This window comes from Gottfriedia sp. NPDC056225 (assembly GCF_042267765.1).
Taxonomy (GTDB): domain Bacteria; phylum Bacillota; class Bacilli; order Bacillales; family Bacillaceae_G; genus Gottfriedia.
Window position 1 is genome coordinate 57,672 of record NZ_JBHJTJ010000006.1, and the last position, 57,671, is coordinate 115,342.

Annotated in this window: 57 protein-coding genes and 1 riboswitch (2 of these 58 cut by a window edge); of the genes, 16 read left to right on the top strand and 41 right to left on the bottom strand. The window is 34.1% G+C overall.

What is annotated here, in order from left to right:
- Together ACFCYN_RS06540 and ACFCYN_RS06545 are read left to right on the top strand one after the other, a co-directional pair.
- Positions 1 to 263, top strand: partial view of a 2-hydroxyacid dehydrogenase family protein gene (locus tag ACFCYN_RS06540; protein ID WP_375948280.1) — the 3' portion only. Its footprint begins 709 nt before the window's first position; only the last 263 of its 972 coding nucleotides appear in the window; its start codon lies off the left edge, out of view; the stop codon is at positions 261 to 263.
- A gap of 40 nt (positions 264 to 303) precedes the next feature.
- Positions 304 to 564, top strand: coding sequence for a hypothetical protein (locus ACFCYN_RS06545; protein WP_375948282.1), 261 nt, complete (start codon positions 304 to 306; stop codon positions 562 to 564).
- A 128-nt stretch (positions 565 to 692) separates the two neighbouring features.
- On the opposite strand, the gene metQ is transcribed toward ACFCYN_RS06545, so the two are convergent.
- From metQ to ACFCYN_RS06600, 11 genes are all read right to left on the bottom strand, one after another.
- On the bottom strand, positions 693 to 1,508 hold the full coding sequence (gene metQ, locus ACFCYN_RS06550) for a methionine ABC transporter substrate-binding lipoprotein MetQ (RefSeq protein ID WP_172446150.1): 816 nt from the start codon (positions 1,506 to 1,508) through the stop codon (positions 693 to 695).
- A 22-nt stretch (positions 1,509 to 1,530) separates the two neighbouring features.
- Complete coding sequence (locus tag ACFCYN_RS06555) at positions 1,531 to 2,199, bottom strand: methionine ABC transporter permease (protein WP_375948284.1); 669 nt, start codon at positions 2,197 to 2,199, stop codon at positions 1,531 to 1,533.
- 1 nt (position 2,200) lies between these two features.
- Complete coding sequence (locus tag ACFCYN_RS06560) at positions 2,201 to 3,214, bottom strand: methionine ABC transporter ATP-binding protein (RefSeq protein ID WP_172446152.1); 1,014 nt, start codon at positions 3,212 to 3,214, stop codon at positions 2,201 to 2,203.
- Positions 3,215 to 3,351: 137 nt separating this feature from the next.
- Positions 3,352 to 3,463: riboswitch (SAM riboswitch) on the bottom strand.
- Positions 3,464 to 3,579: 116 nt separating this feature from the next.
- Positions 3,580 to 3,942 (bottom strand): hypothetical protein, encoded by a 363-nt coding sequence (locus ACFCYN_RS06565; RefSeq protein ID WP_172446153.1) that lies wholly within the window; start codon positions 3,940 to 3,942, stop codon positions 3,580 to 3,582.
- A gap of 202 nt (positions 3,943 to 4,144) precedes the next feature.
- A complete protein-coding gene (locus ACFCYN_RS06570; protein WP_098118611.1) occupies positions 4,145 to 4,468 on the bottom strand; it encodes a thioredoxin family protein in 324 nt (107 codons plus the stop codon).
- A gap of 15 nt (positions 4,469 to 4,483) precedes the next feature.
- On the bottom strand, positions 4,484 to 4,834 hold the full coding sequence (locus tag ACFCYN_RS06575) for a ribonuclease M5 (RefSeq protein ID WP_091023583.1): 351 nt from the start codon (positions 4,832 to 4,834) through the stop codon (positions 4,484 to 4,486).
- Between the two features lie 368 nt (positions 4,835 to 5,202).
- Positions 5,203 to 5,586, bottom strand: coding sequence for a glycine cleavage system protein GcvH (gcvH, locus tag ACFCYN_RS06580; RefSeq protein WP_098118612.1), 384 nt, complete (start codon positions 5,584 to 5,586; stop codon positions 5,203 to 5,205).
- Between the two features lie 45 nt (positions 5,587 to 5,631).
- Positions 5,632 to 5,988: an arsenate reductase family protein gene (locus ACFCYN_RS06585; protein WP_375948288.1), complete on the bottom strand. Its 357-nt coding sequence runs from the start codon at positions 5,986 to 5,988 to the stop codon at positions 5,632 to 5,634.
- A gap of 329 nt (positions 5,989 to 6,317) precedes the next feature.
- The gene (locus tag ACFCYN_RS06590; RefSeq protein WP_375948289.1) at positions 6,318 to 8,102 is read right to left on the bottom strand and encodes an acyl-CoA dehydrogenase family protein; all 1,785 of its coding nucleotides are present in this window, start codon (positions 8,100 to 8,102) and stop codon (positions 6,318 to 6,320) included.
- A 70-nt stretch (positions 8,103 to 8,172) separates the two neighbouring features.
- Positions 8,173 to 9,348: an acetyl-CoA C-acetyltransferase gene (locus tag ACFCYN_RS06595; RefSeq protein ID WP_375948291.1), complete on the bottom strand. Its 1,176-nt coding sequence runs from the start codon at positions 9,346 to 9,348 to the stop codon at positions 8,173 to 8,175.
- A gap of 20 nt (positions 9,349 to 9,368) precedes the next feature.
- Positions 9,369 to 11,750: a 3-hydroxyacyl-CoA dehydrogenase/enoyl-CoA hydratase family protein gene (locus ACFCYN_RS06600; RefSeq protein ID WP_375948380.1), complete on the bottom strand. Its 2,382-nt coding sequence runs from the start codon at positions 11,748 to 11,750 to the stop codon at positions 9,369 to 9,371.
- Between the two features lie 278 nt (positions 11,751 to 12,028).
- Between ACFCYN_RS06600 and ACFCYN_RS06605 the strand changes: the two genes are divergently transcribed.
- Complete coding sequence (locus ACFCYN_RS06605) at positions 12,029 to 12,169, top strand: YuzL family protein (protein WP_098118617.1); 141 nt, start codon at positions 12,029 to 12,031, stop codon at positions 12,167 to 12,169.
- A 179-nt stretch (positions 12,170 to 12,348) separates the two neighbouring features.
- On the opposite strand, the gene ACFCYN_RS06610 is transcribed toward ACFCYN_RS06605, so the two are convergent.
- Both ACFCYN_RS06610 and ACFCYN_RS06615 read right to left on the bottom strand, forming a co-directional pair.
- Positions 12,349 to 13,266 carry a proline dehydrogenase family protein gene (locus ACFCYN_RS06610; RefSeq protein ID WP_172446156.1) on the bottom strand — a complete coding sequence of 306 codons (918 nt, stop codon included), beginning with the start codon at positions 13,264 to 13,266 and terminating at the stop codon, positions 12,349 to 12,351.
- Between the two features lie 189 nt (positions 13,267 to 13,455).
- Positions 13,456 to 13,854 (bottom strand): DUF2573 family protein, encoded by a 399-nt coding sequence (locus tag ACFCYN_RS06615; RefSeq protein ID WP_172446157.1) that lies wholly within the window; start codon positions 13,852 to 13,854, stop codon positions 13,456 to 13,458.
- Positions 13,855 to 14,176: 322 nt separating this feature from the next.
- Between ACFCYN_RS06615 and ACFCYN_RS06620 the strand changes: the two genes are divergently transcribed.
- The 4 genes from ACFCYN_RS06620 to ACFCYN_RS06635 all read left to right on the top strand — a co-directional run bounded on the left by ACFCYN_RS06620 (position 14,177) and on the right by ACFCYN_RS06635 (position 17,808).
- Entirely contained in the window at positions 14,177 to 14,980 is an 804-nt protein-coding gene (locus ACFCYN_RS06620) for a formate/nitrite transporter family protein (RefSeq protein ID WP_172446158.1), read from the top strand.
- 114 nt (positions 14,981 to 15,094) lie between these two features.
- Entirely contained in the window at positions 15,095 to 15,913 is an 819-nt protein-coding gene (locus tag ACFCYN_RS06625; protein ID WP_375948295.1) for a GDSL-type esterase/lipase family protein, read from the top strand.
- A complete protein-coding gene (locus ACFCYN_RS06630) occupies positions 15,906 to 16,823 on the top strand; it encodes an ABC transporter ATP-binding protein (protein ID WP_375948297.1) in 918 nt (305 codons plus the stop codon). The genes ACFCYN_RS06625 and ACFCYN_RS06630 overlap by 8 nt, the downstream gene beginning before the upstream one ends.
- A 25-nt stretch (positions 16,824 to 16,848) precedes the next feature.
- Positions 16,849 to 17,808: an ABC transporter permease gene (locus ACFCYN_RS06635; protein ID WP_375948382.1), complete on the top strand. Its 960-nt coding sequence runs from the start codon at positions 16,849 to 16,851 to the stop codon at positions 17,806 to 17,808.
- Between the two features lie 39 nt (positions 17,809 to 17,847).
- Here ACFCYN_RS06635 and ACFCYN_RS06640 read toward each other — a convergent pair whose 3' ends face one another.
- The 7 genes from ACFCYN_RS06640 to ACFCYN_RS06670 all read right to left on the bottom strand — a co-directional run bounded on the left by ACFCYN_RS06640 (position 17,848) and on the right by ACFCYN_RS06670 (position 24,559).
- The gene (locus ACFCYN_RS06640; RefSeq protein ID WP_375948298.1) at positions 17,848 to 18,741 is read right to left on the bottom strand and encodes a cation diffusion facilitator family transporter; all 894 of its coding nucleotides are present in this window, start codon (positions 18,739 to 18,741) and stop codon (positions 17,848 to 17,850) included.
- A 527-nt stretch (positions 18,742 to 19,268) separates the two neighbouring features.
- A complete protein-coding gene (locus ACFCYN_RS06645; protein ID WP_375948300.1) occupies positions 19,269 to 19,967 on the bottom strand; it encodes a tryptophan 2,3-dioxygenase family protein in 699 nt (232 codons plus the stop codon).
- Between the two features lie 12 nt (positions 19,968 to 19,979).
- Positions 19,980 to 20,603, bottom strand: coding sequence for an arylformamidase (gene kynB, locus ACFCYN_RS06650; RefSeq protein ID WP_375948302.1), 624 nt, complete (start codon positions 20,601 to 20,603; stop codon positions 19,980 to 19,982).
- A gap of 12 nt (positions 20,604 to 20,615) precedes the next feature.
- The gene (gene kynU, locus ACFCYN_RS06655; protein ID WP_375948304.1) at positions 20,616 to 21,890 is read right to left on the bottom strand and encodes a kynureninase; all 1,275 of its coding nucleotides are present in this window, start codon (positions 21,888 to 21,890) and stop codon (positions 20,616 to 20,618) included.
- A gap of 161 nt (positions 21,891 to 22,051) precedes the next feature.
- Positions 22,052 to 22,846, bottom strand: coding sequence for an ABC transporter permease subunit (locus tag ACFCYN_RS06660; protein ID WP_172446165.1), 795 nt, complete (start codon positions 22,844 to 22,846; stop codon positions 22,052 to 22,054).
- A 24-nt stretch (positions 22,847 to 22,870) separates the two neighbouring features.
- Positions 22,871 to 23,668, bottom strand: a complete 798-nt coding sequence (locus tag ACFCYN_RS06665; RefSeq protein ID WP_172446166.1) for an ABC transporter permease subunit — start codon at positions 23,666 to 23,668, stop codon at positions 22,871 to 22,873.
- A gap of 6 nt (positions 23,669 to 23,674) precedes the next feature.
- The gene (locus ACFCYN_RS06670) at positions 23,675 to 24,559 is read right to left on the bottom strand and encodes an ABC transporter ATP-binding protein (RefSeq protein ID WP_172446167.1); all 885 of its coding nucleotides are present in this window, start codon (positions 24,557 to 24,559) and stop codon (positions 23,675 to 23,677) included.
- Positions 24,560 to 24,719: 160 nt separating this feature from the next.
- On the opposite strand from ACFCYN_RS06670, the gene ACFCYN_RS06675 reads away from it, so the two are divergent.
- Together ACFCYN_RS06675 and ACFCYN_RS06680 are read left to right on the top strand one after the other, a co-directional pair.
- Positions 24,720 to 25,316: a TetR/AcrR family transcriptional regulator gene (locus ACFCYN_RS06675; RefSeq protein ID WP_172446168.1), complete on the top strand. Its 597-nt coding sequence runs from the start codon at positions 24,720 to 24,722 to the stop codon at positions 25,314 to 25,316.
- A gap of 154 nt (positions 25,317 to 25,470) precedes the next feature.
- Positions 25,471 to 25,713, top strand: coding sequence for a hypothetical protein (locus ACFCYN_RS06680; RefSeq protein WP_375948308.1), 243 nt, complete (start codon positions 25,471 to 25,473; stop codon positions 25,711 to 25,713).
- Positions 25,714 to 25,766: 53 nt separating this feature from the next.
- Here ACFCYN_RS06680 and ACFCYN_RS06685 read toward each other — a convergent pair whose 3' ends face one another.
- Positions 25,767 to 26,723, bottom strand: coding sequence for an ABC transporter permease (locus ACFCYN_RS06685; RefSeq protein WP_375948310.1), 957 nt, complete (start codon positions 26,721 to 26,723; stop codon positions 25,767 to 25,769).
- Complete coding sequence (locus ACFCYN_RS06690; protein WP_375948311.1) at positions 26,716 to 27,639, bottom strand: ABC transporter ATP-binding protein; 924 nt, start codon at positions 27,637 to 27,639, stop codon at positions 26,716 to 26,718. The genes ACFCYN_RS06685 and ACFCYN_RS06690 overlap by 8 nt, the downstream gene beginning before the upstream one ends.
- A 109-nt stretch (positions 27,640 to 27,748) precedes the next feature.
- Here ACFCYN_RS06690 and ACFCYN_RS06695 point away from each other — a divergent pair, with 109 nt between their 5' ends.
- Together ACFCYN_RS06695 and ACFCYN_RS06700 are read left to right on the top strand one after the other, a co-directional pair.
- A complete protein-coding gene (locus ACFCYN_RS06695; RefSeq protein WP_172446172.1) occupies positions 27,749 to 27,991 on the top strand; it encodes a transporter suffix domain-containing protein in 243 nt (80 codons plus the stop codon).
- Between the two features lie 215 nt (positions 27,992 to 28,206).
- A complete protein-coding gene (locus ACFCYN_RS06700) occupies positions 28,207 to 28,458 on the top strand; it encodes a hypothetical protein (protein ID WP_172446173.1) in 252 nt (83 codons plus the stop codon).
- Between the two features lie 92 nt (positions 28,459 to 28,550).
- Here ACFCYN_RS06700 and ACFCYN_RS06705 read toward each other — a convergent pair whose 3' ends face one another.
- Positions 28,551 to 29,135: an LOG family protein gene (locus ACFCYN_RS06705; protein ID WP_172446174.1), complete on the bottom strand. Its 585-nt coding sequence runs from the start codon at positions 29,133 to 29,135 to the stop codon at positions 28,551 to 28,553.
- A gap of 100 nt (positions 29,136 to 29,235) precedes the next feature.
- Here ACFCYN_RS06705 and ACFCYN_RS06710 point away from each other — a divergent pair, with 100 nt between their 5' ends.
- Complete coding sequence (locus ACFCYN_RS06710; RefSeq protein ID WP_375948314.1) at positions 29,236 to 30,222, top strand: Gfo/Idh/MocA family protein; 987 nt, start codon at positions 29,236 to 29,238, stop codon at positions 30,220 to 30,222.
- A gap of 45 nt (positions 30,223 to 30,267) precedes the next feature.
- Here ACFCYN_RS06710 and ACFCYN_RS06715 read toward each other — a convergent pair whose 3' ends face one another.
- From ACFCYN_RS06715 to ACFCYN_RS06730, 4 genes are all read right to left on the bottom strand, one after another.
- On the bottom strand, positions 30,268 to 30,636 hold the full coding sequence (locus ACFCYN_RS06715) for a VOC family protein (protein WP_172446176.1): 369 nt from the start codon (positions 30,634 to 30,636) through the stop codon (positions 30,268 to 30,270).
- A 76-nt stretch (positions 30,637 to 30,712) separates the two neighbouring features.
- On the bottom strand, positions 30,713 to 31,156 hold the full coding sequence (locus tag ACFCYN_RS06720) for a hypothetical protein (protein WP_375948317.1): 444 nt from the start codon (positions 31,154 to 31,156) through the stop codon (positions 30,713 to 30,715).
- 160 nt (positions 31,157 to 31,316) lie between these two features.
- A complete protein-coding gene (abc-f, locus tag ACFCYN_RS06725) occupies positions 31,317 to 33,197 on the bottom strand; it encodes a ribosomal protection-like ABC-F family protein (protein ID WP_375948319.1) in 1,881 nt (626 codons plus the stop codon).
- 109 nt (positions 33,198 to 33,306) lie between these two features.
- Positions 33,307 to 33,468: an RAxF-45 family protein gene (locus ACFCYN_RS06730; RefSeq protein WP_306659817.1), complete on the bottom strand. Its 162-nt coding sequence runs from the start codon at positions 33,466 to 33,468 to the stop codon at positions 33,307 to 33,309.
- A 165-nt stretch (positions 33,469 to 33,633) separates the two neighbouring features.
- Between ACFCYN_RS06730 and ACFCYN_RS06735 the strand changes: the two genes are divergently transcribed.
- Positions 33,634 to 34,026 carry a VOC family protein gene (locus tag ACFCYN_RS06735; RefSeq protein WP_172446178.1) on the top strand — a complete coding sequence of 131 codons (393 nt, stop codon included), beginning with the start codon at positions 33,634 to 33,636 and terminating at the stop codon, positions 34,024 to 34,026.
- Positions 34,027 to 34,174: 148 nt separating this feature from the next.
- On the opposite strand, the gene map is transcribed toward ACFCYN_RS06735, so the two are convergent.
- Positions 34,175 to 34,921 carry a type I methionyl aminopeptidase gene (gene map / locus ACFCYN_RS06740; protein ID WP_172446179.1) on the bottom strand — a complete coding sequence of 249 codons (747 nt, stop codon included), beginning with the start codon at positions 34,919 to 34,921 and terminating at the stop codon, positions 34,175 to 34,177.
- Positions 34,922 to 35,326: 405 nt separating this feature from the next.
- On the opposite strand from map, the gene ACFCYN_RS06745 reads away from it, so the two are divergent.
- Positions 35,327 to 35,452: a hypothetical protein gene (locus tag ACFCYN_RS06745; RefSeq protein ID WP_375948322.1), complete on the top strand. Its 126-nt coding sequence runs from the start codon at positions 35,327 to 35,329 to the stop codon at positions 35,450 to 35,452.
- Between the two features lie 44 nt (positions 35,453 to 35,496).
- Here the strand turns inward: ACFCYN_RS06745 and ACFCYN_RS06750 are convergent, their stop codons facing one another.
- Complete coding sequence (locus ACFCYN_RS06750; protein ID WP_375948324.1) at positions 35,497 to 36,510, bottom strand: S66 family peptidase; 1,014 nt, start codon at positions 36,508 to 36,510, stop codon at positions 35,497 to 35,499.
- A gap of 174 nt (positions 36,511 to 36,684) precedes the next feature.
- Between ACFCYN_RS06750 and ACFCYN_RS06755 the strand changes: the two genes are divergently transcribed.
- Complete coding sequence (locus ACFCYN_RS06755; protein ID WP_375948327.1) at positions 36,685 to 37,509, top strand: COG4705 family protein; 825 nt, start codon at positions 36,685 to 36,687, stop codon at positions 37,507 to 37,509.
- Between the two features lie 70 nt (positions 37,510 to 37,579).
- Here the strand turns inward: ACFCYN_RS06755 and ytaF are convergent, their stop codons facing one another.
- From ytaF to ACFCYN_RS06815, 12 genes are all read right to left on the bottom strand, one after another.
- A complete protein-coding gene (gene ytaF, locus ACFCYN_RS06760) occupies positions 37,580 to 38,224 on the bottom strand; it encodes a sporulation membrane protein YtaF (RefSeq protein WP_375948329.1) in 645 nt (214 codons plus the stop codon).
- A gap of 263 nt (positions 38,225 to 38,487) precedes the next feature.
- Entirely contained in the window at positions 38,488 to 39,198 is a 711-nt protein-coding gene (tatC, locus tag ACFCYN_RS06765; RefSeq protein ID WP_375948331.1) for a twin-arginine translocase subunit TatC, read from the bottom strand.
- 359 nt (positions 39,199 to 39,557) lie between these two features.
- Positions 39,558 to 40,388: an ABC transporter ATP-binding protein gene (locus ACFCYN_RS06770; RefSeq protein ID WP_375948333.1), complete on the bottom strand. Its 831-nt coding sequence runs from the start codon at positions 40,386 to 40,388 to the stop codon at positions 39,558 to 39,560.
- 90 nt (positions 40,389 to 40,478) lie between these two features.
- On the bottom strand, positions 40,479 to 41,525 hold the full coding sequence (locus ACFCYN_RS06775) for a FecCD family ABC transporter permease (RefSeq protein WP_375948335.1): 1,047 nt from the start codon (positions 41,523 to 41,525) through the stop codon (positions 40,479 to 40,481).
- Between the two features lie 50 nt (positions 41,526 to 41,575).
- On the bottom strand, positions 41,576 to 42,637 hold the full coding sequence (locus tag ACFCYN_RS06780) for a FecCD family ABC transporter permease (RefSeq protein WP_216854267.1): 1,062 nt from the start codon (positions 42,635 to 42,637) through the stop codon (positions 41,576 to 41,578).
- A 13-nt stretch (positions 42,638 to 42,650) separates the two neighbouring features.
- Positions 42,651 to 43,646 carry an iron-siderophore ABC transporter substrate-binding protein gene (locus ACFCYN_RS06785; protein WP_375948337.1) on the bottom strand — a complete coding sequence of 332 codons (996 nt, stop codon included), beginning with the start codon at positions 43,644 to 43,646 and terminating at the stop codon, positions 42,651 to 42,653.
- A 392-nt stretch (positions 43,647 to 44,038) separates the two neighbouring features.
- Complete coding sequence (locus ACFCYN_RS06790; RefSeq protein ID WP_172446187.1) at positions 44,039 to 45,124, bottom strand: toxic anion resistance protein; 1,086 nt, start codon at positions 45,122 to 45,124, stop codon at positions 44,039 to 44,041.
- A gap of 13 nt (positions 45,125 to 45,137) precedes the next feature.
- Entirely contained in the window at positions 45,138 to 46,757 is a 1,620-nt protein-coding gene (locus ACFCYN_RS06795; RefSeq protein ID WP_172446188.1) for a YceG family protein, read from the bottom strand.
- Positions 46,758 to 46,782: 25 nt separating this feature from the next.
- The gene (locus tag ACFCYN_RS06800; RefSeq protein WP_216853919.1) at positions 46,783 to 46,989 is read right to left on the bottom strand and encodes a helix-turn-helix domain-containing protein; all 207 of its coding nucleotides are present in this window, start codon (positions 46,987 to 46,989) and stop codon (positions 46,783 to 46,785) included.
- Positions 46,990 to 47,399: 410 nt separating this feature from the next.
- A complete protein-coding gene (locus ACFCYN_RS06805) occupies positions 47,400 to 47,978 on the bottom strand; it encodes a TerD family protein (RefSeq protein ID WP_172446189.1) in 579 nt (192 codons plus the stop codon).
- 43 nt (positions 47,979 to 48,021) lie between these two features.
- Positions 48,022 to 48,615: a TerD family protein gene (locus tag ACFCYN_RS06810; RefSeq protein ID WP_172446190.1), complete on the bottom strand. Its 594-nt coding sequence runs from the start codon at positions 48,613 to 48,615 to the stop codon at positions 48,022 to 48,024.
- Between the two features lie 279 nt (positions 48,616 to 48,894).
- Entirely contained in the window at positions 48,895 to 56,787 is a 7,893-nt protein-coding gene (locus tag ACFCYN_RS06815) for an Ig-like domain-containing protein (protein ID WP_375948340.1), read from the bottom strand.
- 269 nt (positions 56,788 to 57,056) lie between these two features.
- Here ACFCYN_RS06815 and ACFCYN_RS06820 point away from each other — a divergent pair, with 269 nt between their 5' ends.
- Positions 57,057 to 57,671, top strand: partial view of a HupE/UreJ family protein gene (locus tag ACFCYN_RS06820; RefSeq protein WP_172446192.1) — the 5' portion only. It continues 600 nt past the right edge of the window; 615 of the gene's 1,215 nt are visible here — the first part of the coding sequence; its start codon is at positions 57,057 to 57,059; its stop codon lies off the right edge, out of view.

Here is a 57,671-nt window from a genome sequence, read left to right on the forward strand (position 1 = left end):
GTCCATTAGTGAACGAGCAGGAATTAGTAGATGCTTTAAAAGACGGCGTAATTGCCGGTGCTGCATTAGATGTATTCGAATTCGAACCAAAAATCACTGAAGAACTAAAATCACTAACAAATGTTGTTTTAACACCCCATATCGGTAATGCAACATATGAAACACGCGATGCTATGTCAGAGATCGCTGCTAAAAATATTATCGAGGTCATGTCTGGTCGACCACCAGTCTCACCTGTAAATGATGTTCTAGTGAAAAACTAGTATATTACCCGCAAGGAAACTGGGAATCCTTGCGGGTTTTTTGTGCCTTTTATTAAATGGAGTTCATTATACTGTTTTAACATTTAAAAAAGCAGTATATCAACGAGAAACTGCTATATATCAACGAGAAACTTCAGTATATCAACGAGAAACTTCAGTATATCAACGAGAAACTTCAGTATATCAACGAGAAACTTCAGTATATCAACGAGAATTAGTGTTATATCAACGGAGTTCACAGCTTTTTCAATATAGTTCACATAGTGTTCGTGTTTTCAATATTATAAAAGCAATGCTTTAATGGCCTAATCATCTTATGAACAAATCCCCACACTTTATGAACAAAACAGCAAAAACGGCTACAATGCTAAGAATCGCCACCCATCAAAAAAAGAGGATATCTCAAAATGAGACATCCTCTCTAATTTATTATTGGCTTACAGGTACTACAGCACCTTTATATTTTTTAATAATGAAATCTTGGATCTCTTTAGAGTGTAATACTTTAACAAGTTCTTTGATTTCTTTTTTGTTTTTATCACCTTTACGAACAGCAATAATGTTTACGTATGGAGAATCTTTACCTTCTAAAGCAATTGCATCTTTCATTGGATTTAATCCAGCATCAATTGCATAGTTTGTGTTGATTAATACTGCGTCACCTTCGTTGTTTTGATAAACTTTTGGAAGCATACCAGCGTCAACATTAGCTTCGAATTTTAAGTGTTTTGGATTCTCAGCGATGTCTTTAATTTGAGCAGTAGTTGGATCAACACCTGCTTTAAGTTTAATTAGACCTTCATGTTGTAATAAGCTTAACATACGACCATGGTCAGCTACAGAGCTACTCATGATAATTTTAGCTCCATCTGGTAGATCATCTAAGCTCTTATATTTTTTAGAGTAAACACCGATTGGCTCGATATGAATACCACCAGCGTTTTCAAATTTATAACCATTTTCTTTCATTTGAGACTCTAAATAAGGAATGTGTTGGAAATAGTTTGCATCTAATTCTTTTGAAGCTAATGCCTTATTTGGTAAAACATAATCTTGGAATTTAACAATTTTCAAGTTAATTCCTTCTTTTTTAAGAATTGGTTTAGCTTGTTCTAAAATAACTGCGTGAGGTACATTTGATGCACCTACTACTAATTCTTTATCTTTATTATTAGCACCACATGCTGCTAAAGATAATGCTAATACACCTGCTCCTAAAATTCCTGCGATTCTTTTGAATTTCACTGTCGTTTCCTCCCTAATATCATTAAGCTCTTTTATCTATTTTTGTTGTAATTAAATCACCAATAAATTGAAGAATAAATACGATTAATAAAATAATAATTGTCGCAACAAATGTCACTTCGTTATTTGAACGTTGGTATCCTTCCATAAATGCTAAGTTACCAAGTCCACCACCACCTACTACACCAGCCATTGCTGTATAACCAACAATCGCAATAGTAGTAACTGTTAAACCTGAGATAATTGCTGGTAATGCTTCTGGAATTAACACTTTTACGATGATTGTGAAAGTACTAGCTCCCATTGCTCTTGCAGCTTCAATTACACCTTTATCTATTTCACGTAAGCCGATCTCAACCATTCTTGCATAGAATGGTGCAGCACCGATAATAAGTGCAGGTAATGCTGCTTTTGCACCAAGCATTGAACCAAGAATAAAGATTGTAAACGGAATTAGTAAAATGATTAATATGATAAACGGTATTGAACGAAAAATATTTACAAACGCTGCTAGGATTGTATTAAAAAATTTATTTTCAAGAAGTTGGTCTTTACTAGTTAAAAATAAGAATAAACCGATTATTAATCCAAAAATAAACGTTGCCACCGCACCTATAACTGTCATAAATAATGTTTCTTGAGTTGCTATACGCATAGCTTCCCAATCAACATTTTGAAAAAGTTGTGTCATCTTATGCTACCTCCACTTCAACTTGTTTTGATTCTAAATAAGCAATTGCGTCTTTGATGTTATTTCTATCTCCAACAAGTTGAATTTTCATTGTCCCATAAGAGCCTTCAGCGGTTTGAACAATTTTTCCTTGTAAAATATTCACTTCAATTTCAAAGTGTTTTACTACTTCAGAAATATGCGGTTGGTCTGCTTGTCCATTTTTAAACGTTAGCTTGTAAGTATTATCATTCCCAACACTTTTAGAAATTACTTCATTGTCCAATTCTTCATCTGTGCCTTTAATTTGCTTTACAAATTTCTTCGTAATTGATTGTTTAGGATGTGTAAATACATCTACAACATGGCCTTCTTCTACAACTTGTCCATTTTCCATTACGGCAACTCGTTGGCAAATTTTTTGTATAACATGCATTTCATGTGTGATTAGAATAATTGTAATACCTAACTGCTTATTAATATTTGTAAGCAAAGCTAAGATTGAATCAGTAGTTTCTGGATCTAATGCAGAAGTTGCTTCATCACATAAAAGAACATCTGGATTATTAGCTAATGCTCTTGCAATTCCAACACGTTGCTTTTGTCCACCACTTAGTTCAGAAGGATAAGCATTTTCTCTTCCTTCAAGTCCCACTAGTTTGACTAATTCCTTCGCACGAGTAATGCTTTCCTGTTTAGGTACTTTAGCAATTTCAAGTGGGAAAAGTATATTTTCTAATACAGTTCTTGACCATAATAAATTAAAATGTTGGAAAATCATTCCTATCTTCTGTCTTGCTTTTCTTAATTGACTAGATGAACATTTCGAAATAGATTGACCATTAATAATAACCTCACCTGATGTTGGTGATTCAAGTCCATTTAGCATACGTAATAGCGTACTTTTCCCTGCGCCGCTATATCCGATCATGCCAAAAATCTCACCTGCACTAATCGTTAACGATACATTTTGTACCGCGGTAACTGTGCCTTTTTTACCCTTGTATATTTTACTTACATTATTTATTTGAATCATACTAGTTCTCCTTTCAAAACATTCTAACAACTCATTCTTCAATTTTTTGTAAGAACGTACTTTTTTAGTCGCATAATACAAAAAAACCTTTCAACTCACATGAGCAGAAAGGTTTTACATACAAAAAGTATTCCTTTCTCTCATCTCTCAAAGCAATTTGCTTTGCAGGAATTAGCACCATTTCAATGACGATCATTGACGGTTGCTGGGTTTCATAGGGCACAGTCCCTCCACCTCTCTCGATAAGAGTTAACTTACGATTATATAAAGTTGTCAACGTATTTTATAGCTTACTTACCAATATTCCTTAGTAAATACTGCTTGCTTTAACGTAATTCTCATTCTACAAACTTAGACACAAGTTGTCAACAATTTTCCAAAAGTTTTTTATCACTTTCTACACCTGTATATTGAAAAATTGTTTCAATCAGTAGTAATAAGCGGTAATTTCCGTCAAATGAAGCATCATTTAGTTTTAACAATAGACTTAATCTTTGCGAACCTGAATATAACGATTCCCATCCATCTTTTGTAAAGTTAACTCTAAGTTGAGGTATTGAGCGATCGATTACCTCAATAAAAGGTGCCTTTTTGCTAAATCTAACAAATAGTTTTTCATTTATTCCGTTAAACTCAACTATTTTTTCTTCAATTGGTAAAATAATTTGTAAATATTCTTTTTTTATAAATAAGTTTCTAGCTTGTCCAACCCACTCCTTAATTTCCATCTTAAACACCTCTTTTTGGATTCTTTAATCTATTTTCTCATAGATTAGAGGTGTGTTCTTTATATTTCGCTCGACATTTACTTGATAAAAATCTATTATTTAATATTTTTTCTACACCATTCAACTCATTTCCCGAGAAATATGTCTAAAAACAGGAAATAGTTTAAGGCAATTAAAAAAGAGCGCATCATTTCGTATGCACTCATCGTTTAATATATAAATTATATTTTTTTAACAGTTCATGTAAATATGGAACAGATTGGAAAGCGTAGATTTTTTGTTTCATTTCCCCATTTTCAAAAATAAGTAAACAAGGTACACTTTCGATCTTCCAGCTTTGAGCTTCCTCCACAATTTCATTAATATTTACCTTACTCATTGGTAAATTTGGCAGAATCTCGTTAACAATTTCTAGCATTTTTGATGCTACTTGGCATGTACCACACATTGCGGTATATATATATATCACGGTAGTCTCTTTTGACTGTATTCTTTGCATTAAATCTGTCTTTGTCCATTGCTGCATGATCATTATTCCTCTTTAATTTGTTCGTAAATAATCCGTAAATACTGAAATATCCGCTCCTAATAATACACTTGCTAAATGTTGACTTGGAGCTGTTGCTACTTCTCGATAACTTCGATCAATGTACAGATGTTCAGCCTGTGGAAATTCTCTTTTTAACAATCTTCTAAGCTTTTCACCAGCCTCGTCTGCATCGACTAACACATAAATTTCTCTTAAATCTAACATTTCAGCAAGCTCATCTAGCTTTGAAGTACCAACTGTACCATTCGTACAGATAATATCTACAGGCTCCTTTATAATCGTCTGTATTTTTCTCTTATCAGTAGTACCTTCGACAATGATAACTTTTCTTTGATCTTCAATATTCACTGGGCATCACCTAATGTATAGGACTCAAAAACTTTTGACTAAAAATCTTTTGTATATAGTATATTCGATTTTCCCTTTGTTGTTTCCTTTTTTTCCCTAAATGAAAATGTCCCTTTAAATTATGTTTTATGTAAATAAGTTAAGCTTTATTACTACAATTATACACATAAATTTTAAAAAACACCCATATGGACACTTCAGAATATTGGCAAACGCACTAGATCTTCGTTACTTCAACTGTTTGCGATCCTAATTACTGTCTAGAATAACGCCACTCTGAATCAGCCAACTTGTCTCGATGCTTTTTCAATGAAAATTCTATAAATAAAAAGCGCCCCAAAAGGACGCTTAATGTAAGATAATTAGTCTTGGTTAATCATTTCTTCATATTGACCAGCAGTCATTAACTCATCAAGTTCAGAAGCGTTTGTAGCTTCAACCACTACCATCCATGCTTTTTCGTAAGGAGATTCGTTTACGAATTCAGGATTTTCATCTAAATCAGCATTTACTTCAATTACTTTACCGCTGATTGGAGCATAAAGTTCAGATACTGTTTTTACAGACTCAACGCTACCGAATGGCTCATTGATAGTAAGATCATCTCCTACTTCTGGTAGCTCAACAAATACGATATCTCCAAGCTCTGATTGAGCAAAATGAGTAATACCGATATAGTATTTATTACCTTCAACTTTTACCCACTCATGTTCTTCTGAATAACGTAGTTCATTTGGAATTGACATTGTGAAATCCTCCTCTGATTAATTACCTTAAATTTTATAGTTATTTTATAACCAAACTTTTTCAAATACTTCCTCATTAAAACCAACTGTTGCTTGATCTCCATTAAAAACTAGAGGTCTTTTAATTAATTTACCATCTGAACTTAATAGCTCTAATAGCTCGTCCTCAGTTTTTGTTGGAATAACATCCTTCAATCCAAGCTCACGATATTTAACGCCACTTGTATTAAATAATTTATTTATAGAAAGTCCACTTGCTTTATAAATATCATCAAGTAACTCCTTTGAAGGTGGATTTAATGTAATATCAATTGCTTCTACTGTAATATTATGCTCTTTAAGCCATGAAGCAGCTTTTCGACAAGTTCCACATTTTGGATATGTATAAAAAATGATACTCATTTAGCAACTCCTCCCAAATTCTATTTTATCACAGGGAATAAGTGAGTTAAAATAGTTCCGTTCGAAAATTCTGTAATAATTTGTCGCACATTAACAGTATACCAATATTAACGATACTAAACTAGAGTAACGTTCGTGTTTTGATACATTTTCTAACAGAAATCATATATTATTCTAAAATACCATAGTAATTACCCAAAACCTTGGACCAATCACTTAAATATAACTCAACTTATACTAGTATGGCACAATCCATGGGAAAATTATCCTTTTAAACGCATTTAATTACAGAAAAAACTGCCGATCTAAAATCAGCAGTTTTTTTAAAATTATACAGTATAACGCTCATCAGCTAAAACATCAGCTGCAATTTCACGTTTCTTCGCAATTACATTAATTGGCGTGTGCCGTGTAAACTTACGAAGTGCTGAAGTCATCATTCGTAAAGTATCTCCAGACTCAACAGCTACAAGTGTTTCTTTAGCATGTGCTTCGATTTCGTTAAATGCTTCTTGGCAGAATACTTGAGTATAAAGTAATTTTTGATTCGATTTTTCAAGACCTATTTTATTAATTGCTTTTTCAGTACGCAGAACTGTCGATTCCATTGCGTATACATTGCTTACTATATCAGCAATATTGACTAGAATTTCCTGTTCATTACTTAATGCTTTACCGAATTTTTGAACTGCTAGACCAGCAATCATAATTGCAATTTTCTTTGCATTACGTACTAGATATTTTTCTTGCTCTAACGGCGCATCCCCAACTTCTGATGGCATTAACATCATTAATTCTTCTTGAATTTGTTCTGCTTGTTGAAGTAATGGCAGTTCTCCCTTCATTGCTTTTCGAAGGAATGTGCTTGGTACAATTAAACGATTAATTTCATTTGTACCTTCAAAAATTCGATTAATACGTGAATCACGGTAAATTCTCTCAATTTCGTATTCAGCCATGAAACCATATCCACCATGGATTTGTACACCTTCGTCAGCTACATAGTCTAATACTTCTGAACAGAAGAATTTGTTTAATGAACATTCAATAGCGTACTCAGCCACAGCTGCTGCAACTGCTTTAGGATCTTTTGCTTGCTCCTCTGTTAATTGACTGAAGCGGTCTTCAAAAAGTCCTACAGTACGATATGCTGAGCTTTCACTCGCATAAATTTTTGTAGCCATACTTGCTAATTTTTCTTGAATTAAACTAAATTTAGCAATTGGCGTTTTGAATTGTTGACGTTGATTCGCATAGATTGCTGATAATTCTAAAGCACGTTTTGAACCACCAACTGTACCTACAGCCAATTTATAGCGACCAATATTTAAAATATTAAATGCAATAACGTGACCTTTTCCAATTTCACCTAAAAGGTTTTCTACAGGAACTTTTACATCCTCTAATATCAATGTGCGAGTAGAAGAAGATTTAATACCCATTTTCTTTTCTTCTGGGCCAGTTGAAACTCCTTCAAATTCTCTTTCAACAATAAATGCTGAGAAGTGCTCTCCATCAATTTTTGCATAAACAACAAATACATCAGCAAAAGCTGAGTTTGTAATCCATTGTTTTTCACCATTTAAAATATAATGAGTTCCTTCAGCATTTAATTTAGCAACAGTCTTAGCTCCTAATGCGTCTGACCCTGAACCTGGTTCAGTTAATGCGTAAGCTGCAAATTTTTCGCCTGATGCTAATCCAGGTAAATATTTTTGCTTTTGATCATGATTTCCAAATAATACGATAGGAAGTGTTCCAATTCCAACGTGAGCTCCTTGAGAAAGTGAGAAGCCGCCAGCGCGGGAAATTTTTTCAGTTATTAATGCAGAGCTAATTTTGTCTAATGCAATTCCACCATACTCTTCAGGTACATCCGCAGCTAATAGTCCAAGCTCACCTGCTTGTTTTAACAATCTTACTGTTCGGTCAAATTCATGTTGCTCTAAATACTCTAACTCAGGTAATACTTCATTAATGACAAACTCTTCAGTTGTTTTCGCAATTAATTTATGCTCATCTGAAAAATCCTCTGGAGTAAATACTTTATCAAATGTCACTTCATTCGTTAAGAAGCTTCCGCCTTTAAGTAAATCACCAATTGTTTTTTCCATCAATAACTCCTCCTATTTAATTAAGTAATTATTTGAAAACCTATTTTAGCAATCTATTAACACCGATCGATTAAATTAATTCAAATACTCCAGCAGCACCCATTCCGCCACCTACACACATCGTAACAATACCGAACTGCTCACCACGACGCTTCATCTCATGTAATAATGATAAAGTTAATTTAGTACCCGTACAGCCAAGTGGATGACCTAAAGCAATAGCTCCTCCATTTACGTTTACTCGGTTCTCATCAAGTCCTAAATGACGTATAATTTGAATTGATTGAGAAGCAAATGCTTCGTTAAGTTCAAATAAGCCGATATCAGCTATGCTTAATCCTGCTAATTTTAACGCTTTTGGAATTGCTTCAACTGGCCCAATTCCCATAACTTCAGGAGCTACTCCAGCTACTGCAAAAGATCGGAATTTTAATAGTGGGCTTAACCCTTCAGCCTCCGCTTTTTCACGGTCCATTACTAATACTGCTGCTGCACCATCACTTGTTTGTGAAGAATTTCCTGCTGTCACAGAACCTCTCACATTAAATGCCGGTCTTAATTTAGCTAATACTTCAGAAGAAGTCCCTTCTCGAACACCTTCGTCTTGAGAGAAAGTGAAATGCTTTTCTTCTAATTTATGATTCGAGTTTACTGAACGAAGAGTTACATCAACTGGAACAATTTCGTCAACAAAACGGCCTTCTTTAATAGCAGCTGCCGCACGCTGATGACTGCGTACTGCAAAAGCATCTTGATCTTCTCTCGAAATACCATATCGATTTGCAACTTGCTCTGCAGTATGGCCCATTCCCATATAATATTCAGGTGCATTTTCTACTAATCTACTATTTAAACGAGCAACATGCCCTCCCATTGGAAGTAAACTCATTGATTCTGCTCCGCCTGCAATAATAGCCTCAGAGTGACCTAACATAATACGTTCACTAGCAAAAGCAATACTTTGTAGGCCTGAAGAACAATAACGGTTAACTGTAATTCCAGGCACTGAATGTGATAATCCCGCTAATGCACCAATGTTTCGTGCCATATTAAATCCTTGCTCAGCCTCTGGTGAAGAGCAACCAAAAATAATATCGTCGATTGGACCATCATAATTTCCTGCACGTTTTAATGTTTCCTTTACAACTAATGCCCCTAGATCATCTGGACGAACCGTTGCTAGTGATCCTTTTTTCGATTTACCTACAGGTGTTCTTGCACCCGCAACAATAACAGCTTCTCTCATGTTCTTCCCTCCATCTCCCATTAATTACGTAACGGTTTTCCTTTAACAAGCATATGTTGCATACGTGCTTGAGATTTCATTTCAGAAATTAAACTTATAAATGCTTCGCGCTCTATATTTAATAAATACTCTTCATCTACAAGCGTTCCAAATGGTACTTTACCACCTGCAATTACGTACGCTAGTTTTTTAGCAATTGTTAAATCATGCTCACTTATATAGCCAGAGTAATACATAGAATTTGCACCAGCTAATAAAGTAGCATAACCAGATTCACCAACTACAGGTACTTTTTCGCGAATTGGTGCACTATATCCACCTTCATATAAATCAAGTACACGTTGCTTTGCTTCATATATTAAATGATCCGCATTAAATACTTTACGGTCATTATGGTTTAAGAAACCATTTTCAAATGCTTCTTGAGCAGAAGTAGAAACTTTTGCCATTGCAACCGTCTCAAATACTCGATTAGCAATGCCTTGTAAGTCAAATTGAACTCCTTCTGGGAACTCTTTTAATTGTTTAATATAAAGCTCTTTACTACCTCCACCGCCTGGGATTAAGCCTACTCCAACTTCTACTAACCCCATATAAGTTTCAGCTGATGCTACTACACTAGCAGCTGGTAAACAAATTTCAGCACCGCCGCCTAATGACATTCCATAAGGAGCAACTACTACAGGCTTATCAGAGTATTTAATTTTCATCATTGCCTGTTGGAATGCTTTCACAACCATTTCAATTTCAAAGTAGTTGTCATCTTGTGCTTCCATTAAGATCATAGCTAAATTAGCACCAACGCAGAAATTCTTAGATTGGTTACCAATCACTAGGCCTTTATAATTTTTGGAAACCTCATCAACTGCGAAGTTAACCATTTGCGTAATATCCATACCAATTGCATTGCTCTTCGTATGGAATTCTAAACAAGCAACTCCATCTCCAAGGTCAATTAAACTTGCTCCAGAATTTTGTTTAATAATTCGACCTTGCTCCTTTAAGACGCTTAACTTAACTTCTTTATCATTTCTTACTAGTTCTTCATACTTTTCATTGTGATAGAAGCTAGTAACTCCGTTGTCTTGCTTGTAGAAAGTTTCGTTGCCATTATCGATCATACTCTTAACCCAATTTGGGACAGTTAAACCTTCGCTCTCCATTCGAACAACTGATTTAGATACACCAATTGCATCCCAAATTTCAAACGGTCCTAAGTCCCAACCAAATCCCCATTTCATTGCTTGGTCAATTCCGACGATGTTATCAGAAATTTCACCAGACAATTCAGCAGAGTATACTAACACCGGGCTAATGATGCTCCATAAGAAATTACCTGCACGATCATCAGCATATACAAGCGCTTTCAATTTATTGGCTAATCCCTTAACTTGTTTAATACTTTCAGTTGATGCCGTACGCAAGTTTTTTCTTTCCCCATATTCAAATGTGCTTGGATCTAATTCTAAAATCTCTTTACCTTGCTTTAAGAAAAACCCTTGCCCAGACTTGCTTCCAAGCCATTTACGATTAGCCATTTCTTTCATAAATTCTGGAACTTTAAATACTTCCTTCTCTTCGCCTTCTACAAGGTCATATACATTATTTGCAACGTGGATGAATGTATCTAATCCAACTACATCCAATGTACGGAATGTTGCACTAGAAGGACGCCCAATCATTGGACCAGTAATAGAGTCAACTTCTCCAACACTGTATCCGCCTTTTAGCATTTCTTGTACAGTTACAAGTAATCCATATGTTCCGATTCGGTTTCCAATAAAGTTAGGAGTATCTTTTGCTAATACAACGCCTTTCCCTAAGACGTCTTCTCCAAAAGCTTTCATAAATGTAAGTACTTCTTCAGATGTATGTTTAGTAGGAATAACTTCTAATAATTTTAAATAACGTGGTGGGTTAAAAAAGTGAGTGCCTAAGAAATGTTTTTTGAAGTCATCTGAACAGTCTTCAGACATTGCTTCAATGGAAATACCAGATGTGTTTGAACTTACGATTGAACCAGGTTTGCGAAATGCATCTACCTTAGCCAATACTTGTTTTTTAATTGCTAAATTTTCAACAACTACTTCAATAATCCAGTCAACTTCATTTAAATGACTCATATCGTCTTCAAAGTTACCCGCTTGAATTAATGATAAGTTTTTCTTTGATGCAAGAGGAGCTGGCTTTTGTTTCAATAATTTCTGAATAGCCGTTTGACTAAATCGATTACGGAATTCTATGGAATCTGTAGTAAGACCTTTTGCAACGTCTTCCTCAGATAATTCTCTTGGTACAATATCAAGTAGTAATGTTGGAATTCCTATATTTGCCAAGTGTGCAGCGATACCAGATCCCATCACACCAGAGCCGAGTACAGCGGCTTTTTTAATTCTTTGGATCATATGCATTTCTCCTCCTCGTTTCTTGAATGAATACTCATTCACTTTCAAGATAGAACAATCCGTAGCAAATGAGCACCTCTTCTTTCACTATATGATAAATTCTCATTTTTCGCAATAAACAAAAAGTTCAAATTAATAAAATTTTACAATTTAGTTTAAAGTCTTTTTCTCGACCTTAAACCATTTTCCTTTTCCTTTATTTTTTTCATCTAAAACCATTTTTTACTAATAAGTTTATTTAATTAGGTTAGTCTAAGAAATGGAGGTGATAAGAAATGAAACGTGAAAGAAACCCATCAAAGGGTGGAGTTAGTGCAGCAAGTGTTCAAGGTAATGCGAGTCATGGAGATCAAGGACAAGAAAAAGGAAGACAAAGTAACAACCAACAGTACGGTAAAAAAAACATGGGGCAGTAAACTTTTTCAATAAAAAACTTAATAGCAAAACTAGGACAATTATGATTTTAGCAATTATATGAATAATGTTGTTTTACTAATAACTTACTTATCACAAAAAAATCCTGTAAATAAAGAGAAAAAGGCTGACTAAAAAGGATCCTCACTCAATCCTTTTTAGTTAGCCTTTAATTTTAAAATTATTTACTGAACATACCTTTTAATACGAATGCTACGTTTGCAGGACGTTCTGCTAAGCGACGCATGAAGTATCCATACCAGTCAGTACCATAAGGAACATAAACTCGCATGTTATATCCTTCTTTAACAAGCTCTAATTGACGCTCTGTACGAATTCCGTATAACATTTGGAACTCAAATTGATCATTTGGAATATTATGCTCTTTTACTAATTGTTTTGTGTACTCAATCATTGCTTCATCATGAGAAGCGATTGCAGTAAAGTTACCGTTTAATAAGTGCATTTTAATGATTTTTTTGAAGTTTTCATCCACATCTTTTTTCTCTGGGAATGCTACTTCAGCAGGCTCTTTATAAGCCCCTTTTACTAAACGTAAATTTGGGTTTAAACTGTTTAGATCTGTAATGTCGCTTTCAGTTCTGTATAAATAAGCTTGAATAACTGTTCCGATATTATCGTACTCAGATTTTAATTGTTTAAAGATACGAATCGTTTTTTCACAACGAGAGAAATCTTCCATATCGATTGTAACAAATACGCCATTCTTTTTAGCTGCCTCTAAAATACGACGCATATTCGCTAATACTAGCTCGTCCGAAATATCAAGACCCATCGAAGTCATTTTTAACGAGCATTGAGAATTTAATTTCTCCTTACCAATCGCTTCAATTGCTTCAATACAATGAGTAGCCATTTCATTTGCTTCCTCAACAGTGTCTACGAATTCTCCAAGATAATCAATTGTTACTTTTAAATTCTTTTTATTTAAGTCCTTAATAACTTTTGTAGCTAAATCGATTGTTTCGCCTGCAACAAAACGCCCTGCACCAAATCTTAGGCCATATTTTTTAGCCATTTTAGTTAAAAACTTATTTTTAGACATAAATAAAAAAGCATTCTTCATAACTTGTTCCATTACTCTACCCCCAGAATTAATCTTAACTTTTCTCTCTATATAATATTAATGTATCATCTTATGAAATTTGTTAAAACAATTATTTAATAATTTGTCGAATTTTGTTTATTGAAAATTGTATGCCCTTACTTAAAATTATATTATCATAATTTATTGATGGCGTCATCTTTGAAAATTATGGATAGAATTTTAAGATTTATTTCTATTAGCCACTACTTGATCATTTAATGCTTTAATTTCTCTAATTAAATTAACAACTTCTTGTTTCGCTTGAGGATACTTAGCATTCCAGTGTCTTAATAAATTGGGCTTTAATTTTGAGATATATGTGTACTTAATCCATTTTGCCACTTTTGCTTGCATTTCCTCTGACCAGTCCCCTAATAATAATTCGGTATACCTTTTTAGTAATGCTTGGGAATACTCACCATTCCATTGGCTGGCTAAATTGGGCATTGATTTTGAGATATACTCGTACATCATCATTTTTTCCATTTTTTCTTGCTCTTCCTCTGACCAGTCCCCTAATCTTAATTGCGTAAAATCTCTTAGTAATGCATCAAATTTTTCTTCAAACTCATTTTCCATCGATATCACCTTCCCATAATATAGACTTTACATGCAACTTAAATTTGAATAGTAATTTTTACTCTTTACTACCTCTTATATTTTCCTTTTTTTACCTCAAACTTGTTTTCCTTAAAATTATATTATATCTTCGACCAGTACTAAGACGATTATTTACAATTGTAAAGTAAAAATAATAAAGAATGGTTATTTTCATAGATAATATTGCATTAATGTCTTCAATTCCACTTTTCATAATTTGTTCACAGTTTCACAAACTTTTAATCATTATTTATTTGTATACTATGAATGTGTTTAAAGAACCCATAGGGAGTGAAACCAATTGGAACGAGATAGTATCCAATATTGTATCGATTTAGCTCTTAAAAAAAAGAAAATATTAGATCAAAGCTTAATTAAATATTTAACTCGTGCTGCATTAGCCTCAATTTATATAAGCTTTATTTTGATTGTCTGTTTAAAATTAGCTGAATTATTTAGATTACAGGATTCGCCATTTTCATCTATAGCTTATCCATTCGTTTTCGCTACAGCATTAATTATGATTATTTACGGTGGTGGGGAATTATTTACTAGTAATACAATGTATTTTACTTTCTCAACATTAGCTAAAAAAACGACTAAACTTGATTTAGTAAAAAACTGGATTGCATGTTATTCAGGCAATATTATTGGTGCGCTTATTTTTGCATTTATTTATTATTTAACTGGTTTAGCCAAAGATTTTCCTGCTGATCATTTTTTAAATGGTGTAGTCGACCATAAAATTCATGCATCATTTTTCCACTTATTTTTTAAAGGTGTTTTATGTAACTGGCTTGTTTGTCTTGCTTGTTTCTTACCAACTAGATTTAAAGATGATCTTGCTAAAATGTTACTGATCTTCTTATTAGTATTTGCTTTCTTCTTCTCTGGTTATGAACATAGTATCGCAAATATTGCTGTCTTTGTATTATCATATATTTTACCACATGAAGTGACGTTTACTTTTGGTGATGTTTTGCATAATTTAATCCCAGTTACATTCGGTAATATAATAGGTGGTTCTGTAGGTGTAGGAATGGCTTATTACTTCTTAAACAATGAAAAAAAATCAGAAGTAAAAGAATTAAAACGTGCTTCATAAAGCAGGTCTACCTGTCTTCATTTTTTGAAGGCAGGTTTTTTCGTGCAATTCTAAATTTAATATGGTAATAATGATTAATAAATGAAAATATTTCCTTTTCTGGTGGTGTTAAAATTGAAATACAATAAATTTGTTCGATTCATTATGTTCATTTCATTACTATGTTTCTTTTTATTAGCTTACGGCTTTGCAAAAGGTGCTTATACTGTTCTAAATCCGCAAAAAGGCAAACTAATTGCAAGCAATAATACACAAAAAAAGAAAGATGATGATAACGTACATAAAAGCGATCAACTAAAAATCGTTGCATTAGGTGACTCACTTACTCGAGGAGTTGGTGACGATGAAGGGACAGGCTATGTAGGGAGATTAAAAAACAATCTTCAAAAAGAGTACAAACAGTCCACGTCTATATCGAATTTAGCTGTTAGTGGTGCAAAAACATCAGATTTACTTCATGATTTAAAGAAAAAAAATATTCAAGAAACACTAAGCACTGCAAATATTGTCGTTCTTTCCATTGGTAGCAATGATTTATTTCCAGGTGCGAATCAAATGAATGAACAATTTTTAAAAACGTATCGACCTGATGAAAAAACATTTCAAAATAATTTAAGTTCGATTTTTAAAATAATACATCAACAAAATCCAAATGCGTCTATTTATACTTTTGGCTATTATAATCCGTTTCATAATGTTCAAGGTCTCGATGCATCTTCAAGCTTCGTTTATAGATGGAATAATCTACTTGAATTAGCAACTCTACAAGTTAAGAATGCTTACGTAATTCCAACATTTGATTTATTTTATAACGAAGAAGATCAATATTTATACACTGACCATTTTCATCCAAACAAAGACGGTTATATAGAAATGGCAAATCGTTTAACTAGTAAAATCGGAAGTCAGCTTCGAGGTGAGTCGAATGAATAAAGTACTTAAATTAGAAGGAGTTTCAAAAAGCATTAAAGGTAAAGTACTAGTTGACCAAATTTCATTTGAAGTTTACGAAGGTGAGGTATTTGGTTTTCTTGGTCCAAATGGAGCTGGTAAAACAACAACTATTCGTATGTTAGTCGGTCTAATAGCACCATCAAAAGGTACGATTGAAATTGCTGGATTTCCCGTTAATACGCACTTCAAAGAAGCAATGAAACAAATTGGATGTATTGTAGAAAATCCCGAATTATATGGCTATTTAACTGGATGGGAAAACTTAAATCAATTTGCGAGAATGTTAGGAATTAAAGATGATAAAAAGATCATCGAAGTCGTAAATCTCGTGAAACTGAGCGAAAGAATTCACGAAAAAGTAAAGACGTATTCATTAGGAATGAAACAAAGGCTCGGTATTGCCCAAGCCTTACTTGGAAGACCAAAGCTTCTTATACTAGATGAACCGACAAATGGTTTAGATCCGGCTGGTATTCGTGAATTGCGCGAATTTATTCATCTGCTAGTCAAAGAGCAAAATATAAGCGTATTTATTTCAAGTCATTTATTGAGTGAAATTGAAATGATCTGTGATCGAGTAGGAATTATTAATAAAGGAAAAATGGTAAGAGTCTCTACTGTAAAAGATTTAGTAAAAGAAGCGGCTGAACGTGTTGAATGGCGAGTCTCTCCAACACAAAAAGCAATAGATTTATTAAAAAAGGATTCTACAATTCAAGATATAAACGTAAAAGATGACCTCATTCTTTGCCGAATGTCACCTTTAAAAATTAACGAGATTATTCAATGTTTCGTAGCTGAAGACATTCAGGTTAACGGCGTTAAAACGATGTCTGATACATTAGAGGATTTATTTATGGAAATGACAGGAGGCGAAGTTCGTGGCTGAGCTAGTTAGACTCGTCTTTAACGAAATTGAAAAAATGGTAAGGAAAAGAAGAATACTTGTTATTTTTATCATTTTAGCAGTACTCATTCCAATTTTTGTTTATGCTCAATTGCAGCAAACGGAAGAAACAATAAAAAGACTCGGAACGGATAATTGGAAAGTATCACTTCAACAAAAAATAGTCGACCAGCAAAATAGATTAAACTCAACTGGAATTCCTGATGAATGGAAAAGTTGGTTAAAAGTTCAAATCGATCAAGAACAATATTATTTGGATAATGACATAAATCCAACAACTCCTGGTGCGCCTACATTTATACGTAAACTAATTGAACAAAGTATTGGATGGCTACTTCTACCTTTATTGGTTATGGTCATTACGATTGATATTATATCTGGAGAGCGAAGCGACGGTACGATAAAAATACTGTTAACTCGTCCTATTAAAAGATGGAAGGTCTTACTTAGTAAATATATATCCATCTGTTTATTAATCTCTTTTCTTCTAGTCTTATACGGTGTAATGGCCTATATTGCTTCAGGATTTGTATTCAGTTTTAAAGGCTGGACCGTCCCTGTGCTAACAGGATTTGTCATCAAAAATAATCAGCTAATAACAGACTCAGTTCAACTAATCCCACAATGGCAATACATTATGATGGCTTTTGGACTTGCATGGTTCGTTTGTATTATTATTGGAACGTTATCATTTATGGTATCAGTATTAGTCCGAACTACACCCGCTGCAATGGGCATTATGCTAGCAGCACTAATTACGGGTAGTGTCCTTAGTGGTCTGGCTACATCTTGGTCAGGAGCAAAATACTTTTTTAGTGTAAATCTCGGGCTAACAGACTACCTAGCTGGCCAGCTTCCATCCATAGAAGGATTAAACATGCACTTCTCCCTAATGAACCTATCCATTTGGGGACTATTAGCATTACTAATCTCTTTCATTGTATTCGTTAAACAAGATATGAATTAAAATGGCTAAAGGGGATCGGAAAAGTATAAAATTCTTTCCCTATTCCCTTACTCCATCTCTTCCCTTTAAACTGCTCTTTGGCTCTACATGAATATGTGTATAATGAATTCCGTGCTGTTCTTGTAGAATCATTTCGATTTGGTCCGTTATATTATGACTTTTACTCACATCAATACCGCCATCCACCTCAATGACTACGTCTGCAATCGTTGTATTTCCGTACATTCTAGCTCTTAGATCAACTACTTTATGTACACCTGGTACTTGATCAACAGTTTCACTAAACAAAATCATTTCATCTGGATTAAACCCGTCAGTTAGTAGAAGAGTTGAATCATAAAAAATCTCCCATGCAGTTTTGCAAATAATAACACCCACTAAAATGGCAACGATTGGGTCAATAATCGGAAAACCAATTGAAGCTCCAAGTACTCCAATAGTCGTTCCCAAACTAACTAACGCATCAGATAAATTATCCTTAGCTGAAGCTGCAAGCCCCTTACTCTTCGTTTTTTTTGCAACCTTATTATTATAAAAATAAATACCAAACATAAATATCCCAGAAGCAAATGCAACTACAGCAGCTAATCTATTTGGAGTCCCATATTCCCCAATGAATAGCTTCCGAATATTTTCAATGATTACTTGTAAACCAACTGACATCATAATAAAAGACGCAATTAAAGTAGCGATTTGTTCTGCTCTTGAATGACCATATGGATGATCTAAATCTCTTGGTTTTCTTGCAATCCTTATCCCAATAAATACGGCCAACGTCGCACCAATATCAGTCACATTATTAAGCCCATCAGCTAAAAGAGCACTAGAATCTGTATAAAAACTAACAAGCACTTTGACCGACGCAAGAACCAAATAGGAAACAATACTCAACAAAGCTGCAAAATCTAACTGCTTTTGAAGCCCCTTCTCCATAAACTCACCCGCCCTAATAAAAAATCATATGGCATTATCTTACCCATAATGCAAATTTTCCATTTTAAGTAAAAAGAAAAAGCAGAATCTGCTTTCATCAATTGGTTTATAAATACTGTGGACAACAACAGCAATTGCGAACACTAAGTGAACTTTGTTGATATAACGTTGGTTTTTGTTGATATAACACTGGTTTTTGTTGATATAACACTGGTTTTTGTTGATATAACCACAAGTTTTGTTGATATAACACTGGTTTTTGTTGATATCACCCAGTTCTTCGTCGATAAATTCACCATTTTTGTTGATATCACCTATATCTTCGTTAATTTATCCCCAATTTTTGCTGATATCACCTATATCTTCGTTGATTTATCCCCAATTTTTGTTGATATCACTAAATCTTCGTTGATCTATCCCTAACTCTTGTTGATATCACAGGTTACTATCAACAAATCGTAAAATACCCCATATTTATTCCAAAATAATAAAGCAGACTCAAAAAATCGAATCTGCCCTTCTCTGCTTTATAATGGCTTCGGATTATAACTAGATCCTGTTAAATCTGTTAAATCACAAACCGTTTGCCATAATTCTGGATAAAATTCGAAGCGAACAGCACGTTCTAATGCTTCTGCTGGAACTCCTTTTAAGCTCTTTGTATTCATGCCAATCATACGACGTACAAGTTGGATATGCTGTCTGCGGAAAGATTGGAATCTTTCATCGAAGCATGTTAGCTCTTGCATTAATTGGAACAACTCAAAGTTTTTAGCCGCATCTTGGTGTAATTGAACTGGTGTCAGTAAATTTTCATCTAATAGATCTTTGAAAGGCTGCCAAAGTGTTGGTCCTAATTTTAAGATTTCATTAAATCCAGGAGAGTCTTGACCGCTACCTCTTCCTAAAGCTAAACGAATTATGTGATAATCACTTGGACTTACTAGTTTTACCATGTCAAAAACTGCTGGTAAGTGTACTAAGTGATTATTAATACGTTGTAAGTGATGAGTTGCTCTTGTCACCTCTTTTGCACGCATATGTTTATCCGCAAAATGAATCGATTGGATGATTAATTTAAAATGTAACTCGGCAATTTGGTGAACTGTTTGAAACGTTAATTCATCTGGACAAAATAATTCTTCATCAGGCTTTTGTAAACTTAATAATTCTTCTGTGCGAATATATTTCTCGTAATCTGTCAGTTTTTTTTGCTCTTGTGTCATTTTCATATCCCGCTAAACTAATTTACGTAAAACTGCTCGTACTGGACTACCATCAGCATCTGCTAAAGGTAGTGGTAATGCTATAAGCTCGTACTCTCCTGAAGCAACATCTCTTAGATCAACTGATTCTAAAATATGAATACCTGCGTGATGTAGAGCATGATGTGCTTCAAGTTCCTTACTATCAAGTGGGTCTACTGAAGGTACATCTACTCCAATTAATTTAATTCCTTTTGTGTGCAAGTACTCTGCTGCTTCCTTTTCAATATGTGGAATACTCTCCGGGAAAACGCTATCATTTTTCCACGAGTTTGTTTTAATTAATAAACGTTCCACGCCATCTAATTGAAAAGTTTCTAAATCTAATTTTTTAATAGAGTCTACTTCAATCAACTCAATTACTTTTGCGATTCCCACATATAAGTTAGGATCTAAATCGATCACTCTCTTGCCATTTTCATCAAAATGAAAAGGCGCGTCGATATGTGTGCCTGTATGAGCGCTAAAAGTCAATTTACCAACATTGACCGAACCACTTTCTTCTTTTGTCCAGCTTAATTCGAATGAAAAATTTGTATCACCTGGCCATACAGGCATACCATTTTGCAATCTTCTTGATATATCGATTAATGACATTTCAAACAACTCCTAAGCAATGATTTCGCGCTCATTTTTAAACTGCTCGTATTGCTTTTCAACCATAATTTTCTTTAAAATTTGTACACTATTCCATACATCCACATAAGAAGTATAAAATGCAATTGGAGCTAGTCTGATTACATTTGGTGCTCTAAAGTCAGGAACAATTCCATTTAATTTTAACGCTTTACAAATCCTTGCAGCATCTTCATGTTCAAGACAAACATGTCCACCTCGTTTTGAATCTTCAAGTGGATTACCAATTGTAAAACCAAAATTGTTTAGTTCTTCATTTATTAAGCTCATTAAATAGGCTGTACTGTGTAATGACTTTTCACGAATTCGATCAATTGTAGCTTCTTTATACATTTCAAGTGAGCCAGCAAGTGGCGCCATACTTAGCACATGTGGCGTACCAATTTGATAAGCACCAACTGTATTTGATGGAGTAAATTCATGCTTCATATCAAACTGTTTTTCTTTATTTGAACCAAACCAACCAGCTAACCCAGGCATTGTACCAAAATGCTTTTCGTGAACGAATAAACTTCCTACTCCACCAGGTCCGCTATTTAAATATTTATAATTACACCAATAAGCAAAATCCACATCCCATTCATGGAATTGATGAGGAATTGCTCCAACAGAATGACAACCATCAAATCCTATTATAATTCCACGTTCATGAGCAGCACTTGTTAATCGCTCTATATCTAATAACTGTCCACTTCGATATAAAACAGTAGGAAGAATAATTAATGCAATTTCTTCAGTCATTGCTTCAATAATATCTTCTTCACTAATTGTGCGACCATCGCGACTCTTCACTTGGATTAAATGTGTTTCTGGATCAAAGCCCTTTAATTTTAATTGACTTTGAATAGCATAAATATCAGATGGAAAATTTAATTCATCTGCTAAAATTTTTGTTTTTTGGCCACTTGGCTCATAAAAAGATGCGATTAATTGGTGAAGATTCGAAGTCGTAGACCCAGTTACAATCACTTCATCCTCTTTTGCCCCAACTAAAGGTGCACTTAATGCTCCTAATTTTTCAGCAAAATAATACCATGGATGATCACCTTGCATCCATCCATCGATTGCAAGTGCTTTCCATGAATCTAATAGATCTAATAAACTTTGTTCGGCTCTTTTAGAAAGAAGCCCTAGAGAATTACCATCTAAATAGATTGTATTAGGCTGTAAATAGAACTCATTACGATAAATTGATAAAGAATCTTTTTGATCTAGAAATTCTGCAAATTCTTTTGTCGGCTGAAACATCCCCCTGTTTTACCCCCTTGCAATAAATAACCTACTATATTAAAGGTATTGCGATTATTAATACATGTCAATATTTTCTGAATATAATATTATATAAAAAAAGTGCCAACAAATCCAAAATATCCCTATCTTAGATTTTGGCACAATTTATTTACTTTTCGTTATAAATGTAAATCCCTTTTTTTAAACGAAACATAAGTAATAACTGTTAATAGTATGATCAATCCTATTGAGATCGTTGTATAAATAATGTCAAATCCTCCACCATACATAATATCTTTCGCTTCAAAGTACTTAAATGGCGTAATATATTTCAACCCTTCTATCCGTTCATTCAAATCAATTGCGATCGACATGATGAATGTGATTAATAGAATACCTGTTGCATAGGATGCTGCTTTTTTGGCGTTTTTACAAACTGCAGCTATAGCCGAGCCAATTACTAAAAATAGTAGCTGTAGTATAAACATACCGACCATTACAACAGCTATATTACCGAATACATCCTCACCCTTACTATACTTCCCTACAATTAATACACTGGATATCCACGTAATACCATTAAAAATAAGAATGTTTACTAGAGCACTTAATAATTTAGACGTTATGACTTTATTTCTTGAAATAGGCTTTGCAAATAAAAACTCTGCCGTTTTATCACGTTCTTCTTTAGCAATTATGTTGGCCCCTAACATGGCGGCGTGAATGGTTGCCATTAAATATAAATATAAAACTAATATGCCAAAATAGCCGCTTGCCTTTGATAAATCAAGTGCTCCTGAGCCCATTATTGCTTGTAGAGATTTAGGCATTTGATTAAAAATCTCAGTTATTTGTCCATTTGATGCAGTAGCTTTATATTTTGCCATTCCGCTTCCAACTAAAAATACAATCCCAATACACCAAAATATAATAGATTTACGATATGTCTTCATTTCTCTAAAAAATAGATTCAACTCCAACCCTCCCTTTCTTTAAATTTATACTGCATGAACGTCCTTTTTCTTATAAATTACAAAACTCGCAATGATCGAAACGAAAATAATACCGATCGACAAGATTAAAAATGAAGTTTCAAATTTTGAATGAGCAATAATATACTTTGGTTCAAAATATTTAAACGGTGATAAATATCGTTTAGCATTACTTTCATCTGTGGCCACTACCATACCAACAACAAAAAATGCAAACACAACAGCAAGTGAAATTGATAGGACTGCTTTTATTTTTGAAAAGACGACCGAAACAAGTATTCCAATTCCAAAAAATATTAGTTGAATAATAAATAGAGAAATAGAAAGTAATACAATTAATTTATTACTATAATCAGCTGTTTTTACATGCTGTGCCATAAGTATAGTTGCTATAAGATAGAATATATTTGTAATGGCTAAAGAGACGGCACCTGCAAAAATCTTAGAAGTGATAACTTTTGTTCGAGTCACTGGTTTAGTTAAAAGAAAATCAGCTGTTTTCTCTCGTACTTCTTTTGAAACGATCGAGGTACCTAAAATCATCGCTTGTATCGCACCACATAGTGAAATATAGATAAATACATACGAATAGAATCCTACTATATTTCCAAAGCTCTCAATCTCAATTCCAAGTGCTTTTCTAACTCCTTCAGGATAGCCCTTCAAAACTTTTGTAAACTCTGCATAGTCCTTTGCAATAGCTGGAAATAGAGATAAGAAAAACACAACGATTGCCATTAAAGAAACCGTCCAAATGAGGGTGGATTTCCGATAAGCTTTTAATTCGTGTAAAAAAATATTCATTGCTTATTAGTCCTCCTTTTCATAATAATGTAAGAAAATTTCCTCCAGATCTGGCTCTTCAATCCATAGATTTTCAATTTCAATTTCTGCTATTTTTCTCAAAACATTGTTTATATTTCCTTTAAAAATAAAGCTGATTGTTTTACCTTTTATCTCTACATTATTTACACCTGGCATATTGAAGAAATTTGGATCTACCGCATTTAGAATGTCTATTTTAAAACGCTTGTAATTGTTTTCTTGTAATGTACTGATTTTTTCAACTGTAACAATTTTACCTTCCTTTATAATGGCAACTCGATCACATAGACGCTGTACTTCGCTTAAAATATGTGATGAGAATAAAATAGTAGCTCCCTTTTTATTCTCATCTTCTAGTAAGTCAAAAAATCTTTGTTGCATTAAAGGATCAAGGCCACTTGTCGGTTCATCCAATATGATTAATTTCGGTTCATGAAGTAATCCTTGGACAATCCCAACCTTCTTTTTATTTCCTAAAGATAAATCATCAATTTTCTTTGTTAAATCAAGATCCATGATTTCAGCTAATTCTTTAATTCGCTTCGTGCAATCTTTTTTATAAAAACTAGCTGAGTATTTTAACAAATCCATTACTTTCATATTGTCATAATAAAAAACTTCAGAAGGTAAATAGCCAATTTCTTTTTTTATTTCTGGTGCAAACTGAATACAGTCCTTACCAAATATTTTTGCACTACCACTAGTCGGATAAATTAAAGATAGTAAAGTTCGAATCGTTGTTGATTTCCCAGCACCATTTGGACCAATAAAACCAAATATTTCTCCCTCTTCTATATTAAAACTAATATCCGATATTCCCCTTGAATTGCCGTAGGTCTTTGTTAAATTGTTGATTTCAATCGCGTACATAAAATAAACCTCCTGCATTGTTTTGAAATATTTTAATATGATTATTACAAAACTAGTATATACCTCATTCTCTAAAAAGAGAATACATTTTGAAATATTTTTAATAAGATATTTCAAAACATGATATACTATTTGATAGATAATGACGGAGGTATAAATATTGGACGGATATAAAAAACGAACTCTGCAGAAAATGGAGAGCATTGAATTAAGTACAACTGAACTATTGACACTACCATTAAATGATATAAAAATCGCAGATATTGCCAAACTAGCAAATGTATCTCAAGTTTCAATATACAATTATTATGGCAGTAAAGAAGCACTATTGAAGGCAACAATTATTCGATTAATGAACCAAAAATATGAGGAATACCAACAGGTCGTTTCAAGTGACATCTCTTTTAATGAAAAAATTAAAGAATTATTTATTCGCAAAAAACAAGGGCTCGATATTATTAATTTGGAAATGTTTACAGCTTTAATGAAGAAAGACCCAGAACTGCAAGAATTAGTGTTAGACTTTACAATGAACAAATCTTTCAAAGTGCTGACCTCACTAATCGATGAAGGGCGATCTCTCGGTTTAGTTAGGGGCGAAGTACAAAATCAAACACTACTTATCTATATTCAAGTTATAAGCCAAGCCTTTATGAATATGGATCCAACAACCTCACAATATATCCAACAAAAAGATGTAGTAGATGAAATTATGAATTTATTCTTATATGGATTATTAAAGCAGGATGAAGATTAATTGCAGTTAAAAAAAGCACCTTTGCGCTATTAAGCAATGGTGCTTTTTTTTAGAATATTCTTCCAACTAAACTTATCTACTGATTTGTATTATCTTACTCTTTTTGTTCATAGAATGAATTACTTATTAATAATTTTTTTCCTTGGAGGAGCATATGCGCAAAACTATTCTATGGATAAAAGAAAATGGAGATGAAATTAAGCGAGGTCTAATTGGCGGGTTTACCATTTTTAGTTTAGCAACGATTTTTTTTACAACAGATTCATCAACAGAGTTCAACCAAAACGCCTGTCTAAAGTGGGAATATAACAAATCAGCACAGCTAGAAGTTTGCTCTATGTACAAAGCATCCACTACCAACGACATACCATATGGATCAATGGTAAAGCATGAATAAGTTAAAAAGAATAGGATAAGGCAAATGCCTTATCCTTTTTCCTTTCTTGATCCCTAAACATCCCTCTTTTTAAAAATTTCACCCGCAGTGACGAGGACTAACAATATATATATGACTAGTACTGTAATAGAAAATTCAATTCTCATCCCATTTTCAATATTGATGCCATTTGTGTAAACTGATAAATCGGTATGCATAAATGGTAGAAACTTCGACCAGTCTTTTACTTTTAATAATGTTGCGATCACATCCGATGTTGATAGCAGAATTATGCTTATTAATAAAGAAATACTGCTTGTCCTTAAAACCGTTGACAAGAAATATGCAACTGCCACGAAAAATAAGTAAGGTAGTAGATTGATGATATAATCATGTATTAAACTTGGTAAAATGCTCTGTTCTACTACGTGGTTATTTACATATTGTAAAATTGGTTGTGTGCTAAAACTTAGCCCGTTGAGTGCGCTACCTATAATAAAAGAGTAAATAATAATTGCAAACGAAAAGATGAAATATAAAATTGCCAAACTGATAAATTTTGCATAATAAATCATTCTTCTTGTTGATGGTTTAACCAGCAAGAAATTAATCGTTTTCCATTGATACTCTTTTGACATCATATTACTTGCAAAATAAATAAGCAGGATTCCGATAAAGTTCGTTATGTCCGCACCTTTTTTCATAAAGTCCAAAACAGTATGTTGTTGAATCGTTGAGATATTATGTTTAAGACGATACTTATTGATTTCATACGTCTCTTTTTGTTCTTTTGCAAGTGATGGTAAATCTGACGAGTTTTGCCCTGCCAACTCTTCTTCGATCTTTTTATTGTCTATTTTTAATTCTGTTCTCCAATTTTTAGCCTTATCCGCTCCACTCACCTTTTCAACATAATCCCATCTGCCTAGAACGATGATTGGTATAAATAATATTATTAGCGAAATAATAAATGATTTTTGAACGAAGACTTTGCGTAGTTCGTTATCAATTAATCCTATAAAATTACTCAATGACATTTCCTCCTGTCAATTGAATGAATAAGTCTTCTAGTCTTTCTTTTTTTCGAGTTACATAATAAATCTCTACCCCAGCCATTACTAACTCTCTCATTAAAGAAGGAATCTCTTCTTCATCAATCTCAAAGATTAATGATTGATTATTCATAATTTCATATTTGTACTTTTTATCTAGATTTGTAAATTTACTTTCAAAATCGATTGTAGTTTTAACAACTACTTCAATAAATAACTTCTCACCACTTTGATCGTTTAACTCAATTGACTCAACAAATTGACCGTTTTGAATAATAATTGAACGGTCACATATTAATTCTATTTCAGATAATAAATGGCTTGATAGTAAAATTGCCGTTTGTTCAACTTCAGCTACACGTTTTAAATAATCACGAATTTCTCTTACCCCAGCCGGATCTAATCCATTAGTAGGTTCATCTAAAATTAAAATCGAAGGATTATGTAATAAAGCTTGCGCAATGCCTAATCTTTGCTTCATCCCTAAAGAATAGGTTGAAAACTTTTTATGAATTGCATTTGAAAGTCCTAGTAAATCAATTACTTCAAGCACTCTTTTTTTTGAAACACCTTCTAACATCCGAGAAAAATACATTAGATTTTTATACCCACTATAAAAAGGATAAAAAGCAGGCGTTTCAATCATAGCACCAATATGCTTAATCGATTCTTTAAAATGATCCTTAATTGAATGACCTTTTATATAAATTTCACCACTTGTAATACTCATAAGACCAACAATCATTCGCATTGTCGTCGTTTTTCCTGAACCATTCGGACCTAATAAACCTAAAACCTCTCCTTGACGTAAATCAAAGCTAATATCTTTAATAATCTCCTGATTCTTAATTGTCTTATTTACTTTTTTCAGCTCAAGAACAACATCCTGATTCATCTTGAAGCCTCCTAATTATGTTATAAATTCTTACGATCTATTAAGTTTTCCCCTTCCTTTTCTGAATAATTAATGCTATTCTCATGAAAGGAATTGAAAGGAGAACTTTATGAAAAGAATACCATACTACTTAGTATTTGGCTCATTTATTCCATATTTGTTAATCTTCACTTTACCTTTTTTACATGTTTCCGGCGGCTTAAAAGCTGGTCTAATCGCACTATTAGTTATTCTAGGAGAAGCAATGTTTTGGATTGGTGGAGTATTTGTGGGTAAAGATGTAATGACGAACTATCGCAAAAAATTGAATCCCGCGAAGTGGCTTAAAAATAGAAAAAAGCAAGAAAACTAATTGAAGGGGACGTCTCGTAACTTAAGAGGCACCCTTTTTATTGTTTATGGAAAATGATTGGTTGTTCATAAACCTCCGTATTTTGTCATAAAGCGCGGTTTGTTCATAAAACACCTAGTTTTGTGCATAAACCGCTGTGTTTTGTTCATAAAGTTAGTTGGCAGTTTCTTTCTGTTGATAACTAGCCAATTCAAATTGAACATTGCGAACATAAATTGAACATTGTTGATAAAGTTGTGAACTTCGTTGATATATTGGCAATTCATGTTGATATAACAGCTAAACTCGTCGATATATTTGCAAATCTCGATGATATACCCACAAAACCTGTTGATATACTGGCAAATCCCGTTGATATTCCCACCAATCCTGTTGATATACTAGCAAATCCCGTTGATATTCCCACCAATCCTGTTGATATGTTAACAATTCTTGTTGACGTTTTTGGATCAATCCACTTCTTTTAACTAGAATTCTCTAAAAAGCCAGCAAGAATTTGAGGATTACGATTCAAAAACGCACAAAAAAAACCCACAAAATCGTGGGTTCGCATCTAGTTTTATTTACCTTCTAACTGCTTCCATTTATTTTGGATAGCAGGTGGCTCATAATCCTGCATTAGTTTTAATAAGTCGTCAGCATTTTCTGAAACAACAAATAGTGAAAGGGTATTTTCGCCCATAAATCCTTCTTTTACAGCATGTCTAAGTAAATCTAAGACTGGAGTGAAATAGTTATCAACATTTAATAAACCGATTGGCTTATTGTGGATCCCAATTTGTGACCAACAAATGATCTCAAATAATTCATCGAAAGTACCAACTCCACCTGGTAGCGCGATAAAGCCATCGGACATTTCGTTCATTAAAGCTTTACGCTCATGCATTGTTTTTGTTTCAATGAATTGCGTCAGCCCTTTATGAGCAACTTCTCCACGAAATAATCCACCGGGCATAATGCCAATGACATTTCCACCTTGTTTTAAAACTTCATTTGCGATTTCTGCCATAATTCCTAGTCTTGATCCACCGTAAATTAAATCTATATTGTTACTAGCAAATAAAGTACCTAGTTTTTTAGCTTGAAGACTAAATGACTCTCTATTCCCAAGATTTGAACCAGCATAAACACAAATTTTCTTCATAAAATGTCACTTCCTTCGATGTATTTTACTTTATTTTAACATATCTTTCGATTAGGATTGTAAAGATAAAGTTAACTATGTTTTTTTAGGAGATGAAAAGATGAATTTAGGTACAATTGGAACAAGCTGGATTACAGAAAGTTTTATTGAAGCAGCCAAGGAAAGTAAATTGCTTAACTTAACTGCAATTTATTCGAGAAATGAAGAAAGTGCAAAAGCATTTGCTTTAAAGCACAATGCACCTAATTACTTTACGAACATCGAAGAATTAGCAAAAAGCCCTGAGGTTAAAATAGTATACATAGCATCACCAAACTCACTACACTATGAACAAGCAATTTTATTACTCCAAAATAAAAAACACGTTATTTGTGAAAAACCAATATTCTCTACCACAAAAGAATTAGATCACGCATTTAAAGTTGCAGAAGAAAACGGGGTCTATTTATTTGAAGCAATTCGTAACTTCCACTCTCCAAACTTCACAGCTTTAAAGGAAGGTCTTGCAAAAATCGGTCAGATAAGAAGTGCTAATCTACATTATTTACAATACTCTTCGAAATACGACGCGTTCCTTAGAGGGGAAAATCCAAATGTATTTTCTCCAGAATTTTCAGGTGGTGCATTAGTAGATTTAGGTGTGTACCCAGTTTATGTATTGATTGGTTTATTTGGAAAACCGTCTTCTGTAGATTATACACCTGTAAAACTTCGTAACGGTATTGATGGTAGTGGAACATTAGTATTAAATTATGAAGACTATACTTGTAGCATTCAATGCTCTAAAGTCTCTCAATCTTATATTGAATGTGAAATTACAGGTGAAATCGGGTCTTTAGTGCTTGATAAACCATCTCCAATTTCAAAAATTACTTTGGTTAACCATAAGTCAAAGCAACGAGAGTCACTGGAAGTTATCCAAGTAGAAAATGATATGTTATATGAGATCCAAAACTTTACTCGCATTATTAAAGAATCTAACCAAGCAGAATATGAAAATTTGAAAGAGCTTAGTAAGGTAGTTCTAACTGTAACTGAAACCGCTAGAAAAAAAGGCGGCATTGTTTTTGGGGTAGAAAAAAATTAATAAAAATACCAGTTATCCGATTAGTTGGATACTGGTATTTTTCATTTATTGAGCGTTAGAATTCTCTTCAGATAATCCAAAGAGTAATCCTTGGTTATCGATAAAGTATGCAAAATAACCCATTTGAGGAATAGCCGTTTTAGGAACTACTATATTTCCACCATAGTTCATAACTTTATCAATCGCTTCATCAATTGAAGGAACATCGATTGAATTCGTTGTACGTGTCTGGCCATCTGGAGAAAGCATTAATCCTCCATCGATTCCTTTGTCGGCTGATTCTCCTGTTTGAATAAAATAATATTCATGCTGACCAGGCATTTGTGTAAACTTCCATCCAAAGGCCTTAGAATAAAAATCGATTGCTTGCTCAATATTTGGTACTTGAAGCTCAAATCTAATAACTTTTCCCATTACGTCATCTCCTCATACTATTTTTCGATAAATTATGTAAAAGCTGATTAAAAAGATTAATCAGCTTTATTATTTTTTAATATACAACAACCCATCCGACTCCAGGAATAAAGTGCCATCTTCTTCCGTTAAAAATATAATATCCTCCCGACCAATACCCTCCTGGTCCTGGAAATCCATGTCCATGTCCATGTCCATATCCTGGCCCGTGACCATGGTCGTGGCCATGTCCATATCCTGGCCCGTGTCCTTGGCCTTGACCTGGTCCATATCCTGGTCCGTGTCCTTGACCTTGACCTGGTCCATATCCTGGCCCGTGTCCTTGACCTTGACCTGGTCCATATCCTGGCCCGTGTCCTTGGCCTTGGCCTGGTCCATATCCTGGCCCGTGTCCCTGGCCTTGGCCTGGTCCATATCCTGGCCCGTGTCCTTGGCCTTGGCCTTGACCTTGACCTGGTCCATGTCCTGGTTGTGCATAACCTGGCCCAGGATATCTGCTAAAAAGATCATCATAAATCATATACTCACCACCTAAATAGAATCGTAATCCTTATAGCTTATTAATTCTATTTGAGACATGAGCAAGTACTATGTCATTTATCTATCTCATTCATTGAATTGATGATTATGCCTATACGTAATAAAAGTATCCATTAGTAAATACTTACCATATTTCCTCATTAAATACATTCGTCTAGTTCTTTGTATAAATCCATACTTTTCAAGTCTAATACTTCCAATTCTTGGTGGTATTTCTGTAAACTGTTTAGATCACTTTCGAGCATCATTTGCTTATTTATTTCACTAATCGCTTCTTCTAACTGATAGATTTCATTTTCAATGTCTTCTATATTTCGCGATTTTGTATTGATTTTTTTTGCTGGTTTAGATTGAGGATTTGTTTTTACCACTTTTTCCTTTTCAAGTTTATTTCGATATACGGTCATTTTTTCTTTCGCGACTTGGTATTCTTCAATAAACTCGAATAGAGACCCATTTTCTAGCCAGTAAATTTTTGAAAATAGCTTATTTATGAAATAGCGGTCATGCGAGACAGAAAGAATCGTTCCTTTAAAATTTTCTAAAGCGTCTTCTAATACTTCTCTAGATTCAATATCTAGATGGTTAGTAGGCTCATCTACAATTAATAAGTTAATATCTTGATACATAAGTTGAGCCAATCTTAATCTCATTCTCTCTCCACCGCTAAGCTGACTGACTTTGCGATAAACCATATAACCGTAAAATAAGAAACCAGCTAATATATTTCGCGCTTCACCCTCAGTAACGTGTACTTCTTCTCTGAATTCCTGTATTACTGTGTGATCCGAATGGATTGGTTCATAATGTTGCGATAAATAACCAATTTTCACACTGCTTCCAAGCTTTAATTTGCCTTCATCAATTGCAGTTTGACCTAAAATCATCTTTAATAAAGTTGATTTTCCCGTACCGTTGTTTCCTACTATAACCGCTCTTTCTCCATAAAATAATGAGAAATTAAGTTGTTTAAATAAAACTTTGTCCGCAAAAGATTTTGAAAGATTTTCAGCTACAACTACATCTTTTCCACTTCGACCAGATTCCTCTAGTTGAAATGCCATTTTCTTTTTTTGTAAAATAGGACGTTTTAATCTTTCAATTCGTTCTAGAGCTTTTTCCATACTTCTAGCTCTTCTATGCAAACCAGCATTTGGTGGATTTGCCTGATTAGCCCACTCTCTCAGTCGTTTGATCGTTTCTTTCATCTTTTGAATTTTCTTTTGCTGCTCTTCGTAAGCCTGGAACTCCCTTAATAATCTTTCTTCTTTTTGAACAACATACCTAGAATAATTTGTATGATAAGCAATAATTTCTCCTTCTTCTAATTCTAAAATATGGTTGACCACTTCATCTAAGAAATATCGATCATGAGAAATGACAACGATTGTTCCTTCATAGTCCTTTAAGTACGAGCCTAACCATTCAATGGCTGATAAATCTAGGTGATTTGTTGGCTCATCAAGTAATAATAAATCTGGTTGTTGTAAAAGGACGATTCCTAATCCAATCTTGGTTTTTTCTCCACCACTTAAAGAAGTAAATTGTTTTGAAAGTAAGTCATTGATTCCTAACCCATTAGCAATTTTCGAAAGCGATGCTTCCATCTCATATCCACCATTATTACTAAATTTCTCTTGTAGTGATCCATAACTTACTAACAATTGTTCTAATTTGCGTTCATCTATCGTATTGGCCATCTTTATTTCCAATTGCTTCATTTCATTTTCTATTTTTCGTAATTCTTCAAAAACTGTTAATAATACATCTCTGCTTGTCATCTCGTCCTGAAAAACAGGGATCTGCGCTAGATAGCCAATTTTTATTCCTTTTTTAAAGTGAATTGAGCCACTATCAGGCGATTCAATACCTGTTAAAAGTTTAAAAATACTAGTTTTACCACTACCATTTGCTCCAACTAAACCGACGCGGCTACCTTGATGAATTTGAAATGATAATTCTGTAAAAAGTGAATTTCCACCGAACATTTTTGAAATTTTTTCTATACTACATGCAATCATGATTAATTCTCCTTCTATTTTCCGTACCAATCCATAGAAAAAAGCCATAGAACTCATCCATGGCTTAAATCGTGACTTAAATAGAAGTGTGGATCACACAATTATTTTATCAGTTGAAGTCGTAGGAAAGAGTACGTTTTCGTTTTATTTGAGTTGTTAAATTGTTAAAAAAGGACACAGCTATCCCGTTAACAGCTAAACACGCAAATTTTGCACGACAATAATATAAAAACTCTATCATTTGTGCGCAAACCATTTGAAAACGTAACATCTTCTCTACACCTCCTTTTCGAACATAAATTTATTTAAATTATAAAATATTTTAACTTTTAGCACAATACCTATTATAGTTGGCTATACTTAAATTGTGAGTTATTGTTCGAAATTTATACATATTTATTCTTCAACAACAAACTAAGGGAATTGAGGAGAAAAAATGAAAAAAATTTTACCACATATTTACGTTGAAAACTGTAAAGAAGAGCTTGAGTACTACAAGCAAATTTTTGGTGGTGAGATCAAAAATACACAAACTGGTGATGGTATGCCAATGTTTAATGGCCATGAAGGAAAGTATATTCATGCTGAATTACATATAAATGAAACATGTGTAATTTATTTCGCAGATGTTTTTAGACCATTAGTTAAAGGCGACAATGTTTGGACAACGCTTGAAATGAGTTCCGAAGATGAAATTAATACAATTTATGAAAAGTTATTAAAAGACGGAGAAGTTCATATGGAACTGCAAGATACGTTTTGGAACTCTAGATTTGCAGTCGTAAAAGATAAAAACGGATTTACTTGGGAATTAAACTATTCGAAATAAGTAAGACCAATAAAGAAAACTCGCCGATTCGCGAATACAGAGGGGTAGTTGCACTTATACTTATACCTAGAATTGGCATCTAAATCTATACTTTCTTAATGTGAAATAAAAAGCGAAGAACATAAAATTCTCCGCTTTTCCTATTTTCTTACAACTGCGTTAAGATAATTGGTTCACCTTTTGTTACAACAATTGTATGTTCACATTGAGCTACTAAGCTCTTATCTGGAGTTACAAATGTCCAGCCATCTCCTGATTCGATGATGTGGTCCGCATTTGCTGAAACAAATGGCTCTACTGCTAAAACAAGACCATCTTTTAATAATGCTTTATCCATTGGGTCGAAATAGTTTAAAATATGTTGCGGACTTTCATGAAGGCTTTTTCCAATTCCATGTCCAGTTAAATTTTCAATTACATTGAAGCCATTCTTACTTGCTTCATTAAACACTGCTCTTCCGATTTGGTTTTTCTTTGAGCCTGCTTTTGTTTTTTTCATAGCAGCCCAAAAAGCATCCTCTGCAACTTTGCAAAGTTTTTCTTTTAATAAATCACCATTTCCAATTACAAAAGAAATGCCAGTATCAGCATAGTATCCATCTAATGCTGCGGATACATCAATATTAACTAAGTCTCCATCTTGAAGTACTCGTTCTCCAGGAATTCCATGAGCTACTTCTTCATTAACACTAATACATGTTGTACCAGGAAAATCATACTCTTTTTGTGGAGCTGAAGTTGCGCCATGCTCATCTAACACTTTTCTACCAATTTCATCTAATTCTTTCGTTGTCATTCCAGCGACAGCCTTTGCCTTCATTTCTTCTCTTGCTAGCGCTACGATACGACCTATTTTTCTTAAAGCTTCTAATTCTTGCTCATTATTTATAATCATTTTACTGCTCCTGATTCTATTTAATAATATGTCTTTCTTTTATTATGCCATAATATTACTATGTTATAGTCTTTTAAGCACTTATACAACTTTTTCTATTTAAAAAGAACCACACCAGATCAATAACCTTACATGAGAATTATTAAAATGCCCTCTTTTAGCTTCACTACTATGTCTCATAATCCACTTTCTAAAATACTCCTTACAAACTATAAATAAATTTATATAAAGACACAGATCTATCACAGAACCCCCAAAATCCTTATCCATAATTGAGATATAATTACCTTAAATAAAAGTTCAGATAATTTTTGAGAGGTTGAAAAAATTGTATTTTTTATATTATTAATGCCTTTTTATGCAATTTTGTTATGGTCTTTTTTTGAAACAAGAGAAAGTTTATTAATGGGCAGAAGATGGATGTATAATGAAGAACCTGACCTTTCTGATGAATATATTCTCTACACAAAAGTCGTGATTGGGATCATCACTGTGTTTATTACAAAATTTGCACTTGTTTTCTTTTTTTAATATTAAAAAAGCGTTCTTTTTCTAAAAAGCGCATTAGTGGTGAATTAAATAAAAGACTGTACAATTACACCATTCCCATCATTCACTTCTACTTTTGCAAACGCTCCATTAATGAAAGTAATTTGAGGTGGCACATGACCACAATCAATGTCGTATATAATTGGTATTTCTAATTCTTCATTTAATTCATTGTATACATCTTCTATCGTATAGTGATCTACAGCTTGATTTGCTGCACTACGTCCAAATAATATTCCGGAGCAATTTTCGAACCACCCTGCATGTTTCATTTGTACTAGGGATCTTCTTAGGTCAGTTGTATTCATTTCACAATTCTCAAAATACCAGATAATTGGTTCTTCTCTAATGTATTTTCTACTAAATAATCGTACATCACCATAAGGAGTCCCAACAAGATGTCTAATCACGTCAATACATCCACCAAGCAATCTTCCTTGAGCTTTTTCAGCTTTACTCGAAGTTGTTTTCCACTTTGTTTTTTCGGACAGATGAAATATATAAGGTGTTGGTTTATCGTGCTGCCATTTCACTTGAAATAATGGTGAGGAAGCCTGAGTAACAGATCCCCCGGACTTAGTTGTTAAAACCTTTTGCCACATTGCCGTTGTCTCATCAGAGTATTCTCCTCTTAAATCGATTAAGTTCGTACCGTGTGCAGTTGCGATCCCTGTTGTTAAAGTAAATGCTAATAATAGAATACTTGTGTCTGAATATCCTAAAATCCATTTTTCATTAAAGTTTTCGAACTCTAATTTATCGAGGGTTTCAATCGCAAGCTCTCCACCCCACGGTGGAAAAATTAGGTTTATTTCTTCATCTTTCATCATTCGATTTAACTCGCTTGCACGCGTGTTGGCATTTGCTGATTTAGCCTTGTCATGTGTCCAAACTGTCTCTCCACATTCCACTTTAAATCCATCTCTTTCCATGCGGCTAATTGATTGCTTCATCATTCCATGGAACTGTTCCCTTAAACCTGATGACGTTGCAGTCACCCCAATCGTTGCACCACTTTTTAGAATAGGATACCTAATCATCATATCACCTATTTTCTTTTTACTGATTCTAATAGAATACACTGTGTTATACAATCAAAAATTCTAAATTATGAATTTTCATTAAGTAAATTTCATTAAATTTCTTCTCCATTTTCATTCTACTTTCATAAAACTTGTTTACATTTTATTTAAATCCAATAAGGAGGACATGAAATGGAAACAATTGAACAAAAGCATACAAATAAGACAATGAATCCACAAATAGAAAATATGTTAAAAAAAGTTCCAGAAGTAACGATATTCTTCTGGATTACTAAGTTATTAACAACAGGTATGGGTGAAGTATTTTCTGATTATATCGTTAAAACTTTAACACCAGTAATCGGTGTTGCAGTAGCATTAATAGTCCTAATTCTGTCTTTAATTTTACAATTTAAGGTCCGCAAATATGTACCTAGCATTTATTGGCTTGTTGTTGTAATGATTAGTGTATTTGGTACAGTTGCTGCAGACGTTGTACACGTTGGTCTTGGCGTGCCATACGTGGCATCAACATTGTTTTTTGCCGTATTGTTAGCAATTATTTTTGCGGTTTGGTATCGCAAGGAGAAAACTCTTTCTATTCACAGTATATACACAAAACGCCGTGAGGTATTATATTGGTCGGTCGTTATGGGAACTTTCGCTTTAGGAACAGCTACTGGTGATATGACTGCATCAACAATGCATTTAGGTTATTTTTCATCAGGTATTCTGTTCACGGTCTTACTAGCAATACCAGTAATCGGAAAGAAATTCTTCAAGTTAAATGAAATTTTCTCTTTTTGGTTTGCTTATATTATGACCCGACCTGTTGGAGCATCTTTTTCTGATTGGAGCTCTGTGTCTCAAAAGCATGGTGGACTCGGATTCGGTGGTGGACCAGTCAGCCTAGTATTATCGATTATTATCATCATTTTAGTTGCTTATCTTTCTATTTCAAAAAAAGATGTAATGAAAGTAAGTGATAACGAAGAATCACATTCTACAATTGCATAGGATCTTACAAATAAAAGAAGCTGATGTTGAAATTTTTCCATCAGCTTCTTTTATTTCTCTAAATCCCTTGTTAAAGGAGATTGTGTATCGCAATTAACACTAAGATAATCCCACTAATAATGGAACTAAATTGTCCAAGTGACCATCCACCAATTTTAACATTAGCAACTTTTTTCCCTAAAAGGACTCCTAACCAAATCGCTACGAAACTAAAAATACTGGCTGCTATTGAGATGGCAAATGGTGAAAGTCCTATTAATCCAACACCTAAGCCATTCGTAAGTGCATTCATCGATACTGCTGTACCGAGTATGATTGCCTCAAAGCTACTAATATCACCAGAATGATCGACATCGGCCTTTTCTGGTGAGCTTAAATAATTTGTAAGGCCATTAGTATTTGATTCATCTTCATTATCATTTATTAGGTCTTCTTTGTTTTTTCTTGGAATCGTAAGAAGTACAATTCTAAGTCCAATGACTAATAAAAAAAATGCACCTATTACATTGGATAGTGTTCCTGGGAATACTTTTGAAATATATTGCCCTGAAACAATTCCCGCTTCACTGAAAATAAACGCTATGATTGAGATAATTAAATTAGCTAATATACCAACCTTTATTCCGCGTATTCCATAAGTTATTCCTACTCCAAAATTATCTATACTAGATGAAAAAGCGAGAAATAAAACAGTGAACCAAATTGAATATTGCATAGTGTATGCTCCTAACTCCATTCATTTTCTGTCAAAGGGTGTTTGCCTAGCTTTTTATAACCTATGATGAATTTATGAATATTCAACTTGTTCAAAGTTTAAATTTTTATTAAAAAAACGATTAATAAGTATAGATAAAGAAAACTGGCGAGCAGTCAGGTGAAGGCAGATGCGCTTATTCTTATACATAGAATTGGCATCTACATCGACTTTTCTTTACCGTTGCATTTTCTTAATGTGCAAAAAAAGAGGTAAATGAGCTTTTACTCATTTACCTCTTTTTTTCTATAAACCGATTTAGATGTAAAAATACTTAGTTCGTATAATAAAATTAATGGTATTGAAACTGAAATATGCGAAATAAAATCTGGTGGTGAAATACAGCATGCCACAATGACTAATATAAAGTATGCGTATTTCCTAACCTTTTGTAAGTAGCTAGGTTTTACTATGCCAATCTTCGTTAAAAACATAATGACAACAGGCATGTCAAAAAACGCAGCAAATGGAACAACAAGATTAAAAAGAAATGAGAAATACTTTTCTACTGTATAATTTTGTTCAAGCATACCTTGTCCCATTACCGTTAGGAACTTTAGGATGTTTGGAAAAACAAAATAATAGCCAATTGCTAATCCAAAAAGAAAAAGAAAAAATAATGCCGGAATATAAAATCCAATCCCTTTTTGCTCTGAAGGATGTAAACCAGGTTTCACAAATAGCCAAGTTTGCCATGTTGCCACTGGAATCGTGAATACGGCAGCAAAAACAGCAGATATTGAAAAATATACCCATAATATATCTCCGGGACTTAGTACGACTAGTTTATATGTTAAAGACCTCGTTAAGAATTTATAGATTGGTTCAACATAAACAAGCCCAATAATAAATAGAACAATAAAAGTAACTGCTGTAATAATAATTCTTTTACGCAGTTCTTCAAGATGATCGACTACTTCCATTTCTTTATTCATATGAATTCTCCGCTTTGTTGTTTACTAGAACAATTTGTATTAAATACTTTTTGATCCCATTATGATTATTTCAAATTAATTGAATTAGTTCAATTAAATTTTTTTAATAAAAGCAGGTTTTTAATCGCAAAAATAATTAATATGCCATATAAAGAAAACTCGCCAATTGGCGAGCCGTCAGGTGAAGACAGAGGGGTAGTTGCACTTATACTTATACCTAAAATTGGCATCTACGTCACTGATCTTCGCCGCCTGCCAATTTATACTTTCTTAACGTGTAAAAAATCACTAATAAAAAAATAAGTGTAACAACTTCTTATCACTTATTTTTTTATTAGTGATATTAAAACAACCCTAAGTTATCGGTCTTTTCCTAATGGAACTACTAACGGTGTCATGGCAACTGGGTCTTCGATAATCAAACATTTTAAACCGAATACTTCCTCAACAAGTTTTTCGGTAATGATTTCACGAGGATCACCTTGTGCTATGACTTGACCATCTTTCATGGCAATAATATTATCTGCATATCTTGCAGCGTGATTCAAGTCATGTAAAACGGCAACTAATGTGCTCCCTTGTTGGTTTAAATCTTTAAAAAGTTCTAGCAGTTCAATTTGATGAGCAATATCAAGATATGTCGTTGGTTCATCAAGAAGTAGCATTGGTGTTTGCTGAGCTAGCACCATAGCAACCCAAACTCTTTGTCTTTGTCCACCGGAAAGTTCATCGACATATCGATGCGATAAATCGCTCGTATTTGTAAGCTCCATCGCAGACATTACTGCTGCTTCATCTTCATCAGTCCATTGCCTTATAAGATTCTGGTATGGATATCGACCATGTGACACCAAATTCGCAACTGTAATCCCATCTGGTGCAGTTGAAGATTGTGGCAACAAACCTAGTTTACGAGCTACTTCCTTTGATTTATAAGATGTAATAGCTTTCCCGTCTAGTAAAATTTCTCCAGCAGACGGCTTCAGCAAATTTGAAAGAGTTCGAAGTAGGGTTGATTTCCCACAACCATTTGGACCAACAATTACCGTAAATGATCCGTCTGGAATCTGTACTGAAAGGTTTCTGGAAATTACTCGATTATCATATTTGATTGTAATGTTTTCTGTCCAAAGCCTAGACTCTGTTTTGGACATTTTCTGGCTTTGAATTTCTGCTGCTGTTAACTTCATATTTCAAACTCAACTTCTTTCAATCAGAATATCGTAATACGGGAAACCTTTTTTAGAAAGGACCTACTACCTTGCAAATTTCTACTTTATTTAAGCTGCTGAACGTGCCTGTCTAAATAATAGCCACACTAAGTATATTCCGCCTAATGATAAGGTCACTACACCAACTGGAAAAATTGTTCCTGGAATTACCCTTTGAGCAAGTACATCCGCTCCTAGTAATAGAAAAGATCCCATCATCGCTGCGGGTAACAAACTCTCCTCAGATTTCGTGATCCGTTTAGCGATTTGTGGCGCAACTAGTGCAACAAAGCTAACTGGCCCAATTACTGCTGTTGGTGCAGCCGTCAAAGCAACGGCAATTAGAATCAACACGAGTTGGGACCGATCAATTCGAACACCATGAGATTTTGCTGTATCCATCCCAAGTTCCATTTCACGCAATGGTCTGTTCATTATACCAGCGCAAATAATGAGAAGAAAAACAGCAATTGCTGGTGGAATCATTTGCTTCCAATCAATACCATTTAAGGATCCCACTCCCCAAGCTGCCGCAGTTAATGCGACTTCTGCATCACTTTTAATAAGGAGCATTGAGTTGACACTTCCTAAAAGAGCCGAAATCGCTATTCCGACGATAATTAGACGGAAGTTTTGTGTTCCTTTACGAAAAGCTAGCAAATAAATAAGGAGGGCTGTTGTGAATCCGCCAATTAAAGCCCCACTAGCTATACTTATATAGGAAGTTGACTTTGCGACAAGAAGCACAATAAGCGCTCCAGTGTAAGAGCCTGATGTAAAACCTATGATATCAGGCGAACCTAATGGATTTCTAGTAATTGATTGAAAAATCATTCCACTTACTGCTAAACCTGCTCCAAAAATAATCGCAGCCAGTACTCTTGGTAGACGCCAATCTATTACAACAGTTTGTGTCATCCCTGTCGCTTGACCAATTAAAGCAGAAAAAACTTCATTTATACTTAACTTCAGTGTACCTACCATTAACGCAAACATTGCAATTGCAATCGTGGCTATAAGAAGGATTAATGTTACAATAATGCTTCTCACATCAATGCGCGCCTTTATAGGCCATTTAATTTGTATATAGTGCCGACCATAATTAATAGGGCGCATAACATTCACTCCTTCTTACTTTCAAACTTATGCCACAAATCATTTTCATATTATAATCCACTCGCTTTACGTCTACGAACAAGAATCAGTAGAATCGGTGCACCAACCAATCCTGTGATGATTCCTACTGGAACTTCAGAAGGTAACAATACAACCCTACCAATAATATCCGATAAAATGAGTAGAATCGGTGCTGCTACAATTGAGTATAAAAAGATCCAGAATTGATCTGGACCAACAAACCATCGTACACAATGTGGCACCATCAAGCCTATAAAACCAATTGGGCCAGCTATTGCTGTTGCACCACCAGCCAATAAAGTGATGGCAATTAATCCGATTGTACGAGTCACACCAACATTTACACCCAATGATGATGCACGATCGTCTCCAAATGCGATCGCATTTAATGCTGGAGTTATAACAAAAGCAAGTAAGGCTCCAACTATTAAAATAGGAAGAACAAGCCAAAGATCATCAAGACTTCTTCTAGCTAATGTTCCAACGCTCCAGTTCAACATTCGTGCGAATGCCTTACTATTTATTAATGTTAATGATGTTGTAATTCCGCTCAATGTGGCCCCAAGCGCAACCCCAGCTAATGTAATTTGTACAGGAGTAGGTGCTTTTTTACCTGCTCCTCCACTAATAATATACACAGCAATTGTTGCTACTAATGCTCCTGCTAGTGCAAACCACATATAGGCGGACATTGATGTAACAGAAAATACACCAACTCCTATAGCTACTGCAAAAGCTGCACCTGCGTTTACACCAAGAATACCAGGGTCCGCTAGCGGATTCCTGGTAAGGACTTGAATCAATGCACCTGCTAAGCCAAAAGCAGGTCCAACTATAAGTGCAATTAGTGTTCGAGGAACCCGAGTAGTAAGAATGATCGTATGGTCATAGCTGTTGTTTGGTGAAAACAACGCATCCCATACAACTCTAGGTGGAATAGACTTCGCACCGATCATTAAACTTAAGAATACTACGGCTACCAAAAGTAAAAGTGCTATGATGAAGCCCAAAAACCGTTGCAACCGCATTGAAGTAATTGTCTTTTTATTTGTCCCAACTACTTGAGTCGTTTTGTTTTTTGGTTGCTTCATCACGCTCACTGTATTACTCCCCGCCTTCTAATGCTGTTTTAAATTGTTTTGGTAAATTATCGATTGCCCATAATAATGCAGGAACCGTACCTGTTGAAAATGCGTTTGATGAATTCGTATCAAGAATTAATGATCTTCCATCAGCTACAGAAGGAATCTTCTGATAAAGTTTATTGTTAGTAATCTCTTTTGGATCAACAAAAATAGGTAATACAAGAGTAAGATCAGCGTTTAAAAGATCTAACTTTTCATCAGCAACTTTAATAAAGAAATTACCTTGTGCTAGTTTTTCAATCTCTTCTTTATTTTTGAAACCAAGTCGCGTTACAAAATCAACACGAGAATCTCCTTTTACGTATGCACCGAAACCTGAAGAATCGTAAGCACCAACTGCAACCGTTTTGCCTGCAAATTCAGGATTCGCTTTAGCAGCTTTATCAAATGCTACGTCTACATCCTTAAGAAGTTGTTCTCCTTTACTAACTTTACCAAGAGCTTGAGCAATCATTTGTACTTGTTCTTTAGTAGAAGTTAAATAGTTATCTCCATCTTTTGGAACTCCAACCGTTGGAGCAATTTCTGAAAGTCGTTTATATCGTTCTTCATCACCTGAAGATTTTACATCAAGAATTAAATCTGGTTTAAGTGAAGCAATTTTCTCGTAATCAAGTTCCATTGTACCAAGAATAGTTGGTGACTTTTTATATGCACCTTTTAACCATGGTCCAACACCGTCTCCACCAAAAGCAAGCCAGTCACTTGCACCAATCGGTTCAACTCCAAGACTTAATGCAGTCTCTGCATCTCCCCAACCTAGAGCTACTACGCGCTTAGGATGTCCTTTGATTTCCACTTTACCAAATTTAGTATCGATTGTGACAGCGGATTCATTTGAAGACTTTTTATCAGATTTTTTACTTGAATCTGACGAACAGCCAACTAGTCCAATTATTAATAATAAAGACATTACAATCCCAAGTATTTTAGGCATTTTCATATTGCTAATCATTTCTGTCTCTCCTTAATTTTTCGTTGATGTTGATAATCATTTTCAATTATTTATTATACTGGACCGAGAATCAATGTCAATACATTTCACAGTTGATACTGAACTTTCAGAATTGTTGAGTTATCAATACACATTTAATAAATAAATCAAATCAATCAACTTTTTTTCAAAACATATGTAATTAAGAATTAACGTTTCATTTTATCTCATTATATTATAATAACATTTTTTCAAAATAAAAGTATTAAAAATTAACTAAAAAGACTACCCAGGAAGCAACAAATACTCTTTAACTTACAAAGTTGGCTAATTCCCGCACATTACTTATTTAATACAAATAAAAGTCAATAGCTGTTTATCTACTGACTTCTATTAATTAGATGCAATAAAATTTAGTTTCCTTGCTTAAGTTTAATGAAGTTTTCCTGAAGCTGCTCTAAGCGCAATTTACCTTGTTCGCGTTGAACTTTATTTTCTTCTTCAATCGCTTTCGTTTCTTGCATACCCTTCATAATGATATTCCAAGTCTCTTCCATCGTCTCAATTTTAATGCTAGGCGCACCTGATAATCTAGCAATATCAACACTTTGCTGTGAAATTGTATTTGCATTGCGTAATAATAATTCATTTGTTCTCTTGTCTAACTCATCCATCGATTGTGCTACTAAATTTTGTCTCTTTGCCGAAATCGCATTAATTAATGCCGTTTTAAAGATTGGAATTGTTGTTACAAATGCTGAGTTAATTTTACCTATCAACTTTGTATTACCGCGTTGTAACATACGAATTTGCGGTGCTGATTGGTATGCCACTTGTTTCGCCATTTCTAAATCATAAGTACGTTGTTCAATTAGCTCTATCGCATTTTTTAAAGTGTCTAATTCCATCATAGCAAGTTGATTACCAGTTCCAGCTCTTTCTGTTAATGCAGGAAGCTGAGTTTTTAGCTCTTCGGCTTTCATTTCTGCAGCTACAATATATTTTTCTAATTCCAAATAATACATGACATTTTGCTCGTAAAGTTGTTCTAATGTATTTGTAGATGACTTCATTTCATGTTCATACTTTGTAATTTCTATATAAACTTTATCAATTTCAGTCCCCATTGATTGATACTTATCAAATAACTTATCGATTAACTTTTGTCCGCGATTAAAAATTTTAGAGAGAAATCCTTTTTCCTCTGCAAAATCCTTCGCATCAAAGCGGTCCATAATTTTACCCAATTGCTTTAATAGAACGCTAGATTCTTCCATACTTGAAGCCTTAATCGTATTTAATATTTTGCCTGAAAAAGTTGAAATTTCATTCGCTGGTTCTTTTCCATACTCTAATAAAGCAATTTGATTTTTGTAATCGATTGAATTAGTTAAACGATGTACTTCCGGTTCATTTCTTAATTGTAATTTCATTTCATTTGGATTAGCTTTTATGATTTCATCTTGATTTTCTAAACTAGTAAGTGTATTTACAGACATTTTAAACTCCCCTTTATTTAACTATTTTTTTAAGTAGCGTTTTAATTATTGACTGTCCAGGTGCACGTAATGCTTGAAACTCACTATCAAAAGTAACCTCATCAAGCCAATGAGAGTCAAATAACTTGTCGTCTACGAATAATTCAATATCATTCTGACCTGTAGGATTAAGTAATACTAGATCGATTCCAAACTCATTTAATAATAGAAGTAATGCTGCATCAGTTCTACTTAGCTCGCCATCTTTTTCAGTATTATAAATAATTAATTTCGGTATTTGCTGAGTGTAATCAAATTGTTGTAGTAATCTTAACACTTCGTTTGGTATATTCATTGATTGACTAAATAAAAATAGTTGTGTTTGTTCCCTTGTTTCGTTCGGTAACACTTTAATATTTACGCGTTCAACATATCTAGAAATTGCAGAAGCAAGCCCAAACTGTAATCCACTTGGTAGTTCTTTATATCTCCACCAATTACTAGCCATCATTTTATTAGGATCAAGTAAGCCATCAGGTCCTAAAGCATTTTGATAATGATATTGTTGGTTCCCTTTAGCTAATTGACTAAAAGGAAATTTATCTATTTTAAGTGTTAAATTCGACTCAGTTAATTGATTAATCTTTTCCCAATACTCACGGCGATTTTTCGTTACACCTAAAATTTTTATAAAGAAAACCGGTACTTCAACAAAATTAGCTTTTACTTGGAAGTTTGGGCGTAACATTGCTCTTTCCTTATGTAAAATGAATAATTCGTCATAGGTAGTCTTTAATGTAATTGATCTTGGAGCATAATTTCTAAATTGCCATGGTTTATATAATAATGAATCATCTGTATGCAATAATTTCTCAATTTCCATAGATGCTCTATGAGCAACCGTACTCTTTCTAACTGGTTTTTCGATTGGAAATGGTAATAACGCACTCGATGAAGGTAATATTGTTATTTCATTTTTCTCTTGGCCTACAAAATTAGCTAATAAATCTTTCCCTTCAGGATGAAATATAGCAATATCAAAGCCTAATAATATTAGTAAGTAAAGGAAATAACATTCACTTAAAGACGTGTCACCATACCATAATATAAGAGGTGAATTCTTAGGAAAATCCTCAATCCATTTATTCACATGATTATGTAACCATTTCACTAAATCAACTATTACTCTCCTAAAATTACTATCTAGGAATCCATTTTTATGCGAATCTTTAAACGTAGTAAATACAGCTTTAATTTGCTCGCGAATATATCTATGTATATACTGATTCTCATGTTTAGGAATTAATCTCTCACCGTCAAGGAATGCAATAAGTCTGTTTACTGACAACCCGTTTTCAGCAGTATTTATTGTTAATATTCTTTGTACTGCTTGAAACAGATCATTCGAAATTGTCTTGTCCAAACCTTCACTTAATAGAAACACATTTAGTGAATCATCGTGTACTAGTTCGTATAGATTTTCAAAATACTCATCTTCGTCAATGTTTGTCCCTAAAATTCGCCAAGCAACTTGATTGAAACTGATTGATTCGCTTTCCTCTTCGTAAGAACGTCTTAATGTAGATGGTTGTTTTAAACTACTCAACCAATCATGCTGATTAATATCCATCTTTTTTGGGTTAATCGCAGACATATTTAAATACTCCTCTCCGATGTAATTATTTCGCTTTAGGTTGCCCGAAAACTACCGACATGCCTTCACGAGTTACTACCCAAGATGAACCAAATTTACGTATCGTACCGTCTGGAAAATCATTTATTCTTTTCCTTAATGTTGAATCATTGATTCCCCATTCTTGACACGCCTGACGCGAACTAAGTAAGCTTGGATCGTTTAAATTTATCGTATTTCTTTGTTTACTCAAAATCCCACCCCTAACTTCTACATATTATCCAAATATAATACTTATGAGGTAAATGTAACTCATGAACCAAAGGGTGATACTGTATGAGAACATTACTTAATAGGAACAAGAGATTCCTATATTTACTTTTTAAGTGATTACAACCGTCATTTTATTTCATTATAAATCCATTTAAGGGAATTATTTCTATTCCTTTTAGTTTTAACTATTTACAATCTAGGACATCGTTAGAAATTCGTTCTTGTTAAGATAGACGTTGTTTGCCAAAGTTTCATCCAAAAATTGACCTATTTTTAGACTACTCCTCTCCTCTAATGGCATTTTCATTTTCTAAAGATGTACTAAACGATAAAGAAAAGGGGAATTTGAACGTTCCCCTTTTAACTATTACTTTTTATGCTGATGGAACCTTAAGCGTCTAAGCCGTAATCTCTAACTAATGAAACTAAACCGCCTTGGTATCCACTACCAATTGCATTGAATTTCCACTCGCCATTATGACGATATAACTCACCAACAACTACTGAAGTTTCGATTGAGAAATCTTCACCTAAATCATAGCGAACTAACTCTTCACCGTTTGATTCGTTTAAAATACGAACATATGAATTACTTACTTGTCCGAAGTTTTGGTTACGTGCTTCTGCGTCATGAATCGTAATTGCGAATGCAATCTTTTCAACTGAAGCAGGAACGTTTGTAAGATTAACTGTTACTTGCTCGTCGTCTCCATCGCCAGCACCAGTTCTGTTATCACCATGGTGTTCAACTGATCCATTTCCACCTACAGTGTTATTATAGAAAACAAAATCTTGTTCAGAAGCACATTTACTAGCGCCATTTAATAAAAATACTGATGAGTCTAAATCAAAGTCATTTCCACCATGGTACTTATTAGTGTCCCAACCTAAACCAACAACAATATTTGTTAAACCAGGATTTGTTTTTGTTAAATCTACTTTTTGTCCTTTTAATAAATTTAATGCCATTTTAATTGCACTCCTTTTTTCTTCATATTATTTATTCATTTATTTATTGAAAACGTTGAACGATTTTATCAAGCGCTATATCTTTTGTTCCTTCTCCAACTGCTGAGAATTTCCACTCGCCATTATGACGATAAATCTCACCAGGGAATAATGCAGTTAAACCTGAATAACTATCAGTGATATTATAGTTTACTAACTCAGAGTTTGAAGCTTTGTCTACTACACGGATAAATGCATTTTTAATCATTCCGAAATCTTGCTTACGTTGAACACAAGCATAGATATTTACAACAAATACAAGTTTATGTACATAAGAAGGTACCTTATTCAAATTAACAAATACTTGCTCATCGTCACCGTTTCCATCACCTGTTAGGTTATCGCCAGAATGTACTATACTACCGCATAAGCTTCTTTTGTTCCCAAAATAAATTACATCACTTGCACTTCTTAACTTGTCATTTTCATCTAACATTAAAACGGAAGCGTCACAGTCAATGTTTTCTTGTTTACCAAATCCGAAGAAACCACCACTTTTTTTCACTGGATCCCATCCTAGACCTACAGTTAAAGAAGAAAGTCCCGCTCTTCCTTTTGTAAGGTCGACTTTTTGACCTTTTTGTAAAGAAATTGCCATATGCTATTAACACTCCTTATTATGTATTAATCACGTTTCCGTGATTTATAGTTTCATAATATCATATAAGATTTTGAAAAACTATGAACATATTAGTAATATTATATATTTTATTTTAGTGAATTCATAATGATATATAACATCCCCCAGATTTTACTAATGTATGAATTCATAAAAAGTATTTACTTAAATTTAGTAAAAAAATGCACCTCTAAACGTTAGTGGTTAACTAACTTTCGAGGTGCATTTCATTACTGTGATGATTTTTTTACACTAAAATCAAAAATGTAAACTGGCAATCCACTTTATAAATCCTTGATTAAATGAATTTGTTCCAGCTTTTTTTACTTTAACCTTTGCTACTGGGCTTGTGTTCCCACTCTTATCTGTAGCTGTTATTGTTAAAGTCGTACCAACCTTTAAGTAAGATTTAATTGTAATCGTAAATTTACCACTACTATTAGCAGTTGCTTCTCCTAATTTCGTCGAACCACTCTTAACAATTACCTTAGATCCTGCTTCAGCCGTTCCTGTAATAGCTTTCGTTTTATCTGTTACTGAATTTACACTTGGTGCTTTTGGCGGTGTTTTATCGATTACTTTTACTTGAACTATTGAACTACTATTTCCTGCTTTATCAATAGATACAACTGATAATACTGTACCTGCCTTTAGCTTTGATTTTAAAGTAATGTTAAATTTCCCTGCTTTGTCTGCAGTACCTTGTCCTACAATTGTTTTTGCTACAGAAATCTTAATTGTTGAACCAGCTTCACCTTTTCCTGAAACTTTCGTATCGGAATCTTTTACTGCATTCACAACTGGTTTTACTGGAGGTGTTTTATCTGCAACTGTTACTTGAACTTGTGAACTTTTATTTCCTGCTAAGTCAACGGAAACAATCGTTAATACTGTTCCAGCTTTTTGTTTTGTAATTAAAACATCAAAGCTTCCTTTAGAATTTGTTTTTACTGAACCTAGAACCTTATTCCCAACAGAAACAAATATAGTTGAACCTACTTCTGCGGTACCAGTTACATGAGTATCAGTATCTTTTACTAAATTAACAACTGGTTTCATTGGAGCTGTTTTATCCACTACAATGACTTCAGTTACCGGACTCTTATTACCAGCGTTATCTGTTGAAACAACTGATAATTTTGTTCCTGCAGTTTGTTTTGATGATAGTGAAACACTAAAGCTACCATCTTGTTTCGTTGCCGATTGCCCTAAAACCACACTTCCCTTTGAAACTGAAATTGTCGTTCCTGGCTCTGCTTTACCTATTACAGTCGTACTATTATCTTGTACTTGATTCACAACAGGCGCGTTCGGAGCAGTTTTATCACTTACAATAACTTCTACTCCATCACTTTCATTATTTGCTAAGTCGACTGCCGTTACCACAACTTTCGTACCAACTACTTGTCTCGAAATCTTAATTTCGAAGTGACCATTACTATCTGCTATCCCGTTAGCGATTTCTTTACCATTCACTTTTGCAATCACTTTTGCCCCTGCTTCGGTCGTTCCGGTAATTTTCTCGTCTTTATCAGATATAGCATTTACGACTGGCTTTATAGGAGCTGTCTTATCGACTACAATGACTTCAGTTACCGAACTTATATTACCAGTGTTGTCTGTTGAAACAACTGATAATTTTGTTCCTGCACTTTGTTTTGAAGATAATAAAACACTAAAGTTTCCATCTTGATTTGTTACTGATTGACCTAGAATTACACTTCCTTTTGAAACAGTAATTGTTGATCCCACCTCTGCTTTACCTGTTACAGTTGTACTATTATCTTGTACTTCATTTACAACAGGCGCGTTCGGTGCTGTTTTATCACTAACAATGACTTCTACTCCGTCACTTTCATTATTTGCTGAGTCAACCGCTGTTACAACGATTTTCGTACCAGCTACTTGTTTCGTAATCTTCATTTCAAAGTTGTCAGAGTTGTCCGCTATTGCATTTGCGATTTCTTTATCATTTACTTTTGCAATTACTTTTGTTCCTGCTTCAGTCGTTCCAGTAATTGTTTCATCTAGATCAGAAATAGCATTTACTAATGGAGCTTTCGGTTTCGCAGTATGAGTTCCTACTAATTCTTTCGTATCTCTTACTCGTATACGATTTCCTTCTGAGAATTTACCTGCTAGTCCCGTTGCCTCTAACGTATCTCCAATATTCAAGTTTGGTACTGGACCGCTTTGATTCACAACATATCCATCTGTGAATACTAATGTTGGTCCTGAACCATCATCGATTACATAGGAATTATCATCATACTTAGAAACTACTTTACCAATTACTTTAACTAATTGACCTTGATTTTCATCGTTATTTGAGTCTTTTGTACTGACAACTTTAGCTTCAATTTGCGTTCCTTTGCCAAGCTTCACAATACTTTCTGCAAAGCTACCAAACTCTAACTCGAAGTTGTTTTCAAAGATTTTTATATGACCATATACGCGTACTTTGTCTCCTACTTCTAAACTACCTGCTGGTACATCGTTAAAGGCCATAATTCCACCAGTACTGTCTTGAATATAAGCTGCATCAAAGAACGAAGTAGCTGTAACAGTTCCTTCAACAACGACATTCGTACCTTCAGTAAGCTTACGCGCATCACCAATTGATTTTACTTCTGGATTAATCTGAGACAACCAATTTACAACATTTACAGCAAATGGGTCATTTCCTTTTGGATTATATGTTTGATCCATTTGTTTATCATTAAAGATATTCATACCTGAAACAAACACTCTACCATTTCCTACTTGTTCAGAAGCAATAATCGGTATGCTAGAACCACCAGTAACTTGATCTAGTGGAGGTCCATTTTTCCCATTAGAAGTTTGAACATTATATTTTACAGTATCCGGTTTAATAGTAGTTGTATCTTGGAATGTAGACTCATTTCCTTTAGCTAAAACTGTGACAGTATCACTGTCAGTCAATCCGACTTTATTTCCAGAACCGTCATTTTTAGCAAGACTAGATCCACTATAGTATTCAATAGTTGGAACGAAGTCTGTTAACGTCGTTTTTTTGTTCGGTGTTGGGTGTAATCTTACAGCATAATTAGCTGTCAGTGGTGTCCCCCAGAAGTTTCCGTCAGTTGTTTCATCAAAAACTCCATCATTGTTTACTAAAATACTCGAACCTACACCAGATAAAATACTATTTACATTTTGATTTGTTGCACCAAAATTACTCTTTTCTGTTAGTAATAAAGATCCACCATTTTTCACGAAATTATTAATCTCGGAAATTTCACTTGCAGAATATGCCGTAGCTGGGTGAGTAATAACTAATACATTAACATTTTTCAATACTTGTTCTGTAAGTGGTGATGCATTTTCTGCTACTGTATAGCCTTGCTGCTTCATTAACGTTGTGAATAGTTTAAAATTATCTTTATATGTGCCAGTGTCTTGTTTCGAATTCTCATTATTATGAGACCCATCAATCATGACAACTTTGTTTAAAGGAGCCTTAATCGTAAATGATTGCTCGTATTTATTATTACCGAGGTCATGTCCGTCAGCTGCCGATAAAACAACAATAATTTTATGTGTACCTGGAACTGGGTTCGTCCATGTAACACTAGCACTTGCCGATGTATTAGATGGCAGCGAATCGATTGCAGCATCCGCAATAAAATGATTAGCATCAATACTGTCATAATAGAAATGAGCAGTTACTTGTTTAACATCTAAAGTTCCTTGATTGCTAATTCCCGCTGTTAAATTAGCTGAAAGTCCGCCAATAATTGCTCCATCTTTTGTCGTCACATCACTAACTTTTACTGCTAAGTCTTTCTGTTGTGACCAAATCGGAGCTGAGTAAATTTGATCCCCATCTTTTTGTGTTACTTTAACAACGAACCATTGTTGTCCACCAACTACAGTAAAGCTTGGCTTCCAGTTAAATGAAGTTGAATCTGTTGTCGGAACATACTTATCTACCACTGTTCCATGATTTGTAATTAATTCTACTTTTGTGATTGCATCGTTAGAAGCAGTTTTAATATAGCTATAATCAGGATCACTCGCTTGTTCTAAAACTGGATCTTTACCTGATATGTTAAAATCTAAAGTATCAGTATCCACTGTTGATCCCATGTAAAAACCACTTGCAGATACATCCAATGTAAAGTTTGGATCCTCTGTCATGTAAACACGTTTGTTTTTCATTGCATCAAGTAAAGCATCTTGACTTAAATCTTTTGCTACGATTACAGTACGCTTTTTCGTTTGCCCCCATGTTGCATCATGATTATCTTCACCATAAGTTGGTGCAACATGCCAGCCGATATCAAGTGCACTATAGTAGCTATCTTCAGCGTTCGCATAAGAATACTTTCCTGATCCGTTCCCTACTTCAAGCATTGTGAATAGCTTGTCTAAATTTTTGTTATAAGGGATGAAGTTATCGAATGCATTTGCAGACATTTTTGGATGGTTGAATTGCGCTACAATATTGTCGTATGTTAATACCCATCCATAATACTTTTGTAAATTTTGATAAGCTCCACCATCTACTACACGATCAATAAAGTTCTCTGTTCCAAATACATTTGAGTGACCCCAAGTAGTTGATGTCATTTCAAACGCAGGGAATACAACGAATTTACCATCTTTCGTATATTGTTTTGCTAAATCCTTTGTTAACTGCCAGTTTGCACCGCCTGTTCTCTCTTTAAAGCCTTTACGATCAACAGTGTCTTTATTAACAAGGTCTGAATCGATATCGTGAGAGTGATCTGAGAATGCGAAGAAATCATAATGATACTTTTCAGCCGCTTTTAACGCTTCTTCAGGACTTCCTGCAGCATCATGTGAAATATTCGTGTGGTTGTGCGTTGTTCCACGATAATGATTTCCACCCGTAAATCTTTCTGTAACTGTGAATTTCCATGTAAAGGTAGAAGGATTATTTAATTTATCCTTAGCAGACACTAATATTGTATGTTCACCTTCAGCTAATTCATTAGCAGTTGTAAGATTTAATTTAATTTCTGTATCATTAATTGTTGCGATTGAAGTTTTATCTTGGCCATCGATTGATATAGCTGCTGATGAAAGATTAATTCCGCTTGGATCATCCATTTTTACAACGATTTCAGGATGTCTAGAATCAGTTTTATCACCATTTTCAGGTAACTCATTATAGAATTTAGGACCATCTTGGTCATCTACTACATTTACTTCTAAAGGTTTTGAAGAACTTCCTACTGCCTGTTTACCTTCAGCATTTTCCGCTTCGATATAATAGTAGAATTTTAACTTTGGAACATCTGCTTCTAAAATTTTCCCATTATAATTAATATGGTCTGCAGTTTCCATAATTACTGAATGATAAGTAGCCTCGTTTTCTCCTTTATAATAAAGCGTAACTGAATCTGCGTTCTTTGCAATCGCATTAAAAGAAGCGTCCATTCCTGTATATGCTTTTGTAACCGGAGTATGTGTTAACACTAATTGTCCTTTTACATCACTTGCGTTTCTTGGAATAAGAAGATAGCCACTAGTAAAAGGTGCAGCTTTTTTATATTGGTTAACTATACCTGTAAAAGTATAAGATTGACCTTGTTCAATATTACCTAAAGATCCTTGAATACGTACGATTGCTAAATTATCGCCTGATTCGTCGCTTACTGTAATATCGTAATTTGGACCATCTGTTGGAATATTTGTGACTTTTCCAGTAAATGACACTAATTTACTTTCAGTTGCTTCATTTAGCTCACCAATTGTGATACTTTTAGCTGCCGGTGTTTGATCATTTCCTACGAAGCGAATAGCTGTTGGAATAAATTCCGTCATCCCCGCTGTAAATACAACTCGTCCATCGATGCTATATTTATTGCCAGCTTGAATCGTAGTTGAAGGATTCATGTGATTCGTAACATTGATTGCACCAGTAGAATCTTGAATGAAGAAATTTGTATTCACATCACCATTAGGCTGATTATCTGTTGTTGCTACTCCTTCAATTGTAGTGGAATAGCCATTATTAATTGGAAATCCTTTGTCATCATTTTTTCTTAAATCACTAATTGAAGTAACTGATTTTGAATTACCAGCCACATCTACTCTAGAGTAATAGCTTTCCTTTTGAGTAGGTTGTGAAGAATCAGTTTCTGTTAAATAGATTGCTGAATGATCACTTGAATCTGTCAAACTTAAAGTAAATGAACCGTCAGATTCTGCTGTTACTTGCCCGCCACTCGTTAATTTACCTTCATTCTCAAAATAAGCTTTTACAGTCGATGAAGCAGGTACTGAGCCAGCTTGTCCCGTTACAGATGATGCCCCATTCGTTTTTGTATAAGCTATTTTAGAATCATCTGGAGAAAGCATAAATTTTGAGTTATGGACAGCCATTTCATCGGAATAGTTCGCACTTGTTGGTTTATTTAAGACGAAATCTTTTGAAGGGTCTTTTGTAAACCAGCCGTTTCCAATTCCGTATGCTGAACGTGGGTCTGTACCAATATTTGTTTTACGTTGAATCGTACCTCCACCAATTGTAGAGTCTGAAATTGGACTTCCCCAATATAAAGGGTTTTTGTATACTGCTGTACCATTCGTAAATGCTAATAAATCAACTGCATCTGGATCATCAACACCAGTAACAGCAGTCGTTTTCTTTGCAAGTACTAATGCGCCACCTGTTGAACCACTTGGGTTTAACGTAGTTGTAATATCTGGAGTAACCGGAAGTGCTTGTCCCGTCGTACCCGTACTACCTGCTATTAAGAAGTAACCATGTGCTTTAATAACGCCTGATAATGCTTGCCCAGCTCCAAAGTTCATTGTTGATGCTGAAGTATAAGCAATTGACCAACCCGTTAAATTAATATCTTTATCTGTATTATTATAGAGTTCAAAAAACTTTGTTTTGTAGAATGCTCCCCCATTACCACCATTTACATAGATTTGGCTAAATACTACGTCACCTGGTGAAATTACTTTTAGGTTTTCAGTTGGACCTGTATAATTTACGGCAGTCTTTTCACTAGGACTCTTTTCTGCTTCTTGAGCAACTAGATTAACGACTGATTTCATTTGAGGATTTGCAAATGTTACGTTAAATGAACCATCTGCTGCCGCTGTTGTAGTAGCTACAATTGTACTGTCATCAAAATAGACATTTACAACTGCATTACTTGCAACTGCTCCTGCAGAACCTGATACATTTGTATACGAATCAAAAGAAATTTTTGTAGCGATCGGAGCAGCTGTTTTCTGAACAATAGTACCTGAGAAATTGACTGAAGCTTTATCACTTTCAGCTTTCCCGTTTTCTTGTGCAGTAACATATACAACCGATTTTGATTGTGAATTGGTAATTGTAGTAGTAAATGATCCATCCGCAGCAGCCGTCGTCGTACCAGCTAATTTATTATCATCATAATAAACCTTTACAACGGAATTATTTGCGACTGCTCCCGCATTTCCAGTTACTGTTGAATTTGTAGAATAATTTATTTTTGTTGCGTCAGGAGTAGCTGTTTTTTCTAATGTTGGAGATCCAATCGACTCACCGTTAATAACGATGTCAGCAATACGACTTGTACCTGACGTAGTACTAAAATTAGACCCATCATTTTTGGCAGCTAATGCTGAATTGACAATCCATCTTAAGTAAACTGAGTTCTTGTCGCTTACTTCACTTGGCAACGCTACATTGATTAATTGTCCCCCACTTGACCATGTAGCATTTCCATTTGAAATAGATCCATCGGGTACATCAACCCATGTATTTTCATCTAAACTATATTGAAGTTTAAAATCTTTCGGACCTGTTGCAGAACTATATTGTTTAGATGAAAGAGTTATATTTTCATAGTTTTTCGTTGTTAACGAAACTTCCCAATATGAACTATTATTTGACCATGTATTTGCGTTAATAACTGAATTTCCAGATGGGCCGGCATTATATCCAGTAACTTTGGAACCAGTCGTTGTTATATTACTAGTCATATTTTCAGGAATTCCAGAGGACGGTGTAGTTACTTGCCCGTTACTAAAATCCCATTTCGCTAAAGTAGTTGCGGCGGCTGCTTTTGCCATTTGTGGACTAACTGTTGATAATAGCAACAGTATCGTAGTCAAAAGACCCAAATACCTTTTGTATCTTTGCATTATTTTGTGCATGAAAATTTCCCCACTTTAATTATTATTTCAAAACAACTAAAATCTTTCTTCAAAAACACAAGACTATTTTACTATTGGGAAATAATGGTTCAGTTTCGTCCCTCCCTTCATCAAATGTAGTGTTCGCCCATTAACTATATTATGTTTAAACGAGCAATTTCTACAAAATTTGCTAAAAATTACAAATTCTTTACAATTATATAACAATTCTGTAATGTTTACTATGTACGATAACAATATCTTTCTATTTTATTTCCCGGAGGAAACAAATGAAAAATAGTATTTTTTTCTTAACAACAAATAAATTACGTCGTTCTTTTCCCCTATTTTTATGCATTCTTATTTTTTTTAGCACATCATTTGTAACTGTTGAAGCTCACTCATTAAGCGCGAGCTACACGACATTAAATCTTTTAAAATCAAAAACTACAATGAACTTTGCTTTAGATGAAGTTTCCGTCATGGAATTAACTGGTGGTGATGTTAATAAGAACGGGATGTTAGACCAAAATGAATTTGAGGCAATTAAGAAAAAAATTGAATCTACTATCCAAAGCAACATCACTTTAAAAATTAACGGAGAAAAACAAAATTGGACAAAAATAAATAAGCTGGAGCTTAATCGAAAAGGCGATGCCACACAACTGATTGTTAATGTTGATTACCCGGCAATCCAACCCTCTCAATCTATTATGCTATCTGATAGTTTGTACAAAGATGATTCAAACACGAGTACTACTTATGTAGATTTATTGAAGGTGAACTATGGGAAGGAAAGTAGTACTGCCGCTCTTTCAGATGAAGGTCGTGTGTGGTCTATGATCCTAAGTGACAGTGCGTATGAGGGACTAAGCAATGATACGAATACAATTCAACCTACAAAA

Coding starts and splice junctions, on each gene's coding strand:
- ACFCYN_RS06610 (WP_172446156.1), bottom strand. CDS start 13,266: ATGGAACAAGTTATGAAGAATGCTTTTTTATTTATGTCTAAAAATAAG.
- ACFCYN_RS06585 (WP_375948288.1), bottom strand. CDS start 5,988: ATGAGTATCATTTTTTATACATATCCAAAATGTGGAACTTGTCGAAAA.
- ACFCYN_RS06755 (WP_375948327.1), top strand. CDS start 36,685: ATGGAAACAATTGAACAAAAGCATACAAATAAGACAATGAATCCACAA.
- ACFCYN_RS06645 (WP_375948300.1), bottom strand. CDS start 19,967: ATGACACAAGAGCAAAAAAAACTGACAGATTACGAGAAATATATTCGC.
- ACFCYN_RS06695 (WP_172446172.1), top strand. CDS start 27,749: ATGAAAAGAATACCATACTACTTAGTATTTGGCTCATTTATTCCATAT.
- ACFCYN_RS06555 (WP_375948284.1), bottom strand. CDS start 2,199: ATGACACAACTTTTTCAAAATGTTGATTGGGAAGCTATGCGTATAGCA.
- map (WP_172446179.1), bottom strand. CDS start 34,921: ATGATTATAAATAATGAGCAAGAATTAGAAGCTTTAAGAAAAATAGGT.
- ACFCYN_RS06630 (WP_375948297.1), top strand. CDS start 15,906: ATGAATAAAGTACTTAAATTAGAAGGAGTTTCAAAAAGCATTAAAGGT.
- ACFCYN_RS06735 (WP_172446178.1), top strand. CDS start 33,634: ATGAAAAAAATTTTACCACATATTTACGTTGAAAACTGTAAAGAAGAG.
- ACFCYN_RS06640 (WP_375948298.1), bottom strand. CDS start 18,741: ATGGAGAAGGGGCTTCAAAAGCAGTTAGATTTTGCAGCTTTGTTGAGT.
- ACFCYN_RS06665 (WP_172446166.1), bottom strand. CDS start 23,668: ATGAATATTTTTTTACACGAATTAAAAGCTTATCGGAAATCCACCCTC.
- ACFCYN_RS06805 (WP_172446189.1), bottom strand. CDS start 47,978: ATGGCATTAAATTTATTAAAAGGACAAAAAGTAGATTTAACAAAAACA.
- ACFCYN_RS06670 (WP_172446167.1), bottom strand. CDS start 24,559: ATGTACGCGATTGAAATCAACAATTTAACAAAGACCTACGGCAATTCA.
- ACFCYN_RS06785 (WP_375948337.1), bottom strand. CDS start 43,646: ATGATTAGCAATATGAAAATGCCTAAAATACTTGGGATTGTAATGTCT.
- ACFCYN_RS06810 (WP_172446190.1), bottom strand. CDS start 48,615: ATGGCAATTTCTTTACAAAAAGGTCAAAAAGTCGACCTTACAAAAGGA.
- ACFCYN_RS06790 (WP_172446187.1), bottom strand. CDS start 45,124: ATGTCTGTAAATACACTTACTAGTTTAGAAAATCAAGATGAAATCATA.
- kynU (WP_375948304.1), bottom strand. CDS start 21,890: ATGTTTCAGCCGACAAAAGAATTTGCAGAATTTCTAGATCAAAAAGAT.
- ACFCYN_RS06615 (WP_172446157.1), bottom strand. CDS start 13,854: ATGGAAAATGAGTTTGAAGAAAAATTTGATGCATTACTAAGAGATTTT.
- ACFCYN_RS06680 (WP_375948308.1), top strand. CDS start 25,471: ATGCGCAAAACTATTCTATGGATAAAAGAAAATGGAGATGAAATTAAG.
- ACFCYN_RS06565 (WP_172446153.1), bottom strand. CDS start 3,942: ATGGAAATTAAGGAGTGGGTTGGACAAGCTAGAAACTTATTTATAAAA.
- ACFCYN_RS06715 (WP_172446176.1), bottom strand. CDS start 30,636: ATGGGAAAAGTTATTAGATTTGAGCTTCAAGTACCAAATATTGAGCAA.
- ACFCYN_RS06705 (WP_172446174.1), bottom strand. CDS start 29,135: ATGAAGAAAATTTGTGTTTATGCTGGTTCAAATCTTGGGAATAGAGAG.
- ACFCYN_RS06795 (WP_172446188.1), bottom strand. CDS start 46,757: ATGTCTGCGATTAACCCAAAAAAGATGGATATTAATCAGCATGATTGG.
- ACFCYN_RS06590 (WP_375948289.1), bottom strand. CDS start 8,102: ATGGAAAAAACAATTGGTGATTTACTTAAAGGCGGAAGCTTCTTAACG.
- ACFCYN_RS06775 (WP_375948335.1), bottom strand. CDS start 41,525: ATGCGCCCTATTAATTATGGTCGGCACTATATACAAATTAAATGGCCT.
- ACFCYN_RS06605 (WP_098118617.1), top strand. CDS start 12,029: ATGAAACGTGAAAGAAACCCATCAAAGGGTGGAGTTAGTGCAGCAAGT.
- abc-f (WP_375948319.1), bottom strand. CDS start 33,197: ATGATTGCATGTAGTATAGAAAAAATTTCAAAAATGTTCGGTGGAAAT.
- kynB (WP_375948302.1), bottom strand. CDS start 20,603: ATGTCATTAATCGATATATCAAGAAGATTGCAAAATGGTATGCCTGTA.
- ACFCYN_RS06560 (WP_172446152.1), bottom strand. CDS start 3,214: ATGATTCAAATAAATAATGTAAGTAAAATATACAAGGGTAAAAAAGGC.
- ACFCYN_RS06745 (WP_375948322.1), top strand. CDS start 35,327: ATGGGCAGAAGATGGATGTATAATGAAGAACCTGACCTTTCTGATGAA.
- ACFCYN_RS06595 (WP_375948291.1), bottom strand. CDS start 9,348: ATGAGAGAAGCTGTTATTGTTGCGGGTGCAAGAACACCTGTAGGTAAA.
- ACFCYN_RS06710 (WP_375948314.1), top strand. CDS start 29,236: ATGAATTTAGGTACAATTGGAACAAGCTGGATTACAGAAAGTTTTATT.
- ACFCYN_RS06750 (WP_375948324.1), bottom strand. CDS start 36,510: ATGATTAGGTATCCTATTCTAAAAAGTGGTGCAACGATTGGGGTGACT.
- gcvH (WP_098118612.1), bottom strand. CDS start 5,586: ATGTCAATTCCAAATGAACTACGTTATTCAGAAGAACATGAGTGGGTA.
- ACFCYN_RS06770 (WP_375948333.1), bottom strand. CDS start 40,388: ATGAAGTTAACAGCAGCAGAAATTCAAAGCCAGAAAATGTCCAAAACA.
- tatC (WP_375948331.1), bottom strand. CDS start 39,198: ATGAATAAAGAAATGGAAGTAGTCGATCATCTTGAAGAACTGCGTAAA.
- ACFCYN_RS06690 (WP_375948311.1), bottom strand. CDS start 27,639: ATGAATCAGGATGTTGTTCTTGAGCTGAAAAAAGTAAATAAGACAATT.
- ACFCYN_RS06720 (WP_375948317.1), bottom strand. CDS start 31,156: ATGATTTATGATGATCTTTTTAGCAGATATCCTGGGCCAGGTTATGCA.
- ytaF (WP_375948329.1), bottom strand. CDS start 38,224: ATGCAATATTCAATTTGGTTCACTGTTTTATTTCTCGCTTTTTCATCT.
- ACFCYN_RS06570 (WP_098118611.1), bottom strand. CDS start 4,468: ATGCAGCAATGGACAAAGACAGATTTAATGCAAAGAATACAGTCAAAA.
- ACFCYN_RS06730 (WP_306659817.1), bottom strand. CDS start 33,468: ATGTTACGTTTTCAAATGGTTTGCGCACAAATGATAGAGTTTTTATAT.
- ACFCYN_RS06815 (WP_375948340.1), bottom strand. CDS start 56,787: ATGCACAAAATAATGCAAAGATACAAAAGGTATTTGGGTCTTTTGACT.
- ACFCYN_RS06780 (WP_216854267.1), bottom strand. CDS start 42,637: ATGAAGCAACCAAAAAACAAAACGACTCAAGTAGTTGGGACAAATAAA.